This is a genomic window from Anaerococcus sp. Marseille-P9784 (assembly GCF_902500265.1).
Lineage (GTDB): Bacteria > Bacillota > Clostridia > Tissierellales > Peptoniphilaceae > Anaerococcus.
Genome location: NZ_CABVOZ010000001.1, coordinates 461373 through 519043, shown reverse-complemented (window position 1 = coordinate 519043; position 57671 = coordinate 461373). Strand labels below are relative to the sequence as shown.

44 protein-coding genes, 2 tRNA genes, 3 rRNA genes and 1 pseudogene (2 of these 50 cut by a window edge) are annotated in these 57671 nt (G+C 34.7%); 45 read left to right on the top strand and 5 right to left on the bottom strand.

The genetic code is table 11. The annotated features are described in order from the left end of the window. Both GAN53_RS02430 and pepF read left to right on the top strand, forming a co-directional pair. On the top strand, positions 1-844 hold the 3' portion of the coding sequence (locus GAN53_RS02430; protein WP_151409413.1) for a hypothetical protein. Its footprint begins 11 nt before the window's first position; only the last 844 of its 855 coding nucleotides appear in the window; its start codon lies off the left edge, out of view; the stop codon is at positions 842-844. Positions 845-854: 10 nt separating this feature from the next. Beyond that, positions 855-2636 carry an oligoendopeptidase F gene (gene pepF / locus GAN53_RS02425; RefSeq protein WP_151409412.1) on the top strand — a complete coding sequence of 594 codons (1782 nt, stop codon included), beginning with the start codon at positions 855-857 and terminating at the stop codon, positions 2634-2636. Between the two features lie 59 nt (positions 2637-2695). Here pepF and GAN53_RS02420 read toward each other — a convergent pair whose 3' ends face one another. Beyond that, positions 2696-4039, bottom strand: a complete 1344-nt coding sequence (locus tag GAN53_RS02420) for a sodium-dependent transporter (protein WP_151409411.1) — start codon at positions 4037-4039, stop codon at positions 2696-2698. A 164-nt stretch (positions 4040-4203) separates the two neighbouring features. Between GAN53_RS02420 and GAN53_RS02415 the strand changes: the two genes are divergently transcribed. The 30 genes from GAN53_RS02415 to GAN53_RS02275 all read left to right on the top strand — a co-directional run bounded on the left by GAN53_RS02415 (position 4204) and on the right by GAN53_RS02275 (position 42769). Then, positions 4204-4914 carry a glycerophosphodiester phosphodiesterase gene (locus tag GAN53_RS02415; protein ID WP_151409410.1) on the top strand — a complete coding sequence of 237 codons (711 nt, stop codon included), beginning with the start codon at positions 4204-4206 and terminating at the stop codon, positions 4912-4914. 151 nt (positions 4915-5065) lie between these two features. Beyond that, a complete protein-coding gene (locus GAN53_RS02410; RefSeq protein WP_151409409.1) occupies positions 5066-6469 on the top strand; it encodes an ABC transporter substrate-binding protein in 1404 nt (467 codons plus the stop codon). Next, positions 6466-7323, top strand: coding sequence for a carbohydrate ABC transporter permease (locus GAN53_RS02405; protein WP_151409408.1), 858 nt, complete (start codon positions 6466-6468; stop codon positions 7321-7323). The genes GAN53_RS02410 and GAN53_RS02405 overlap by 4 nt, the downstream gene beginning before the upstream one ends. Beyond that, the gene (locus tag GAN53_RS02400) at positions 7310-8191 is read left to right on the top strand and encodes a carbohydrate ABC transporter permease (protein ID WP_099321587.1); all 882 of its coding nucleotides are present in this window, start codon (positions 7310-7312) and stop codon (positions 8189-8191) included. The genes GAN53_RS02405 and GAN53_RS02400 overlap by 14 nt, the downstream gene beginning before the upstream one ends. 3 nt (positions 8192-8194) lie before the next feature. Next, positions 8195-9409, top strand: coding sequence for an ABC transporter ATP-binding protein (locus GAN53_RS02395; RefSeq protein ID WP_151409407.1), 1215 nt, complete (start codon positions 8195-8197; stop codon positions 9407-9409). Positions 9410-9955: 546 nt separating this feature from the next. Beyond that, a 16S ribosomal RNA gene (locus tag GAN53_RS02390) occupies positions 9956-11482 on the top strand. A 91-nt stretch (positions 11483-11573) separates the two neighbouring features. Further along, positions 11574-11649: transfer RNA gene (locus GAN53_RS02385), tRNA-Ala, on the top strand. Positions 11650-11730: 81 nt separating this feature from the next. Further along, a 23S ribosomal RNA gene (locus GAN53_RS02380) occupies positions 11731-14811 on the top strand. Positions 14812-14844: 33 nt separating this feature from the next. Beyond that, positions 14845-14961, top strand: a 5S ribosomal RNA gene (gene rrf, locus GAN53_RS02375). The 16S, 23S and 5S rRNA genes sit together here with 1 tRNA gene alongside, the layout of an rRNA operon. Positions 14962-15386: 425 nt before the next feature. Next, the gene (locus GAN53_RS02370) at positions 15387-16115 is read left to right on the top strand and encodes a hypothetical protein (RefSeq protein ID WP_151409406.1); all 729 of its coding nucleotides are present in this window, start codon (positions 15387-15389) and stop codon (positions 16113-16115) included. 74 nt (positions 16116-16189) lie between these two features. Further along, positions 16190-16265 (top strand) — tRNA-Gln (locus GAN53_RS02365). A gap of 529 nt (positions 16266-16794) precedes the next feature. Further along, a complete protein-coding gene (locus tag GAN53_RS02360; protein ID WP_151409405.1) occupies positions 16795-17574 on the top strand; it encodes a hypothetical protein in 780 nt (259 codons plus the stop codon). Positions 17575-17650: 76 nt separating this feature from the next. Beyond that, positions 17651-17779 (top strand): hypothetical protein, encoded by a 129-nt coding sequence (locus tag GAN53_RS09910; RefSeq protein WP_263969941.1) that lies wholly within the window; start codon positions 17651-17653, stop codon positions 17777-17779. Positions 17780-17792: 13 nt separating this feature from the next. Further along, positions 17793-21167: a toll/interleukin-1 receptor domain-containing protein gene (locus GAN53_RS02355; protein WP_151409404.1), complete on the top strand. Its 3375-nt coding sequence runs from the start codon at positions 17793-17795 to the stop codon at positions 21165-21167. A gap of 70 nt (positions 21168-21237) precedes the next feature. Further along, positions 21238-25122, top strand: coding sequence for a toll/interleukin-1 receptor domain-containing protein (locus GAN53_RS02350; RefSeq protein ID WP_151409403.1), 3885 nt, complete (start codon positions 21238-21240; stop codon positions 25120-25122). A 146-nt stretch (positions 25123-25268) separates the two neighbouring features. Continuing rightward, a complete protein-coding gene (locus GAN53_RS02345) occupies positions 25269-26015 on the top strand; it encodes a toll/interleukin-1 receptor domain-containing protein (protein ID WP_151409402.1) in 747 nt (248 codons plus the stop codon). A gap of 35 nt (positions 26016-26050) precedes the next feature. Continuing rightward, positions 26051-26578 (top strand): hypothetical protein, encoded by a 528-nt coding sequence (locus tag GAN53_RS02340; protein ID WP_151409401.1) that lies wholly within the window; start codon positions 26051-26053, stop codon positions 26576-26578. Positions 26579-27402: 824 nt separating this feature from the next. Further along, entirely contained in the window at positions 27403-27711 is a 309-nt protein-coding gene (locus GAN53_RS02335) for a glucuronate isomerase (RefSeq protein WP_151409400.1), read from the top strand. Then, positions 27711-28610 carry a hypothetical protein gene (locus GAN53_RS02330; protein ID WP_151409399.1) on the top strand — a complete coding sequence of 300 codons (900 nt, stop codon included), beginning with the start codon at positions 27711-27713 and terminating at the stop codon, positions 28608-28610. The genes GAN53_RS02335 and GAN53_RS02330 overlap by 1 nt, the downstream gene beginning before the upstream one ends. Further along, the gene (locus GAN53_RS02325) at positions 28607-29929 is read left to right on the top strand and encodes a type IV secretion system DNA-binding domain-containing protein (RefSeq protein WP_192574074.1); all 1323 of its coding nucleotides are present in this window, start codon (positions 28607-28609) and stop codon (positions 29927-29929) included. The genes GAN53_RS02330 and GAN53_RS02325 overlap by 4 nt, the downstream gene beginning before the upstream one ends. After that, positions 29930-31171: a hypothetical protein gene (locus GAN53_RS02320; RefSeq protein ID WP_151409397.1), complete on the top strand. Its 1242-nt coding sequence runs from the start codon at positions 29930-29932 to the stop codon at positions 31169-31171. A 302-nt stretch (positions 31172-31473) separates the two neighbouring features. Next, positions 31474-31692: a hypothetical protein gene (locus GAN53_RS02315; protein WP_151409396.1), complete on the top strand. Its 219-nt coding sequence runs from the start codon at positions 31474-31476 to the stop codon at positions 31690-31692. A gap of 2 nt (positions 31693-31694) precedes the next feature. Then, the gene (locus GAN53_RS02310) at positions 31695-32222 is read left to right on the top strand and encodes a hypothetical protein (protein ID WP_151409395.1); all 528 of its coding nucleotides are present in this window, start codon (positions 31695-31697) and stop codon (positions 32220-32222) included. Positions 32223-32233: 11 nt separating this feature from the next. Next, the gene (locus tag GAN53_RS02305) at positions 32234-33019 is read left to right on the top strand and encodes a hypothetical protein (RefSeq protein ID WP_151409394.1); all 786 of its coding nucleotides are present in this window, start codon (positions 32234-32236) and stop codon (positions 33017-33019) included. A gap of 230 nt (positions 33020-33249) precedes the next feature. Then, entirely contained in the window at positions 33250-34446 is a 1197-nt protein-coding gene (locus GAN53_RS02300) for an OmpA family protein (protein WP_151409393.1), read from the top strand. A 1-nt stretch (position 34447) separates the two neighbouring features. Then, positions 34448-35083 (top strand): hypothetical protein, encoded by a 636-nt coding sequence (locus GAN53_RS02295; RefSeq protein ID WP_151409392.1) that lies wholly within the window; start codon positions 34448-34450, stop codon positions 35081-35083. Then, a complete protein-coding gene (locus GAN53_RS02290; RefSeq protein ID WP_151409391.1) occupies positions 35076-35486 on the top strand; it encodes a hypothetical protein in 411 nt (136 codons plus the stop codon). The genes GAN53_RS02295 and GAN53_RS02290 overlap by 8 nt, the downstream gene beginning before the upstream one ends. Positions 35487-35637: 151 nt before the next feature. Then, positions 35638-36441 (top strand): hypothetical protein, encoded by an 804-nt coding sequence (locus tag GAN53_RS02285; RefSeq protein ID WP_151409390.1) that lies wholly within the window; start codon positions 35638-35640, stop codon positions 36439-36441. Positions 36442-36522: 81 nt separating this feature from the next. Then, positions 36523-38676: a hypothetical protein gene (locus GAN53_RS02280; RefSeq protein ID WP_151409389.1), complete on the top strand. Its 2154-nt coding sequence runs from the start codon at positions 36523-36525 to the stop codon at positions 38674-38676. After that, positions 38669-42769, top strand: coding sequence for a protein kinase domain-containing protein (locus GAN53_RS02275; protein WP_192574073.1), 4101 nt, complete (start codon positions 38669-38671; stop codon positions 42767-42769). The genes GAN53_RS02280 and GAN53_RS02275 overlap by 8 nt, the downstream gene beginning before the upstream one ends. Before the next feature lie 228 nt (positions 42770-42997). Here the strand turns inward: GAN53_RS02275 and GAN53_RS02270 are convergent, their stop codons facing one another. Together GAN53_RS02270 and GAN53_RS02265 are read right to left on the bottom strand one after the other, a co-directional pair. Then, positions 42998-43867, bottom strand: a complete 870-nt coding sequence (locus tag GAN53_RS02270) for an IS3 family transposase (protein ID WP_263969942.1) — start codon at positions 43865-43867, stop codon at positions 42998-43000. After that, a complete protein-coding gene (locus GAN53_RS02265; RefSeq protein ID WP_151409095.1) occupies positions 43855-44448 on the bottom strand; it encodes a helix-turn-helix domain-containing protein in 594 nt (197 codons plus the stop codon). Before GAN53_RS02265 ends, GAN53_RS02270 begins: the two co-directional genes overlap by 13 nt. 554 nt (positions 44449-45002) lie before the next feature. Here GAN53_RS02265 and GAN53_RS09810 point away from each other — a divergent pair. From GAN53_RS09810 to GAN53_RS09900, 3 genes and pseudogenes are all read left to right on the top strand, one after another. Beyond that, positions 45003-45323, top strand: a complete 321-nt coding sequence (locus GAN53_RS09810; RefSeq protein WP_225791800.1) for a hypothetical protein — start codon at positions 45003-45005, stop codon at positions 45321-45323. Between the two features lie 81 nt (positions 45324-45404). Then, positions 45405-45812: pseudogene (locus GAN53_RS09905) on the top strand (reverse transcriptase domain-containing protein); the annotation flags it as partial. Beyond that, positions 45789-46283 carry a group II intron maturase-specific domain-containing protein gene (locus tag GAN53_RS09900; RefSeq protein ID WP_263969945.1) on the top strand — a complete coding sequence of 165 codons (495 nt, stop codon included), beginning with the start codon at positions 45789-45791 and terminating at the stop codon, positions 46281-46283. The pseudogene GAN53_RS09905 and the gene GAN53_RS09900, both read left to right, overlap by 24 nt. Before the next feature lie 47 nt (positions 46284-46330). Here GAN53_RS09900 and GAN53_RS02255 read toward each other — a convergent pair whose 3' ends face one another. Continuing rightward, the gene (locus tag GAN53_RS02255; RefSeq protein ID WP_151409387.1) at positions 46331-46711 is read right to left on the bottom strand and encodes a glycogen/starch/alpha-glucan phosphorylase; all 381 of its coding nucleotides are present in this window, start codon (positions 46709-46711) and stop codon (positions 46331-46333) included. Positions 46712-46881: 170 nt separating this feature from the next. Beyond that, the gene (locus GAN53_RS02250) at positions 46882-47772 is read right to left on the bottom strand and encodes an ABC transporter ATP-binding protein (protein ID WP_151409386.1); all 891 of its coding nucleotides are present in this window, start codon (positions 47770-47772) and stop codon (positions 46882-46884) included. Between the two features lie 104 nt (positions 47773-47876). On the opposite strand from GAN53_RS02250, the gene GAN53_RS02245 reads away from it, so the two are divergent. From GAN53_RS02245 to GAN53_RS02200, 10 genes are all read left to right on the top strand, one after another. Beyond that, complete coding sequence (locus tag GAN53_RS02245) at positions 47877-48206, top strand: hypothetical protein (RefSeq protein WP_151409385.1); 330 nt, start codon at positions 47877-47879, stop codon at positions 48204-48206. A 45-nt stretch (positions 48207-48251) separates the two neighbouring features. Continuing rightward, positions 48252-50771 (top strand): ABC transporter permease subunit, encoded by a 2520-nt coding sequence (locus tag GAN53_RS02240; protein ID WP_151409384.1) that lies wholly within the window; start codon positions 48252-48254, stop codon positions 50769-50771. A 250-nt stretch (positions 50772-51021) separates the two neighbouring features. Beyond that, positions 51022-51801 carry a uroporphyrinogen decarboxylase family protein gene (locus tag GAN53_RS02235; RefSeq protein ID WP_151409383.1) on the top strand — a complete coding sequence of 260 codons (780 nt, stop codon included), beginning with the start codon at positions 51022-51024 and terminating at the stop codon, positions 51799-51801. Then, positions 51794-52441 (top strand): corrinoid protein, encoded by a 648-nt coding sequence (locus GAN53_RS02230; RefSeq protein WP_151409382.1) that lies wholly within the window; start codon positions 51794-51796, stop codon positions 52439-52441. The genes GAN53_RS02235 and GAN53_RS02230 overlap by 8 nt, the downstream gene beginning before the upstream one ends. After that, entirely contained in the window at positions 52438-54009 is a 1572-nt protein-coding gene (locus tag GAN53_RS02225) for an ASKHA domain-containing protein (protein ID WP_151409381.1), read from the top strand. The genes GAN53_RS02230 and GAN53_RS02225 overlap by 4 nt, the downstream gene beginning before the upstream one ends. 9 nt (positions 54010-54018) lie before the next feature. Further along, positions 54019-54432, top strand: coding sequence for a DUF4430 domain-containing protein (locus GAN53_RS02220; protein WP_151409380.1), 414 nt, complete (start codon positions 54019-54021; stop codon positions 54430-54432). Then, positions 54433-54945 carry a hypothetical protein gene (locus GAN53_RS02215; protein ID WP_151409379.1) on the top strand — a complete coding sequence of 171 codons (513 nt, stop codon included), beginning with the start codon at positions 54433-54435 and terminating at the stop codon, positions 54943-54945. Between the two features lie 8 nt (positions 54946-54953). Then, positions 54954-56066, top strand: a complete 1113-nt coding sequence (locus GAN53_RS02210; RefSeq protein ID WP_151409378.1) for a uroporphyrinogen decarboxylase family protein — start codon at positions 54954-54956, stop codon at positions 56064-56066. Between the two features lie 45 nt (positions 56067-56111). Further along, complete coding sequence (locus tag GAN53_RS02205; protein ID WP_192574072.1) at positions 56112-57224, top strand: uroporphyrinogen decarboxylase family protein; 1113 nt, start codon at positions 56112-56114, stop codon at positions 57222-57224. 12 nt (positions 57225-57236) lie between these two features. Further along, on the top strand, positions 57237-57671 hold the beginning of the coding sequence (locus GAN53_RS02200) for a Na+/H+ antiporter NhaC family protein (protein WP_151409376.1). 936 nt of this gene lie beyond the right edge of the window; 435 of the gene's 1371 nt are visible here — the first part of the coding sequence; it begins with the start codon at positions 57237-57239; the stop codon falls past the right edge of the window.

Here is a 57671-nt window from a genome sequence, read left to right as displayed (position 1 = left end):
TATAATTATTTTAAGCCTATGCTTTATCCTAAGTGGATGCGATTATCAATCAAGATCGGATTTTAAAGCAGAAATTAATAAAGAAAAAAATATTTCAAATGGTATGGATTTTCCAAAAATAACTTATGTAAAAGATGATTTTACCGAAGAAGATGAAGATGAAAATAATTCTGATGAAGATAAGATAAATTTCAAAGAAATTTACGGCAAGGGATCTCTTGGAGAAAATCTTGATGCCAAAAATTCTATGGGAAATATTGTCGATACAAAAATTGACGATACTCAAATTGGAATTTCCTTGCTGGAATCTGTGCAAAGTCCTGGAGGCTATTCAACTTTTATTTCCTATAAGAAAGATGGAAATTTAGTGGAAAGAGAATTTGGCCCTCTTGCTGGCTTTAATGATCTAGCAAGTACAGTTAGCTATGATACGATCGATTCACAATCTGGCAAACTACTTCTAATTAGTCAGGTAAGTATTTTCGATGGTAAAAGTTTTTCGGCTTATTACTTGTTTAACAAATATATGGGCCTTATGGATTATCTGGTTTTTAGAACCTCAATCGATAATGTAGATACTACTGTTGAAAGATTGGGAGAAGTTATAGAATATCCAGAAAGTCCAAGACAAGGAAGCCTTGAAGAAGCTATCAACAATAGAATTGCAACAGAAAATGAATATCTAAAAACTTTGTTAGATGTTTATGGAGTAAAGACAAAGGCAATTTCTTCCTATGTGGAAGGTAAAAAAATGGAAATTGGCTATATAGCCGATATTGAAGAAAAAAATAGGATTTTACTTGCAAATACAAGCTCAAATCCTATGAATATTGATTTAAAATAAAGGAGAAAAAATGAAAAGAAACGAAGTTGACAAAAATTTGACTTGGAATATCGAATTAATTTATGCAAATGATGAAGATTTTTATAAAGATATCGAAGAAGTCAAGAAACTAGCAGATGATTTATGCAAATTTAAGGGCAAAATCACAGAAAATGCCGATAGCCTTTTAAAATTCCTAGAAGAATACGAAAAATACGGAAGAATATTTTCTAAAGCAAGTGTATATTCTCACCTAAGAAATGACGAAGATACAACAGTTACAAAATACCAAGAAATGACTCAAACCATTACAATTGTTGAATCAGAGCTTTCACAAAAATTATCATTTATCAAACCAGAAATTCTTAATGAAGATTATCAAAAAATACAAGCGATGCTTAGTGAAAAAGAAGAACTAAAAATCTATGAACATTATTTTGAAGACTTATTTAGAGAAAAAGAACACGTTCTTAGCGAAAACGAAGAAAAAATCCTCGCAAGCTATTCAAAATTAAGCGAAAATCCTGTAACAACCTACATGACTTTCTCAAATGCAGATTTAAGATTTCCAAATGTGAAAAAAGACGGCGAAGAGATAGAGCTTTCTGATGCAAACTTTACAAGCTTAGAAGAAGATAAGGATAGAGATTTTAGAAGAAATGTTTATGAAACTTATTATAAAGTTTACAAACAATTTGAAAATACCTCCGCATCCCTACTTGATGGTGAAATTACAAGCCATAATATAGAAGCAAAACTTCGTGGCTATGATTCTGCTCGCCAAATGAGCCTTGCAGCAGGCAATATAGATGAGAAAATCTACGACAACCTACTTGAAGTAATCCATGAAAATATGGATATTCACAGAGATTACACAAGCCTAAGAAAAGAATTCCTTGGAGTAGATGATCTTGGTTTCCACGATATCTATGTGCCATTGGTAAATAATTACGATAGAAAAATCGAATTTGATGAGGCTCGTAAAATTGTTCTAGAAGCTATCAAACCTCTTGGAGAAGAATATGTAAAAGTTGCAAGAGAAGGCTTTGAGCAAAGATGGTTTGACGTTATGCCAAATGAAGGCAAAAGATCTGGCGCTTATTCTTGGGGATCTTACGACACTCAACCATATATTTTGCTAAATCACACCAACACAATTAATGATGTATTTACCATTGTCCATGAGCTAGGACACTCCATGCACTCTTATTACACAAGAAAAACTCAACCATTTGTTTATGGTTCTTATTCAATATTCTTAGCTGAAATAGCATCTACAACAAACGAATTGTTGCTACTTGATTATATGCTAAAAAATAGCCAAAACGAAGAAGAAAAAGCTTACTTACTAAACTACTTTGTAAATCAATTCAAATCAACAGTATTTAGACAAAGTATGTTTGCAGAATTTGAACATGAAGTAAATAAATTAGTAGCAGATGGCCAACCAATTCCTGCAGCTAGACTTAATAAAATTTACGGAGATTTAAACCGCGATTATTTTGGATCTGATATTAATGTTGATGATTACATTTCAGTAGAATGGTCAAGAATACCACATTTCTATATGTTCTACTATGTATTCCAATATGCAACAGGCTTTATGTCTGCGGTAGCTTTAAGCCAAAAAATCCTAAAAGGAACTGATGAAGATAGGACTGCTTACCTAAACTACCTAAAAGCAGGTGAAAGCGAATATCCACTAGAAGTTCTCAAAAAAGCAGGCGTAGATATGACCAACAAAGATGCAATGGAAAGTGCAATGAAAGTTGCAAGAAATGCTCTAAAAGATTTGAGAAAAGCGATAATTTAAAAATTCAACAAAGTAAAAACTCTTGCCAAGATAAAATCTAGCAAGAGTTTTTATTTTTATCAACCAATTCCGCCAAAAATAATTCCCAGAATCATAGCTATAATAGCTAGTGGACAATAAATGAATTTTCCAAGTGGATAAAACCAGCTACCTATAGGCTTTTTTCTTCCTCTATTAACTTCGGATAAAGCCTTATCCTTATCAAGAAAATAGTAGAACATCAAGCCGGCAAGAAATGCTCCAAATGGGGCAACGTAAATACAAACCGCATCCATCCATTGACCAACTATGCCTTGAATTAAAATTGCAGAGCATAGGCCGATGAGGTGGATAGTAACTGAAGCTTTGACCCTAGCAAAACTAAATTCTTCTTGCAAATATGCAACAGGAGCTTCATATAAATTTATTATTGAGCTGATGCCTGCAAAAAGAACTGCCAAATAAAATACAATCATAACAATTCTTCCAAAAGCCATCTGATTAAAAACATTAACCAAATAGATAAACATAAGACCAGGTCCGCCCTCACTTAATTTGCCACCAGAAACAGCTATTGCTGGAATTATCACAAGAGCTGCTAAAAGTGCTGAAAGAGTATCAAATATTGCAACATTTGCCGCAGAGCTTTCTATATCTTCATCTTTTGGCAAATATGAACCGTAAATAACAGAACCATTTCCCCCTATAGATAGGGAAAAGAAAGCTTGACCAAAGGCGAAAATCCAAAGTCTAATATCCCTTAATTTCGAAAAATTTAAGGCAAAAATGTATTTATAGGCATCGATGGAATTTTTTTGCAATCCAACATAAATTGCCAAAATCAATAGCAATATAAATAAAATCGGCATCAAAATTTTGTTAGCCTTTTCAATTCCTTTGGCAATTCCCAAGCTCATAATAAGCATTGAGGAAATAATTGCAATGATTAGCCAGAAATTGTTAGCAAAAGCACTTGCAGTATTGGCAAAAGTTCCTCCGATCAAATCCAAATCAGATCCAAAAGAAGAAAGATCTCCGTTAATAGCAAGAAAAACATATTTAAAAATCCAACCCATTACGCAAGTGTAGCCTATAGCTAGGGCAAGAGATCCCAAAACTGGTATAAAACCAAGTTTTTTGCCTAAATTTTCTTTGTCCTTATCTTTTGCGGCATAGGAAAAAGCTCCAACAGGACCTGAATTTGTAAGCCTACCTAGGGCAAATTCTTCTATAAGTCCAGTTTTTGAAATTATAAAAACAAAAAATACATAGACTAGTAAAAAACTCATGCCTCCCCACATGGAAACCATAAGAGGAAAACGCCAAATATTGCCCATGCCAACAGCTGAGCCAATAGAAGCTAAGGTAAAACCTAATTTATCAGTAAATCCATCCCTTTGTTTTAATTTATTATTATCAATCATATATCATTCCTTAAAATACTTGTTTGTTCCAAAATCCTTAAAATATGTTATACTACATTATATCAGAAAATAAAAAAAATTGAAGATAATAAAAAACTTACAAAACTCATATAAAAACTTTACTTTTATTTGCTAGGATTTTATTAATTATTAAAGGAGGCTTTATGATAAATTTCGCTCATAGAGGTTTTAGGGGAAAATATCCAGAAAATACAAGACTTGCTTTCAAAAAAGCCATAGAAGCTGGAGCAAGCGGTATAGAATTTGATATTCACCTAAGTAAAGATAAAGAAATTGTAATAATCCACGATGAAAGCCTAGAAAGAACTACAAATGGCAGCGGACTTATTAAAGATAAAAGTTTAAAAGAATTAAAAGAACTTAACGCTGCAAAATTATTTCCCCAATATGAAAAAGAAGAGATTTTAACCCTTAGAGAGTATTTTGACTTGGCAAAAGATTGGGAGATAATCACCAATATCGAACTAAAAACATCTATAATAGATTATGAAAATATAGAAAAAATGACTTATGATTTGATCAAAGAATATGACATGGAAGAAAAAATAATCATCTCATCCTTTAACCATAATTCGCTAATAAGATTTAAAGAACTTGCTCCAAACATCAAATGCGGAGTTTTGGAATCATCAAGACTATATAAGCCTTGGGAATACGTAAAAAATTTGGGAATGGAATATTTCCACCCCTTAAATTTCACTCTTACAAATGAAGTTATTGAAAAAATGAGGGAAAATAATATAGGCATAAATGTTTGGTTTGGAATTTCAGATTACGATTTTAGCCAGTATATAATAGAAGGCATAAGTGGATTAATAACAGATTATCCAGATAAGGTTAAAAAATTAATATAAAGATAAAAATAGGATATAAGGAAAGCTTATTTTAAAAGCAATCCTTATATCCTATTTTTTAAGTTTTTTTTACAAAAATCTTACATTTTTCGTATTTAGATTTTATAAAGCTTATTTATAATCATAAGGTATTAAAAACATTGGAGGATATATGTTTAAAAAAATTTTTAGTAGACTAATGTTAGTCTTGATGTTTATAAGCTTAACAGCTTGTGCAGGTCGTAAGGATGATAATTCATCAACTGATAGTTCAAAAACAACTAGCAATGAAACTAAAGAAGCTAGTGAAAGTAAGGATAAAGAAACAACAGATAAGAATTCAACAGATGGAAAAACCACTATTGTTTTCTGGCACTCAATGGGTGGAAACCTAAATGAAGCTATTGATCATCTTGTAGAAGAATATAACAAATCTCAAGATAAGTATCTTGTAAAAGCAGAATTCCAAGGCGAATATGATGATGCATTAACAAAAATTAGATCATCTGCCTCAGGAAAAGATGTAGGCGCTGATGTCGTACAAGTATTTGAACTTGGAACAAGATATATGATAGACTCTGGACTAATTAAACCTATTCAAGAATTTGTCGATGAAGAAAAATACGATACATCACAATTAGAAGATAATCTTCTTGCTTATTACACTGTTGATGGCAAACTAAATTCTATGCCATTTAACTCATCTACACCACTTTTGTATTACAACAAAGATATGTTTGACAAAGCAGGTGTAAAGCCACCAAAATCTTTGGAAGAAATGATGACAGTTGGCAAGAAATTAAAAGAATCTGGAGTTACAGAAATGCCGATTTCATTTAGTGTTTATGGTTGGTGGATTGACCAATTTATGAACAAAGAAGGTCTTGATATTTTCGATAATGAAAATGGTAGAAAAGCAAATCCAAACAAGACAGTATTTGAAGAAAACAAGGGAATTTTAAATATTCTTAAACAATGGAAAGCACTAGAAGATGAGGGGATTGCACCAAATGTTGGCAAACAAGGCGGAATACCAGAATTTAACTCAGGAACAAGCGCTATGACTTTTGCTTCAACAGCATCATTAACCCAAATTCTTTCAGAAGTTGGCGATAGATTCGAAGTTGGAACTGCATATTTCCCAGCTGTAAAAGATTCTGACAAAAACGGAGTTTCAATCGGTGGAGCTTCTCTATATGCCCTTAACTCAGGCGATGAAGAAAAAATGAAGGGAGCTTGGGACTTTATAAAGTTCCTAGTAAGTGTCGACTCACAAATTTATTGGAATGCAAATACAGGATATTTCCCAGTAAATAAAGGCGTTCTTGATACAGATGAATTTAAAGAATTAATTAAAAAATCACCACAATTTGAAACAGCTATAGATCAATTGCATGATTCAAAGCCAGAAGATCAAGGTGCGCTTGCAACAGTTTACCAAGAATCTCGTCAAATCATGGAAAAATATATAGAAGAAATGCTAAATGGAAATACTTCTCCAGAAGATGCAAGTAAGGCCATGGCAAAAGAAATAGATGAGGCTTTAGAATCTTATAACAAGGTTAACAAAAAATGAAACAATACAATAATAAAGCCTATTTATACATGCTACCAGCATTGGCTTTCTTAACTGTTTTTGTATTTTATCCATTCGTACAGACTATAATTCGTAGTCTGTACGCTACGGATAATATGGGAGCCAATACTATCTTTATTGGATTTAAAAATTACTCTGACCTTTTGTCTTCTCCATCTTTTTGGAATAGCTTAAAAGTCAGTTTTATTTATGTGATCATAGTAGTAGTCATAGGAGTTTTGCTAGGCTTTGCAACAGCTTTGTTGTGTAGGGTAAATTTTCCTGGCATTAGAGTCTTTTCAGCAGCTTATTCTCTTCCTATAGCTATTGCCTCATCTGGAATGGCCTTGGTCTTTAAGGTAATGCTTAACCAATCTGTGGGTATATTAAATGTAATTTTTAAAACTAACATCAATTGGTTAGCAGATCCAAAATGGGCCTTGATAAGCGTTGGAGTATTAACAGCTTGGCTAAATTCAGGTATGAATTTTTTGTATTTCTCATCTGGACTATCTGGAATTGACGATAGTTTGTATGAGGCGGCTTCTATAGATGGAGCAAACGGCTTTAATCAATTTAAACACGTTACTCTTCCATCAGTAAGACCGATTATGTTTTTTGTAGTAGTTACAAATATCATTAATGCTTTTCAATCCTTTGGTCAAATCAAACTTCTTACCCAAGGTGGACCGGGGGAAGCAACAAATGTAATAGTTCATGATATCTATAAAAATGCTTTTATGAATTACAGATACGGCTACGCTTCAGCAGAATCAGTGGTTCTTTTTTTTATAGTCATGATATTAACCATAATAGCTTTTAGGTCAAATGGAGATAAAAATGCAAGTAAGTAATAATAGCATATCATTTTTAAAAAGCTTAAATAACAAAAAAACTCTTAGAAAAGAAAGCCTTGATACAGGTAAAATTATTAGACTTATTCTAAATGTAATAGTTGTAATATTTGTACTATTTCCAATTATTTACGCCTTTGTAATGAGTGTAAAACCAAGCCATGAACTATATGACAAAACTTTTTTTACAGCTAATCCCACTTTACAAAATTACAAAGACGTATTTAAAATTGCACCCATAGAAGGTTACATTATAAACTCGCTTATAGTTTCTGTAATAATAACTGCATTTCAAATGGTGACGGCCATTCTTGCTGCTTTCGCCTTACACTTTTTGCATTTTAAGCAAAAGGGACTGTTATTTGCAATAATTATGGCGACAACTATGATTCCTGGAGAAACAACGATAATTTCAAATTTTCTAATGATTTCAGGCTGGGGTTTTCAAGATTCCTTCTTCGGACTTGTTGCACCATATCTTACAAGCGCCATGGGAATTTTTTTGTTTAGGCAAGCCTTCAAAACATTTCCAATGGAAATTTATGAAGCAAGCAAAATTGACGGTGCAAGTGACATAGGTTTTATATTTAGAATATTAATTCCTCTATCAAAGCCAACAATTGGAGCCCTTGCAGTTCAATCGTTTTTGGGTGCATGGAATATGTATATGTGGCCACTTTTGATAACTGGAGCTGATAGTTATAGAACGGTACAAATTGGTATTTCAATGCTAAACTCAGCTGATGCTCAATCCATGCTTTTGATGATAGCAGGAGTTGTAGTTTGTATGATACCATCTTTAATAATATTCATGTTTGCTCAAAAGAACATGGTAAAGGGATTAACACAAGGAGCGGTAAAAGGTTAAAAAATGGCAAAAGTAAAATTAGAAGGCATATATAAAATTTATGAAAATGGATTTGAAGGTGCGAAAGATATAAATCTTGAAATAAATGATAAAGAATTTGTAGTATTAGTAGGCCCTTCAGGTTGCGGAAAATCAACCACACTTAGGATGATAGCAGGACTTGAGTCAATATCCAAAGGAGATTTTTATATTGACGATGTAAGAATGAACAATATCTCCCCTAAAGACAGGGATATAGCAATGGTATTTCAATCCTACGCCCTATATCCACACATGACAATTAGAGAAAACATAGGTTTTGCACTAAAAATGCAAAAAGTAGATAAAAAAACCATCGAGGGAAAAGTAAATGAAATAGCAAAAACTTTAAAACTAGAAGAACTTCTGGATAGAAAACCAGCACAACTATCAGGAGGCCAAAGGCAAAGAGTAGCTCTAGGTCGAGCTATGGTTAGAAATCCTAAAGTATTTTTGTTAGATGAACCCTTATCAAATCTTGACGCAAAACTAAGAGTAGAGATGAGATCAGAAATAGTAAGGCTTCACAAAAAACTAGCCACGACATTTATCTACGTAACCCACGACCAAATTGAAGCTATGACAATGGGGGATAGGATTGCGGTTTTAAATAAAGGTGAGCTAATACAATTTGATAGCCCCCTAAATCTTTATTATCATCCTAAAAATAGATTCATAGCAGAATTTATCGGATCACCAAAAATGAATGTAATAGAAACAAACTTACACAGAGATGGTTCAAACTACTATGTAGATATATTTGGCCAAAGATTAGCTCTACCAATATCAAAAACAAAAGATCTTTTAAGATATACAAATCAAAACAATAAAATTTTATTTGGTGTAAGAAGCGAAGAATTTTCCTATAAGGCAAACTCCAACATAAAAGTAAAATTTGACAATGTAGAATATATGGGATCAGATACCTACGGTTACTTGCTAAAAGAAAACAATGAAGTAATAGTGATGCGTTTTGATTCATCTGCCCCAATAAGTTCAAACATTGTAATACCAATAGGAATCAATATGGAAAACACCTATATATTTGATTGTCAAACAGAAGAATGTATATCATTTCCTAAAAAATCTAGTGGTCTAAGCAACTTATCAATAGAAAATCTATCATTAAAAGAAGAACTTGTAAAAAGCGATAAATCAAAAATAACCATAGAAACAAAAGAATACCAAAAAGTAAATTAATATACATTATAAAATAGACCTGGCTAAAATAAATAAATTAGCCAGGTCTATTTTTGGTAAAGAAATAAAACATAAAAATTATCTATAAAAACACTTCAAAAATGTAAGCAAAAAGTCAAAATAAAGTATTTGACAAAAAGAAAAAAATATAGTAACATAATTAGCACCACTTTAGAAATTATAGATCAAAACAATTTGACAAATTTCTTGAAGTAAGGTATTATATATCAATACCACACCTGCTAAAAGGTAAATTTTTTAGCTAAAGCTTAAAAATATTAAAAAAATATTTGACAAGCTTAAATAAAGCTGGTATTATATATCTTGTCGTTAACAAGCGACAAAAGAACCGGATAAGAAAACTTATCCAATAAATTAAATAGTAATTAAACAAAAATCAATTAATTTGAGTAACCTTAAAAAGACAAGTATAAATTGTCTAAAAAATGATTCCAATCTATGATAAATAGATGGATAAAACTTAAATCACGCATTGATTAAATCAGTGTAAATGAAAGAGCTTGAATCAAAAGCTCTCATATAAATTTTCATGAGAGTTTGATCCTGGCTCAGGATAAACGCTGGCGGCGTGCATAACACATGCAAGTCGAACGATGAAACTCATTTGAATTCTTCGGAATGAAAATAAGTGGATTAGTGGCGAACGGGTGAGTAACACGTGAGTAACCTGCCTTAGAGATGGGGATAGCCTTAGGAAACTGAGAATAATACCAAATAACATAAAGCAATCGCATGATAGCCTTATCAAAGAATCTCGCTCTAAGATGGACTTGCGTCTGATTAGCTAGTTGGTAAGATAAAAGCCTACCAAGGCAACGATCAGTAGCCGGCTTGAGAGAGTGTACGGCCACATTGGGACTGAGACACGGCCCAGACTCCTACGGGAGGCAGCAGTGGGGAATTTTGCACAATGGGGGAAACCCTGATGCAGCGACGCCGCGTGATTTAGAAGGCCTTCGGGTTGTAAAAATCTTTTGTATAGGAAGAAAATGACAGTACTATACGAATAAGGTCCGGCTAAATACGTGCCAGCAGCCGCGGTAATACGTATGGACCAAGCGTTGTCCGGAATCATTGGGCGTAAAGGGTACGTAGGCGGTTAAATAAGTTAGAAGTGAAATCCCATAGCTCAACTATAGTAAGCTTCTAAAACTGTATAACTTGAGAAATGAAAGGGAAAGTGGAATTCCTAGTGTAGCGGTGAAATGCGCAGATATTAGGAGGAATACCGGTGGCGAAGGCGACTTTCTGGTCATATTCTGACGCTGAGGTACGAAAGCGTGGGTAGCAAACAGGATTAGATACCCTGGTAGTCCACGCCGTAAACGATGAGTGTTAGGTGTCTGGAGTAAATCTGGGTGCCGCAGCTAACGCAATAAACACTCCGCCTGGGGAGTACGCACGCAAGTGTGAAACTCAAAGGAATTGACGGGGACCCGCACAAGCAGCGGAGCATGTGGTTTAATTCGAAGCAACGCGAAAAACCTTACCAAGTCTTGACATAATACGGAGGGTAATAGAGATATTATCTTATGGCTTCGGCCAACTGTATTACAGGTGGTGCATGGTTGTCGTCAGCTCGTGTCGTGAGATGTTGGGTTAAGTCCCATAACGAGCGCAACCCTTATGGCTAGTTACCATCATTAAGTTGGGGACTCTAGCAATACTGCCGGTGACAAACCGGAGGAAGGTGGGGATGACGTCAAATCATCATGCCCTATATGACTTGGGCTACACACGTGCTACAATGGCAGGAACAGAGAGCAGCGAAATTGCAAAATCAAGCGAACCTCAAAAAGCCTGTCCCAGTTCGGATTGATCTCTGCAACTCGAGATCATGAAGTTGGAGTTGCTAGTAATCGCGAATCAGCATGTCGCGGTGAATGCGTTCCCGGGTCTTGTACACACCGCCCGTCACACCATGGGAGTTGGCAATACCCGAAGCCTGTGAGCAAACCGTTAAGGATGCAGCAGTCGAAGGTAGGGTCAGTAACTGGGGTGAAGTCGTAACAAGGTAGCCGTATCGGAAGGTGCGGCTGGATCACCTCCTTTCTAAGGAAGAGCTAGCGGCAAGCCGCTAGCTTTCGAGAATGACAGGTTATTCTCAAAAATTAGAAAAGAAAAATAATCATTGATATTACATGGGGGTATAGCTCAGCTGGGAGAGCACCTGCCTTGCACGCAGGGGGTCAAGAGTTCGAATCTCTTTACCTCCACCAACTAGTTAAAAAGGAAACTAATTAACTAGAAAACCGAACCACTCAGAAATGAGAAAAAACTAAATAGCAAACAATATTTCCAGTCAAGAAACAAAGGGCTCAAGGTGGATGCCTTGGCACATGAAGGCGAAGAAGGACGTAAGTGAACGAAAACTAGGGAAAGCTCACAAAAAGCCATAACCCCTAGGTCTCCGAATGGGGAAACCCGTCTAATGAAGAATTAGACATCATAAGATAAACACATAGTCTTATGAAGCAAGACCCTGCGAACTGAAACATCTAAGTAGCAGGAGGAAAAGAAAGAAAACTCGATTTTCCAAGTAGCGGCGAGCGAAAAGAAAACAGCCCAACCCAATAAGAAATAAGTTTTTTAGTCAAATCATTTGGGAAAATGAACCAAAGAAAGTGAAAGTCTTGTAGACGAAAGAAAGCATATTTTTGGGAGCAAGTAGCAGTGAACACGAGGAATTTGCTGTGAAGATAGGGGGCCCATCCCCTAAGGCTAAATACTAACATGTGACCGATAGCGAACAAGTACCGTGAGGGAAAGGTGAAAAGAACCCCGCAAGGGGAGTGAAATAGAACCTGAAACCTTAAGCCTACAATCAGACAGAGATCAAAAGATTGATGTCGTACCTTTTGTAGAATGGGCCAGCGAGTTATCATATCAAGCAAGATTAAGCATTTAAGATGTGAAGTCAAAGCGAAAGCGAGTCTTAACAGGGCGAAAGTTTAATATGATAGACCCGAAACCGGGTGATCTAGCCATGGTCAGAGTGAAGGTGAAGTAAAATTCACTGGAGGCTCGAACCGGGTGCGGTTTAAAACGCATCGGATGAACTGTGGCTAGGGGCGAAAAACCAAACGAACCCGGAGATAGCTGGTTCTCCTCGAAATAGCTTTAGGGCTAGCCTATGATCAAAGATTTAAGGAGGTAGAGCACTGAATGGCCTAGGGCGGTTACCGTACCAAAGCCTATCAAACTCCGAATGCCAAAAAATCAAATCATGGAGTCAGACTTAGAGGGATAAGCTCCTAAGTCGAAAGGGAAACAGCCCAGACCGACAGCTAAGGTCCCAAAATCTGGATTAAGTGGAAAAGGATGTGAACCTACTAAGACAACCAGGACGTTGGCTTAGAAGCAGCCATACATTTAAAGAATGCGTAATAGCTCACTGGTCAAGTGGGTTTGCGCCGAAAATAAACGGGGCTAAAATCCAGTACCGAAGCTTCGGATTGATAGAGAATTTAAATCTATCTCATAAAAAGGAAACCATAAAAAAAGGCAAAAGAAAACTTAACTAGGAAATATAAAAAAACAATCAAGATAAACGAGTTATAAAAAAATACGCAAATATCAAACACAAAGATAAAGGTAAGTTGTAAACTCAATTATCACCGAAAAACAGACATACAAAAGTATGAACCTGGTAAAAGAATTCCAAAACCGAAAACATGGTTACTTATGAATAGATTTAAACTCTCTATCAGTGGTAGAGGAGCATTGTATAAGCGAAGAAGCCAAAGTGAAAACAAAAGTGGAGCCTATACAAGAGAGAATGCTGGCATGAGTAGCGAGAAGGAGAGTGAGAATCTCTCCCGTCGAAACCCTAAGGACTCCTGAGCAAGGCTCGTCCCCTCAGGGAAAGTCGGGACCTAAGGCAAGGCCGAAAGGCGTAGCCGATGGACAACAGGTTTAAAATCCTGTACCGCTTAAAGTCGTAAAAGAGATGTGATGACGCAAGAGGACACACTAGCTGCCTGATGGATGGCAGTCTAAACACAAAGGCTTTTCAGTAGGCAAATCCGCTGATCAGCAGCCAATGTGCGATAGGCATCGAAAACACAAGTAGAGAAATAGTTAAATTCAAATTGCCAAGAAAAGTCACTATCAAGACCAAAGCGCCCGTACCAAAACCGACACAGGTAGGGAGGTAGAGAATACCAAGACGCGCGGAAGAACCTTTGTTAAGGAACTCGGCAAAATATCCCCGTAAGTTCGCAAGAAGGGGAGCCAGAGCGATCTGGCCACAGAAACCAGGCCCAAGCGACTGTTTACCAAAAACACAAGTTTCTGCAAAATCGCAAGATGAAGTATAGGAGCTGACACCTGCCCGGTGCTGGAAGGTTAAGGGGAAGAGTTAGTCGTAAGACGAAGCTTAGAACTTAAGCCCCAGTAAACGGCGGCCGTAACTATAACGGTCCTAAGGTAGCGAAATTCCTTGTCGGGTAAGTTCCGACCCGCACGAAAGGTGTAACGATTTGGGCACTGTCTCAACAAAGGATCCGGTGAAATTGTAGTAGTCGTGAAGATGCGACTTACCCACGCTAGGACGGAAAGACCCCGTGGAGCTTTACTGTAGGCTGATATTGGATTTTGAGATTAGACGTACAGGATAGTTGGGAGACAATGAAACCTGCACGCCAGTGTAGGCGAAGTCACCCTTGGGATACCAACCCTCTAATATCAAAATTCTAACAATAACCCATGAAGCTGGGCATTGGACATTGTCAGTTGGGCAGTTTGACTGGGGCGGTCGCCTCCCAAAAAGTAACGGAGGCGTTCAAAGGTTCGCTCAGAATGGACGGAAACCATTCGCAGAGTACAAAGGCACAAGCGAGCTTAACTGCGAGATAAACAAATCAAGCAGAGTAGAAATACGGACTTAGTGATCCGGTGGTTCCGAATGGAAGGGCCATCGCTCAACGGATAAAAGCTACCCCGGGGATAACAGGCTTATCTCCCCCAAGAGTCCACATCGACGGGGAGGTTTGGCACCTCGATGTCGGCTCGTCTCATCCTGGGGCTGAAGTAGGTCCCAAGGGTTGGGCTGTTCGCCCATTAAAGAGGCACGCGAGCTGGGTTCAGAACGTCGTGAGACAGTTCGGTCCCTATCCAGCGTGGGCGTAAGAAATTTGCGAGGAGCTGTCCCTAGTACGAGAGGACCGGGATGGACATACCACTGGTGCACCAGTTGTTTCGCCAGAAGCATAGCTGGGTAGCTAAGTATGGAATTGATAAGTACTGAAAGCATCTAAGTACGAAGCAACCCTCAAGATAAGATTTCTCAAAGAAGGTAAAGAAAATACCTTAGATAGGTCCAAGGTGTAAGTACAGTAATGTATTAAGCTAAAGGATACTAACCATTAAAACTTGACTGGAAATATTGCTTGCTATTTAGAAAGGTTCAACAATATGGTGATGATGGCATAAGGGATACACCTGTTCCCATACCGAACACAGAAGTTAAGCCTTATAACGCCGATGGTACTCGGAGGGAAGCCTCCCGGGAGACTAGGAAATCGCCAAACAAACAAGACTTGGTCATTCGACTGAGTCTTTTTTAATATAAACATACACCTGTCACGGAAAGTCGCCTTCTACGAAGGCTTATCCGCGCTTCCGCGCTACTTTCCGGGGCAAATATGCCAAATCAAGGCATATTTGCCTATACCGAACACAGAAAACAAGCCCATCCGGCTCATGGAGGATCCTCCACGGAGTGGTTCACCGAAGGTGAAAGCCTAACAACGTCGATGTTACTCGGAAGTAGCCGTCCGCTTGATTTAGGACCAACCTCCCGGTAGACTGTTAAAATGCCTAAATGGCATTTTAACCCTGAAACATAGCTGCGTAAGCAAACGGGTTTCAGTGGAAATCGCCAAACAAACAAGACTTGGTCATTAGAAAAAAGAAATTTTCAGGAATTACGATATAATGATATAGAAAATTTTATATGGATAAAGATATGGATGTTAATTTTAAGAAACAAATAATGAATGATTATTCAATTACTTATGAAGAATTTGAAGCTAAAGGGAATATTTTTAGGCTAAATAAGGCTGATGATTCCTTTATGTTTTATGATAAGAAATTATTCTCTGCGATATGTACAGGAGGAAGGATATTTATGAGATCGGAAAATTCTGATTTAATAGATAAACTTAGACAAAGTTTCAAAGCTTATCCAGGAGCCTGGTTTGCTGAGGCAGATAATATCAGATCTTTATATAGAATTTTGGGAGAATTTGGCATTGAAATTGATAATTTTTTTCCCTTGATGAGCTTTACTGATAGGAATGTTCTAGTAAGAGACTTTGCATTTACAAGGATTGAGAAAGAAGATATAGAAAAGTTTAAAGGAAAGACTAAAATGGCCTTTACCTTTGATGAGGATGATAGATTAGGCCTTAGTTATTATGATGGCAAAAAATTAATTGCCCTTGCTGGAAGCTCTATTTCTGGGAAATATCTTTGGGATATTGGTTTGGAGAAATTTTCTGATGAATCGAAATACGGTGGCCTTGCTACTTCTATTTTAAGGAGTTTATCTTTAATAATAAGGCGAGAAAATCCAAATTTCAGCCCTATAATAACGACACAATTTTCTCATACCAGGTCAATTAACACTGCAATTAGGGCGGGATATGAAATGAATCTTTGCCTTACAGGAAGGGAAAAATAAGCCTTCATTTTTTGGATTGGATATTGAAAAAATCATTGAAAGAGGTAATTTATAAGGGTAAGAATTTCAAATTTTGGGATATAGCCAAGTTGGTAAGGCACCAGATTCTGACTCTGGAGAGCATAGGTTCGAGTCCTATTATCCCAGCCAAAATTTAATGGAAACGAGAATCCGCTTCTTTGAAGCATGTCGGTGCTATCGCACCTAATTCTCGGGATAAAAGCCCCAAATCAAGGGGCTTTTATCGTAGCCAAGTTGGTAAGGCACACCAAGCCCGTCGGCTCATGGAGACAAGCCTGTCCGGCTCGTGGAGGACTTCTGACTCAGGAGAAATCAGGTTCGAATCCTGCTATCCCAGCCACTTTATGATAATCCGTGTATTATACGGGTTATTTTTTTAGTTATTTATAAACTGGAAGATTTTTAATCCTTGTGGACTTCTTTCATTAATCTTAACTATTGGATGGATCTTGTGCTAATCAGCAAAGAGCTTAGAATAAATATTAGACAAAAAAATTATAAGTTTTGCCTATAAGTCCTTAAGTGATAGAGAAAATTATATATTTATAAGTTAAATAGAAAGTCAGGGACCCAGCTCTTGGCTTTTTTTTCAATTAGGATTTTTGGAAAAATTATAACAAATCCTAGTCTATAATAAGAATAAAGGAGGGGTATGATTATGAATAAGGAAAACAATATCATGATAAATTTACAAAATAAGCTATTTTTATCAATTAACAATTTAATAAAAAGGGAAAAACTTTTGGCAGAATATTTTAATATCCAAGGAGATTATAAAATGGTGGAAAATTTCTACCTAGATCTAATAATCTTAGCTGATGACCTCTGGCAAATCCTAGAAAGACCCTATGATTATGAAAGCTTAGGAAAATACAAGGCTCAAATTACTCAATTTTATGAGGAAAATGATATTGACCTTGACATAGAAAAGCTTAATCCAGCCAAAAGGAAAAGCAAGTTAGAAATAATATCAGACGACATCTCTTGGGCCAACAATGGCCAGTGGATTGATTTGACCAATGATTTATATATAATTAGGGAAAATTATGAAATCCAAGCTGCCCTTAAGATAGCCAGCAAAAACCTTCTGGAAGCCAAGAAGATTTATCAAAGAATTATAGGGATAAATGAAGATCTCATTAAATATATAGATGACCCAGATGATAAGATTGAAAAATCTAAAAATCTCAGAGACCTTGGTCAGCTAAATGAACTTTTGGGAAATAGTCTAGAGGCAGAAGGAAATTTTTCACAGGCCATAAAGATTTTGGAAAATACTTTCGATGAGGATATGGAAATATCTATAAACTATAATTTGGCCAAGGCCTACTATGACCAGGCAGAATATTTTAGGGATAGGAAAAATCTTGATAAGGCTATAGTTTCTGATAAAAAAAGGAGCGGATATTTGCAAAGCCAGCAAGGGAAAATCCTATAAAATAACTTTGAATCCAGTACTTATCGACCTTTATAATAGCCTTGTAGAAGGATATTTCTTAAAGGGTGACCTTATTATGTCATCAAAATACGCAAGCCTATCAGCAAATCTTGCAAATAAATTTGACCAAAAGTTAGGAAGTAAATTTTCTAAGGAAAAACTAGACAGGGCCTTATTAAATAGGGCAAGAATTTTAAATAAATAAAAAGGAGCAACAAATGACAACCACAAATAAAGAAAAAATAAAAATATTTATATCTTACGGCCACAAGGAATCAAAAATTTTCAAAAAAGTAGTAGCCTACCTTAGAGAAAAGGGATACGAAGTTTGGTTTGATGAGTCATCCATAAAAGGAACAGATGATTGGCGCCAAGAAATAGTAGAAGGCATAAGAGAAAGCCAAACAGTAATAGCAGGCCTTTCCCATGACTTTTTGAAAGAGGGTGGAGTCTGTTCAGAAGAAATGGGAATAGCTCTCGCCATAAAAAGTAATAGGATTTTTACAATATATTTAGATAAGAAAGAAGACCTAAAAAAAATACCATCAACAATGACAAGGAGCCAATATATAAACTTAAGCGATTGGAAAAAATATATAGATGATGACCAAGCTTTTGACCAGTGGTTTAAGAAAGAATTTCAACCAATCATAGACAGGATAGAATCCAAAGACAACAAGGAATTTTCTGGGCAAATAAACACAATAAGACATGCCCTAAGAATACCAGAAATAGAGTCCAATAAGGTAAACTCCTACCTAATAAAAAAATACACAAAAAGGCCATGGATAGATGAAAAGCTCGAAAAGTGGCGAAAAGATCCTCAGGGTGAAAAAATAGGAGTAATCTACGGCAAACAAGGCACAGGCAAGTCCCACTACGCCGCAATAAAATGTCATACCGACTACCATGTAGCAGCAAACTTCTTCTGCGAATACAACAAAGAAAACTTCTCCACCAATAAAAGCCTAATCAGAGACCTAGCCTTCCAACTAGCCTGCCAAATCCCAGACTATAGGACTGCTCTCTTATATCAACTAGAATCCATAGCCATAACAAAGAAAAAAATAAACAAATTGGGTTTTGAAGAGCTAGTAGATGACGGCCAAATCCACATAAGAGAAGACTACAGCGAAGAAGAGGAATTTGATAATCTCATAGTAAGACCCTTATCTATAAGTATAGATGGTAAAATAGAAACTCATTTAATCTTGATAGACGCCCTAGACGAAGCAGGCAAGGAAGAAAGGTCAAGATTAATCGATATAATTGTAAATCACTTAGATAGGCTTCCAAGATGGATAAGAATCTTAATCCTAACAAGACCAGAAGCAGATATAAAACCATACCTAACAGATGCCTTTGAAATAGACCTAGACAAAGAAAGCAACAAGAAAGACATAAAAATCTACCTAGAAGAAACATTCGAAAAAGAAAACTACCCAAACAAGGATGAAATAATAAATGCAATAGTAGAAAAAAGCCAAGGCACCTTCCTCTATGCAGAACTAGTAGGCAAAGAAATATTGGGAGGAAGCTTGTCCATAGAAGACATAGACAAGCTTCCAAAGGGCCTAGCTAGGTATTTTTCATCTTGGTTTAAGAGAATATATCCAATAGAAAAAATCGACGAAAATTACAAAGAAAAAGACAGAAAAGCCATAGCCATGATCCTAGCAAGCCCAAGACCCATACCAAAAGAAGAATTAAACAATCTCTTAGGCTGGGAATTTAGTCAAACAAACGACTTCGTAAAAAAACTAGAAAACTACCTGACCATAAACGAAGATGTGGAGGGAAAGGAAACAATAGAAATAGCCCACAAATACATGGCAGACTGGCTCTTATCAGACCTAGCAGGAGACTACAAAGTCTACAAAGAAGACGGACTCTCCTATATCTACAAAGGCATAGAAGAACTCTATATGCTAGATAAAGATCTAGACAGCCTAACTAGATATGAAAAAATAAACCTAATAGATGCCCTAAATAACCAGAGAGGTAAAAAGGCCTTAAAGGACTTCTTAAACAACAAAGAAGCCAAGGACGAACTATTGGACTTTGCGTATGAAGAAAAAGAATATTTTAGGGTAGAAACTGCGTCAAAACTATATGATGATATGATAGATCTATATAAGGATGATGAGGAGAATATATTATATTACTCAATATCTGCAAATGGATATTTTTATTTTTTATATGAAATAGGCAAGGAAGAAAAGTCTAAAAAGATTATTAAAGAAGTTATAAAAAAATTAGAAGATCTTTTATTAAGTAAAGATGATATAGAATATAAAGAAGAACTTGCCAACTCTTATAACAACCTAGGAATCTTATATGAACCAATGAAAAGATATGAAGAGTCAGAAATCTATCATAAAAAAGCTATAGATCTAAGAGAAAATCTCATAGAAGTTCGTAATTATCTAAGTGATATATCTGACTTAGCAAGTTCCTATAACAACCTTGGAGCCTTATATCAATCTATGCAGAGGTATGAAGATTCAGAAATCTATTATAAAAAATCAATTGAACTATGTGAAGAACTCAAAAAATCCCGTAATTCTCTAACAGATATATCAAATCTAGCAACTTTCTATAACAACCTAGGATCCTTATATAGGTCTATGCAAAGGTATTATGATGCAGAAATTTATCTTAAAAAAGCGATGGAATTATATGAAGAACTTAAAAAATCTCGTAATTTTCTAAATGATATATCAGACCTAGCAAACTCATACGGCAACCTAGGAGCTCTATATAAATCAATTCAAAGATATGAAGAGTCAGAAATTTATTTAAAAAAAACAATAGATTCATATGAAGAACTCAAAGAATCTCGAAAATCTTTGACAGATATATCAAACCTAGTAAGGGCCTATAATAATATAGGATACCTTTATGGGAAAATGAAAAAGTATGAGGACTCAGAAATCTCTCTTAAAAAATCAATAGAATTATATGAAGAACTCAAAGAATCTCGAAATTCTTTAGCTGATGTATCAATCATAGCAAGCATCTATAACAACCTAGGAGGCCTATATAAATCAATACATAGGTATGAAGATGCAGAATTCTATTGTAAAGAAGCTATAAGTCTGCTAGAAGATATTCCTAGTAATACTAAGTCATATGAAGATAAAAAAAACATAGTGAGTTCAATTAATGTATTATCAGAAGTATATTTTAAGAAAAATAAGCTTGGTCAAGCAAGGAAGCTTATGGAAAAGATTCTTAAGTATCAAAAGCTTTTAGTTGAAAAAAGGAATGGGTTAGAAGAAAAAAGAGATTTAGCAATCATCTATGAAAATTTAGGCGCACTATATAGTAATTCCAAGGGAAGAAAGACCGAGGAATATCTATTAGAAGCCAAGATGATTTTAGAAGATTTATATAGGAAGTCCCCTGATAGAGAAATTCTTGAAGATCTAATAGAATTATATGAGAGAGTATCAGAATATTATGAATCTAGAGGAAAGTATAAAAAAGCAGAAGACTACAAGAAAAAATCAGAAGACTTATTAAATCCTAATAGCAAAGCCAAGGGAAATTTTAATATTTTAGATGTAAAAAAACTAGAAGACTTACTGTAAACATGGCAGATAATTTCCTTATCACAGCATAAAAGCAAAAATATCAAGCTAACAAAAAAAGGAGCAAACAATGACAACAACCACCAAAGGAAAAATAAAAATCTTCATCTCCTACGGCCGCACCGAATCAGAAATCTTCAAAAAAATAGTAGCTTACCTAGAAAGCAAAGGCTATGAAGTATGGTTCGACCAAACAAAGATAAAAGGAACAGACGACTGGAGAGAAAACATAATCAAAGGCATAAGAGAAAGCCAAACAGTCATAGCAGGACTTTCAGAACACTTCCTAAGAAAAGGCGGAGTCTGCTCAGAAGAAATGGGCATAGCCCTCGCCATAAAAAGCAACAGAATCTACACAATCTACCTAGAAAAAAAAGAAGACCTAGACAAAATCCCATCAAGCCTAACCAGACGCCAATGGGTAGACCTAAGCGACTGGGAAAAATACAAAGAAAACGAAAAAGACCTAGACAAATGGTTAGAAAAAGAAATCCAACCAATCATAAAAGCAATAGAATCCAAAGACAACAAAGAATTCTCAGGCCAAATCAACACCATAAGACACGCCCTAAGAATCCCAGAAATAGGATCCACCAAAGCCGACTCCTATCTCATAAAAAAATACACCCCAAGAGACAACCTAGACCAAAAAGTAAATGAATGGATAAAAGAAAAAAACGGCAAAAAAATAACAGTAGTCTATGGTAAGCCAGCCACAGGCAAATCCCACTACGCCGCAGAAAAATGCCACACCGACTACCATATAGCAGCAAGCTTCTTCTGTGAATACAACAAAGAAAACTTCTCCACCAGCAAAAGCCTAATAAGAGACCTAGCCTTCCAACTAGCCTGCCAAATCCCAGACTACAGGACAGCCCTACTCCACCAACTAGAATCCATAGCCATAACCAAGAAAAAAATAAACCAAATGGGCCTAGAAGAACCAGTAGACGATGGACAAATCCACATAAGAGAAGACTACACAGAAGCAGAAGAATTCGAAATCCTAATAGCAAGCCCCCTATCCATATGCATAGACGGCGACATGGAAAACAAAATAATCCTAATAGACGCCCTAGACGAAGCAGGCAAAGTAGAAAGAAACAAACTATTAGACATAATAAAAAACCACCTAAATAGGCTCCCAAGATGGATAAAAATCCTAATACTCACCAGACCAGAAACCGACATAAAATCCTATCTAGATGACATCCATGAAATAAACTTAGACATAGAAGAAAACAAAAAAGACATAAAAACCTACCTAGAAAAAACATTCGAAAAAGAAAACTACCCAAACAAAAAAGAAATCATAGAAACAATAATAGAAAAAAGTCAAGGCACCTTCCTCTACGCAGAACTAGTAGCCAAAGAAATCCTAGAAAAAACCATGGACAAAGAAAGCCTAGACAAACTCCCAACAGGCCTATCAAGCTACTTCCTAAACTGGTTCAGCCGAATCTACCCAATAGAAAAAATAGACGAGACCTACAAAGAAAAAGACAGAAAAGCCATATCTATGATCCTAGCAAGCCCAAGGCCCCTACCAAAAGAAGAACTAAACAACCTCCTAGGATGGGACCATAGCCAAAAAAACGACTTCATAAAAAAACTAGAAAACTACCTAAGCAAAAAAGACGACTTAGAAGGCAATCAAACAATAGAAATAGCCCACAAATACATGGCAGACTGGCTCCAATCAGACCAAGCATCAGACTACAAAGTCTACAAAGAAGATGGCCTCTCCTACATCTACAAAGGCATAGAAGAACTCTACACCCTAGATAAAGAAATAGACAGTCTCACAAGATACGAAAAACTAAACCTAATAGACGCCCTAAAAAACCGAAGAGGTAACAAGGCCTTAAAGGATTTCCTAAAAAACAAAGAAGCCAAGGACAAATTGTTGGATTTTGCAAATAAAGAGAGAGAAAATTATAGAATTGAATCCGCAACAAAACTCTATGAGGATATGATAGATCTATATAAGAATGATGAGGAGAATATATTTTATTATTCACTATGTGTGATTGGATACGGTAAGATTTTAGAGGAAATTGGAAAAGAAGAAAAGTCTATAGAACTTCTTAAAGAGGTTATAGAAAAATTAGATAAACCTTCATCAATGAGAGATGATACAGTATATGATTTACTTATAGTGTCTATTAATAATCTGGGGATTCTATATCAATCAATGCAAAATTATGAAGAAGCAGAAATCTATCATAAAAAAGCGATAAATATTGAAGAAAATTTAATGAAATCTCGTAACTCTCTAAATGATATATCATTGCTAGCAATGTTCTATGGCAACCTAGGAGTCTTATATAAATCAATGCAAAGGTATGAAGAAGCAGAAATCTATCATAAAAAAGCGATAGAACTATATGAAGATCTCAAAGAATCACGTAATTCACTAACAGATATATCCGACCTAGCAGGGTCTTATAACAACTTAGGATATTTATATTATTCAATACAAAAATATGAAGAAGCAGAAATCTATTATAAAAAAGCGACAGATCTTAGAGAAAAACTCAAAGAATCCCGCAACTCTCTAAAGGATATGTCCGACCTAGCGATATCCTATAACAACCTAGGCTCCTTATGTATATCAATGCAAAGGTATGAAGAAGCAGAAATCTATCATAAAAAAGCGATAGAACTATATGAAGATCTCAAAGAATCACGTAATTCACTAACAGATATATCCGACCTAGCAGGGGCCTATAACAACTTAGGATATTTATATTATTCAATGCAAAGGTATGAAGAATCAGAAATCTATTATAAAAAATCTATAGAATTATATGAAGAACTCAAAGAATCTCGTAATTCTCAGACAGATATATCCCGCTTAGCAATGTCCTATAACAACCTAGGAGGCTTATATGAATCAATGCAAAATTATAAAAAGTCCGAAATCTATCATAAAAAAGCACTAGATCTTAGAGAAAATATCAAAAAATCTCGCAACTCTCTAAATGATATATCCGACCTAGCAATGTCCTATAACAACCTAGGAGACTTATATGAATCAATGCAAAGATATGAAGAGTCAGAAATATATTATAAAAAAGCGATAGACCTTAGAGAAAATATCAAAGAATCACGCAACTCTCTTACAGATATATCAAACCTAGCAATCTCCTATAGCAACCTAGGATACTTATATAATTCAATGCGAAGGTATATAGAGTCTGAAATCTATAATAAAAAAGCAATCGACCTAAGAGAAGACATCAAAAAATCTCGTAATTCTATAAACGATATATCCGACCTAGCAATCTCCTATAGCAACCTAGGATGCCTATATAATTCAATGAAAAAATACAGGGAGTCTGAAATCTATCATAAAAAAGCAATCGACCTAAGAGAAGAACTTAAAAAAATTCACAATTCAGTAACTTATGTATCTGACCTAGCAAGGTCCTATAACAACTTAGGATTCTTATATGAATCAATACAGAGATATGATGAATCAGAAATCTATTATAAAAAAGCTATAAGTTTAAGAGAGGCCCTTAAAGAATCTAGCAACTCTATAAGCAATATATCATATTTAGCAAGGTCATATAGCAATTTAGGATTCTTATATAAAGTAATGAAAGAGTATGATGAATCAGAAGTCTATCATAAAAAAGGATTAGTTCTTAGAGAAAATATCAAAGAGTTACGCAATTCTCCAAATGATAAATTTGAATTATCAAAATCCTATAATAACATAGGATCTTTATATAACTCAATGCAAAGATATGAAGAGTCAGAAATCTATTATAAAAAAGCGATAAGATTATTAGAAAATCTAAAAGAAAATGACGGTACCAGAAGTGATATTGAATATTTAGAAAAAGTTTATAGCAACCTAGGAGACTTATATGATAAATTGCAAAGACATGATGAGGCAGAAGAATATTATAAAAAATCAAACGAATTAAAGAAAACCCTTGAATGATAATTAGTTTTGGTTTATTTATCATTTAAAAAACCTAGAAGACTTATTATAAACATGGCAGATAATTTCCTTACAATAGCACAAAGTTAGGCTTAAAGAAGTTAAAATTTATCAGAATAGAATATAAGAAATAAAAAGGAGAAAAAATGACCACCACCACCAAAGAAAAAATAAAAATCTTCATCTCCTACGGCCGCACCGAATCAGAAATCTTCAAAAAAATAGTAGCTTACCTAGAAAGCAAAGGCTATGAAGTATGGTTCGACCAAACAAAGATAAAAGGAACAGACGACTGGAGAGAAAACATAATCAAAGGCATAAGAGAAAGCCAAACAGTCATAGCAGGACTTTCAGAACACTTCCTAAGAAAAGGCGGAGTCTGCTCAGAAGAAATGGGCATAGCCCTCGCCATAAAAAGCAACAGAATCTACACAATCTACCTAGAAAAAAAAGAAGACCTAGACAAAATACCATCAAGCCTAACCAGACGCCAATGGGTAGACCTAAGCGACTGGGGAAAATATAAAGAAAACGAAAAAGACCTAGATCAATGGTTAGAAAAAGAAATCCAACCAATCATAAAAGCAATAGAATCCAAAGACAACAAAGAATTCTCAGGCCAAATCAACACCATAAGACACGCCCTAAGAATCCCAGAAATAGGATCCACCAAAGCCGACTCCTATCTCATAAAAAAATACACCCCAAGAGACAACCTAGACCAAAAAGTAAATGAATGGATAAAAGAAAAAAACGGCAAAAAAATAGCAGTAGTCTATGGTAAGCCAGCCACAGGCAAATCCCACTACGCCGCAGAAAAATGCCACACCGACTACCATATAGCAGCAAGCTTCTTCTGCGAATACAACAAAGAAAACTTCTCCACCAGCTAGAATCCATAGCCATAACCAAGAAAAAAATAAACCAAATGGGCCTAGAAGAACCAGTAGACGATGGACAAATCCACATAAGAGAAGACTACACAGAAGCAGAAGAATTCGAAATCCTAATAGCAAGCCCCCTATCCATATGCATAGACGGCGACATGGAAAACAAAATAATCCTAATAGACGCCCTAGACGAAGCAGGCAAAGTAGAAAGAAACAAACTATTAGACATAATAAAAACCCACCTAAATAGGCTCCCAAGATGTATAAAAATCCTAATACTCACCAGACCAGAAACCGACATAAAATCCTATCTAAATGACATCCATGAAATAAACTTAGACATAGAAGAAAACAAAAAAGACATAAAAACCTACCTAGAAGAAAGCTTCAAACAAGAAAACTACCCAAGCAAAAAAGAAATCATAGTAAATTCTAGTGGTTTATTATCAGAATTATACTTTAAGAAAAATAAATTTGGTCAAGTTGAGACGTTTTTGGAAAAGGCTCTTAAGTATCGAAAGCTGTTAGCTAAAGATAGCAATGAGTTAGATTATAAAAAGATTTAGCATTCATTTATGGAAATTTAGGTGCACTATATAGTAATTCCAAGGAGAGAAAGACCGAAGAATATCTATTAGAAGCCAAGATAATTTTAGAAGATTTATATAGTAAGTCACCTGATGGAGATGTTCTTAAAATCTGACTACAGTATATTTTAACTTATCAGATTATTATGAGTATATAGGAAAGCACAGTAAGGCTGAATTTTATAAGAAAAAATCAGAAGAAATATTTGGACTAGGCAACTCACTATTTAAATTTTAATATCTTATTTGTACAGAATTTTAATGATTTGATAAATATTATGAAAGAATTGCTCACAAGAAAAAAGATAAAGGATAGATTAATATTTCTCTTATAGTAACTCTGACCATGTTCCTAATTATGATTGAAAAAAATAAAACCCCAACACACTGCCACAAATAAGTAGGTATTAACCTTGATACTTACTTATTTGTGGCAGTTTTTTTGTGCCTAGGAATATGGGAAAAATTGTTGATTTTTGTCCTTTATAATCTTATTAGAAAGTTAGGGAAGGAAAGGAGGCGGGAATCCTGGGGGATTTAAATATATGTAAATTTTCTTCAAAAATATGGGTTAGAAAGGTGGAGAAAATCAAATTCCCTGGGATTTTTTTAATTATTAAAATTCATTTTTATTAGTAGCTTTAGTTTAGAAAGATCAGAGAAAATAATCTAGGATTTTAGGAAAAATTAGTAAATTTTATTCTTTATAATTAGGATAGGTTGAAAATATTTGAGCAAATAAACTAGGCTTATGGGAAAAATTATTAATTTCCATGGTCTAAAATAATTTTAAAGGAGTAAAGATGGATAATAAATTAGCCTTAGAAAAAAGTTTCACAAAGAGATTGGTGGAGGATTTTTCTTATTCAGAAGCCTATGCGGATAAGCTTAAAAATGAGCTTATGAAAGATATGCCTGAAGAGCTTTTTGAAAATGTTGACCAATGGTCAAATAGAAGGCCCCTTACAGATGTCGAGGTCTATGGGGTTTCTATCTTGGATTTGTATAAAAAATGGGGAGGGGAGAATTTTCTCCTTGCTATTAATATCCTATCGACCTATGCCAATGACCCCTCCCACCATTATGGCCACCTTGAATTAAGGAGGCTCTAATGAATCTTAATAGACCAAAAACCATCTACCAGGGTTGGGACATAGATAGGCTTAAGGGGCTTTTTGCAAGGGAGAATTGGATAGGTCTTAATCTTGACCAGAGGAAGGACCTTCTTCAGGAATATGCCAATATCAGGACGGAAAAGATGGGCATGGATTTTTATCCTAGCCTCCACCTGGATGAGATGGATGAGGGAGTCGGAGGCTCTTACCTTAATGGAGAAATCCATATGAATATCAAGGAAGTAGAAAATGACTTTAGGAGTACCCTTACCATCACCGGTCAGATGGAAAATAACGAAATCAAACATTCAAATTTCGAGGCTTTTGAAACTATTTGCCACGAGCACCAACACGCTTACCAAGATTTTGTTATGAGAAACAAAATCGACACAGATGGCCAGTTTCTAGAGGACATGAGTGTCAATGATGGGATAGCCATGGCTAAGGATTATCCTTATAGGATTTCAAGCCTTTACATTTTAGCTGAGGCAAATCCCTTAGTCTATAGGCTCCAGCCTTGTGAAAATGACGCCTATGTCAAATCAGAGATGGAAACTGGTAGGCTGATTGAGGAATTTGAGGATAGGATAGACCTACAAAGCCCAGCAAATAGGGAATCAATAGAATCCTACAAAAAAATCAGATCTATTAACGGCCAAGAAGTCATTAGAAATAGGGCTAGCCTTATCTATGGGGTGGAAAATCCAAGCCAGGTGATTAAGGAAAGCCTGGAATTCATAAGGGCTGGGAATGTAAACAAAATTCCCGACTCGCCCCTAGAAAGGGACGTCCTAGATTCTAGTTTGAAGACTCTAGAGCTTTCAAATAGGAATGAAAACAAGTTAGAAGATAATATCGAAGTAAATAAAGATATAAAATGGGGGTTATCATTATGAGAAAAACTATAATTTGTGGCAAGGAAATTAAGGACAATTTTGAGAAAAACCAAGTCTTTGACTTGGACCTATCCTTGGGAGCTGGTGAGTTTGGTTTGACCTTTGATCAGATTTCCAAACACCTGATGTTTTTGGGCTCTCCTGGCACAGGCAAGACCAATGCCATCAACATCCTAATCGATGAGCTTTTGAGGAAAAAATCTGCCCAAGACTCTCTTTTTATCTTTGATTCTAAGGGAGATTTCTACAGGGAATTTGGTCATAGGCCTTGCAAGAAACTTGTAATTTCTAACCAATACCCAAAGTCAGCCTGCTGGAATATCTTTGGGGAAATCATGGATTTTGACCAAAACACAGTCTACTATGACAAGAAAAACGAAATATTTGCCAGGGAAATAGCCAAGATGCTCTTTGCTGACAAGGAATCTGACCACCAGCCATTTTTCCACAATGCAGCAAGTGATATCACCTCAAAGGTAATTTTATATTTTCTCCGTCAGGCGAAGAATATGGGCAACACTTCTATGCTAAATAATTATTTTCTGGCAAATTTCCTAAAAACAGCTTCAAAAGAAGACCTACTAGGGATTTTGGCCAGCAAGGAAAATCCAGATTTTAAAGGAGCCATAGAATATATCAATTCTGCCGATGGCCAAAGTCAGGGAGTCCTTTCCTTTATAAAGGAGATGGCGGCAGACCTCTTGGTAGGAGTTTTTGGCGGTTATGAAGACTGCCAGGATTGGGAAAATCAATTTTCTATAAGAAAACTGGTTAAAAACCAAGCCTATGATGTGGTTTTTATTGACTATGACATAAGCGCATCCAAGGCCCAGGCCCCAATCTATAAGGTCATTGTCGACCTCCTCCTCAAATTTTCCATGAGTGGGAGGGAAGATTTCAGAAATAGGGTCTACCTTATCCTTGATGAGATATCCCTTTTGCCAAAGCTATCTTATCTAAGCGACGGCCTTACCTTTGGTAGGTCGAGAGGCCTTAGGCTAATAGCTGGCATCCAGAGCGTGGACCTAATCTATGACACCTACGGGAGCCATTTGGGCAATGTCATAATTTCAAACTTTATGAACATAGTTGCCTTCTACTTATCGGATGCGGTCAGTAGGGATTTTGTGAGCAAATATTTTGGCCTAGCCTACCTTGACTATAGCTTTTCACCAGGCAATGGACATGCCAATGCCCAAAGGGAGGGCTATGTGGTAGAAGATTGGGACCAAATGAATTTGGAAATGGGCCAGGCCTTTGTGAAAGTTGCAGGCACAGATCCAATAAGATACAAGTTTAGGCTTTATAAGGAGGACTAGATGTTTTATAAGGCAAGTATAGAAAGAGAATGCGATAGGCTAAACGAACTTAGGAATGTTTCCTATAGGGACTTTGACCTTGAAGAATTGGCAAGCCATATGAAGGCGGATATTTTGATAAGCGGGGCTGATGCAAATATTAGGAATAATATTGTAGCTAAGCTTATTTATTATTATTCCTACATAGACCCTTGCCAGAGCCTGGTTTTAACCAAAAACAAGGCCCTAGTTGGATATCTTTCCTCAAAGGAAAATATAGGCAGGGATGGCCTTATCATAAGTGGTTTTTCAAAGAAAAACTATGGTGTCTTTACAGATTTCAATAAGTTTGAATTTGTAGACCTAATCAAGGATATCTTCGCCCTAGAAAAAATTGACGAGATAGACTATAGGAACTACCTATCAGCCTTAGTTAGCCTTTTGTTTTATGAGAAAGGATCCACAAGCCTGGACGATTTTCTAGACCTTAGCCAAAAAAATCCAAGAGATTTGGCAAGCCTTGCGGAAAATATGGATCTAGCTAGGGATATAGTTTATGACTTGGAGGAAAATTCGAGGGCGGCAAGGCCAATCAGGCTTTTGGCAGAGCTATTAGAAGAAGTCTTCAAAAACCTAAGGACTAAGGATAAGGACTCCTATATTTCCTATACCAATCCGACCTATAGGGATATGGTAAAGGTTTTTGATATGAATTCCTACAGGCCTGACATCCTAAAATTATATCTGACCTATCTCATAGAAAAAATATCCAAGGAAGACAGGCTAAGGCTGGTCATAGATGATATGGACTTTGCAAAAGAGGATAGGCTTTTAGATTTGATAAAAAAACTCAAGCTTGATGATGGGGTCCAGGTCATAGTTTCAAGCAAAAATGCCCTCAATATCTTTATGGGGGATAAGGGTCAGCTTGGAGATTTTTCCAATATGATTATCCTTCCCCACACCTCGGCAGAAGTTGATGAGAATATTACATCTATCTTTGGAGAATATACTCATTTTTCAGCCCTTGAGTCAAGGAGCAAATCAAAGGGAATGTTTTTCCAAAGGGGAAATTCCAACAACTATTCTATGACGGAAAAAAAGATCCTGAGGATAAGCTCGGATGACTTGCAAATGGCGGAAGCTGGATCTGGCCAGGCAGCCATCAAGTTTGAAAGGACGCCAGTAATATTTTTGTCAAGCCTTGATGGCTTGGCCCCTAGGAGGAGTATTGAAAAGGATGAAAATAGATGGATTTTATGAAGGTCAAGACCTAAAAACTCTACCTGTTAAAAAAGAAATCAAGGTAGGAGTCAAGGAAAAAAAGGTAAAAAAATCAAGGCCCTTGCCTTGGAAATATATTTTTCCTTGCCTAAGCCTGGGATTAATCTACCTTGTGGTCAAAAATTTCGATGCCATAAGTAAATTTATAGTGGGGAAAATCTTGAGACTGGGAATTTTCTTTATCCTAATCTTATTTATTATCCTAGGCCTTATCAGGAAAATATTTTTGGGAAATCTAAATACCCTATTTTTCATGTATATATTCTCAAGGAGGGATAAGGATGAATGAATTTAAATACTATTTATCACGCTATAGCAAGGTATTTTTCTACCTGGGAGTCTTACTAATCCTAGCTAGTCTCATCTATAGGTGGGCAGATATAAGGGCCTTTATTGATGGCCTTATTAGCTTTATTTGGCGAATCTTTATGAATATTACCCTATTTATCGTAATCCTAGCGAGCATTTGGGGAATAATAAAATCAATTTTTAGGAGGTAAAAATGATTAAAGTTAGAAAGAAACCAGGCCTAGTTATGGCCTTTAAATTTGGAAGTGAAAATCCCTTAGAAGATTATTTTATAGATCTAGGTAAGCTTAGAAAAAATAAGGAATCCTATGAGGTTTTTAGCAAGGAGACTAGGAAAGGTAGGGGTCAAAAAGCTGAAATTGGTGACTTTATAAAGATAGATAAGCAGGAGGATATATATCCAGTTAAGGCCTGGGATTTTGAAAAAAATCATAAAATAATTTCTGCTAATATATACTTAGAAGCCAGCAAGATCCGCAAAGCTTTTAGAGCAGATGACTTGGATGGGGAAATAATTTCTTATCTGTTTGATAAGGGCTTGTTGAAACTATTAGGAGATCCTGACCGATATTATATGGCAAGGGTAAGCTCTGGCATAGTTTATGGGAGAAAGGATGACTATCTTTTGATTTATTCTGAGGATATGAAGGGGCCTTGCAAGTATGACTTCAATTTTGTTGACAAAGAAGTTTTTGAAAAAACTTATGAAATTCTTTACTAAGGAGTGAATTTATGAACATAACTTTACCACTACAATCATCATTTAAATGGAGGGGCAGAAAATTTGGCGATGGCAAGGCTAAAAGAAAGGCCCAAAAAGACAAGATAAGCCAAGAAACTGGCTTGCCAAAAGATTATATAGAAAAGGCGAAAAAACGCACTTTGAAAATTCCTTTTACTTATAACAAGTTTTTCATCTTCCTCAAGGCTAAGTTTGACAAGATTTTTAAACTTGTTTGTATCAGGGATGGCAAGGTCAATTCTAAATATATAGATAGGATTAACAAGTTTTATAATGGTAGGGCTTCCGACCTATATAAGCTTAACTATCAGATTTTGGCCCGTAGTCTAGAGATAAATACTAGATATTATAGCGATATCAGTTTGAACAATAGCCTGATAGACTATGAAAATAATATAAATATTTGCCCTGACTACCTAAAAGAATCTAGGTTCGTAAGAAAAAAGGGAGAATATTTATCTTACCTAAAAAGATCCAACAAAACTAATGAAAATCTTATAACAGACACTAATAAGTTTGTTTATTTCATGATGGAGAACGACCAATACCTCCTAGGTCAGCTTAGGAGCAAGCTTGATGAGAAAATCAGGCTCTATATCGATTGGGCTAAGCTTGCCAATAAAACAGGCTTAGAATCCTATGTTATAGAAAAACCAAGCTTGATAGGAAAATATAACTATCATTACAACAAGCAATTAAATCTCGGCCAGGTAAATGACATCAAGGAATCTGATGCCTCCTTGCTAGATATAGTAGCCAGCCTAGATTTTGATTAAAAATTTGGGAATACGAGAAAAATCTCCCCCAAATATGGCTTATGATTAGATTATAGAAAAGATAAGGGCTAGTTCAGACTTATCTTTGCTATAAAAATCTTAGTCAAAGAATTTGGGAAGATGGGAAAAATCTCCCTCAAATATGGCTTATGATTGGATTGTAGAAGAGATAAGGGATTTTCATACTTATCTTAATAGAAAAAATATTTTATTCATTAGGAGGAATAAATATGAAAAAAATATTAGTTAATCTAGCACTTGTTATGGTATTGATCTTCGTTTCTGCTTGCGGAATAGTTGGAGGTCAAGAAGCAGAAAAGGAAAATGTCCAAATTCTTTTGGGCATAAGGAATAACTCCAAGTCTCCTGACCTAAAGAAAGCAGAAGAGGAAATCAAGGGAGCCTTAAAAAGTCAGGGCAATTTGGGCCTAATCCTTATTGATGGGTCACCAAAGCTTGTAAAAAGCGTTGACAGTCCAAAACCTGATGCCATGCTTACTCCATCAAAGAAGCAGTCTATTCTCAATACCCAGTTTGAGGAGATTAATGGCTTTATTAAAGAATTAAGACCTCAGGCACCTGAGTGTGATATTCTAAAGGCCATAAATATATCAGCAGATAATCTTGCTGATAAGGCTGGGATCAAAAGTCTGGTCATAATGGATAGTGGCTTATCAACCACAGGTCTACTAGACTTTAGGTCAGCTGATGTGGCAAGCCTTAGGATAGATGATATCATAAGGGCACTTCAAAGCAAAAAGGCCATCCCAAATCTAGAGGGAGTAGATGTTTCCTGGTATGGAATGGGCCAAACTACTGACCCTCAGATAGAGCCTTCTAGTGAATATAAGTATGTCCTAGAAGAACTCTGGACAGCTATACTCAAGGAAGCTGGGGCAAAAAGTGTCCATATAGCCAGGGAAAGCATAGAGGATGTTGAGGATGATAGGTCTGATTATCCTCCAGTAAGCCCAGTAGACTGTAAGCTAGAAGAAAGCGTCATAGCTTCTTTAGACGAGCCTATGGTCTTTGGCCAGGAAAAGATTGAGTTCAAGTCAGATAGCGCCGAGCTTTTGACTGACAAAAAGGATGTGGAAGCCAGGCTAAAACCCATAGTGGATTTTATGAATGAGAATTCTCATGAAAAAATCCTCTTAGCAGGTACCACAGCCAAATATGGTAGTCAAAAATCTTGCGAAGACCTATCCTTCAAAAGATGTGAGACTATAAAAACCCTCTTGGTCAAGATGGGAATAGAAAGGGACAGGATTGGGCTTTTGGGCCTAGGTTTTGAAAATCCATTCTACCAAAATGACCTAAAGGAAGATGGAAGCCAGGATGAAGCTTTGGCAGTTAAAAATAGGACTGTTATAGTCATGTCTTTAAATAGCCAAGTAGCCAAGGACTTGCTTGGAAAAAGGAGATAAGATGATAAGGGTATATACAGGTCTGGTTGAGACCAACAAGGCTGATAAGAAAATCATCAAGAAAAGATTAGTCAAATCCAAATGGCGTTTGATGAAAAAAGGCTTTATTGATGAGAAGAATAATATGATTATCCTAGATAAGGATGGTCAATTAAGCTCAAACTTCATCGAAAGGGAATATTTCAAGCTGGAAAATAACCTAGCCAACTTTTACCTCAAATACAATGAGTATTATATGAGTCAAAGCAAGGATAGATTTGGTTATAAGAGCCTGCTTGATGACCTTAGGGTGAATTTTGATAGGGTTTATACAAAAAACCTCCCCACCACAGCCAGGAGGAAAAACCAAGCTAGGATCCTGGATAACAAGGAAGGACTCAAAAGATATTACGATGTCAAAAGGGAAATCTTGACTATAGATTCCCATACAAATGTGATTGTCCAAAACTTTCACTTAAATATAATGGCAGCAAAGTATCTTTTTGAAGAAAATATGTCAGCCTACCTTCAAGGAGCCTACCTGGCAAATAAGAAAAAAATTTACGAGGATGAATACCAAGTAAATATCAAAAAGGTATTTGAAGATATCAGAAGAAATTATTCTGGTAAATATTTAGAGGAGGAAATAGATGGCTAAAAAAGACCTTAGGACCAACCAATTTAACGAGGACTTGCTAGATGATTACAGCTTGGATATAAATTTTTCCTATCCGAGTAGGGAAGATGCAAAGGCAGCCCTCTTACCAAAGATAAATGAGTTTTTAAACCAGGATAATACTCTTGATAAAGACTCTGAAGCAGACTTCTTATTGGGAGAAATCAGGGACTTTATAGATGAAAATATAAAGTACCTAAACAAACAAAAGTCTGACATGGCCTTAACCCTTAAGAAGACTAATATAAAGAATGACAGAGCTATAGAAAGGTGCCAGGAAGAGCTAGATCAAATAGCCATAGAAATCCTGACCTTACAGAACAAAAAAACCGAGTCATTCTTTACCAAGATCAAGGCATGGTTTAAGTCATGGTTTGGTAAATAAGCTAATGGAGGATCTTATGGCAGTTAATAAAACTAGTTTTCAAAAATCTTTTATTTACAAAGTTTATGGTAAATATAGATAGGAAAAATAAGTTGCTAATAGGTGGAATGTTGCAAGAAAAATCAAAATAAAAATCCTAGGAGAGATATATATGTTAAAATTATTTGAAAAATTCACAAAACAACTCGATTCTAATAGAAAAAACAGGAAGATGCCTACACCCGTATTTAAAAATTGGACAGCAGGTTTTGTTGTCGCAGCATGTATGGTAGCAGACTTCGCCGCAGTCTACGGACCTATAGACAGTGTATTTACCCAAAATATGATAGTCACTGCAATCTTGTCAGCGGTGGCTGTACTTGGTCTAGACCTTTCGCCTAGTCTCATAGCCGGGATGAAGTCAAGGGGAGAATTTAATCCTTTCAAGTTCATACTTCTCTCAGCAGCCTTTGGCCTATCCTTATACGCCGTCATCAAGCTCAGGAAGGCAAATATCTACAATGATTTTGCCAATACTGGGGCCCTTGGCCTAGAAGCCATAAAGCGAAGTGACCTAGAGATAAGTCCTCTACAAAAGGCAGGAAGCGACTTTGTAAGCATCATGCCTATCGTGACTTCAATCTTATCATACTTTGTAAATTATGATAATGATTACTTCGATGATCAGATAGGTCATCTGTCTAGCCAAGAAAACACCATGGAAGATTACATGGATAAGTTTAATATAAACTCAGAAATCTATGATGGTTTAGAGGAAAAATTAGGTGATAAATATGAGGAAGCCCTTTCTGATATTATGTCATATGATTTGACCCTCCTAGACTATTGTAAGAATAGGCTAGCCTTAGCTTGCAATGATCCAGATACTACTACTAGGCTTTTGGAATATTTCGACAAGGAGATAGATCAGATCAAAAGCGAGTACAAGGATCTAGATTATAAGGAGATTACTTAAAAGAAAAGGATTCCAATTTATTCGCTTTTATCATATAATATAAGCAAGTGAAGGCAAAAACTTATATTATAAGGAGTAGATATGGATCAAACACCTAGAGATAAAAGCCATAATATGATGTATTCCTTTGGCTACACAGCCTTGGTAAATAAGGATAATGAAGATTGGATAAATAAATTTACCAATGAAATATTTGAAATTGAGGATTCGTTTTCCAATCTTCTCCTCCCTTATGAAGACCAAAGGCAGATAGAAATCAAAAGCAAACCTCCATTTTATAAGTATATAATAAACTACTTAATGTGGAAGTATCAAGATAAGTTAGGAATTGATAAGAAGGATATAGAGGCAAAGGCCAGCGAGGTTTTTTCTGCTATAGAAAATAGCGAAAAAAATGATTTGCTAGAAGATTTAGCTGGCTATGTTTATGAAGATTTTTGTGAAAATGGACTTTCTAGTAAGGACCAGGACAATTTTGATAGGCTAGACTTTGCCAAGACTAAGAAGAATGACCAGCTAAAATCAATAAAGGCTAGTGCCTATGTCAGATCTGGCATCAAAAAAGATATCCTAATCTCAACAAATCTTCAAAGAAAAAAGATGCTCGTCTTATCCTTTGGTCTAAATATGGACCTAGATACTACTAATGTTTTTCTTAAAAAAGTTTTGGGAGAGGAAGGACTCGATTTTTGGGACGAAGAAGAATTTTTAATCTATATCTGCAAAAAATTCTACGATGGTAGGGTCGATGAATATTTCAAACTAAAAGAAATATATACTAGTGTAGAAGCCCAACCGATTTTAAGCCAGGATTTGGTAGATAAGGAAAAAACCCAAGAAATTCTGGATATATTTAGGGAATTTATAGAAAAATCTAGGGACGATGACTTTCTAAATATAGAAAAAGTCTTAGGAGCCTATAAATATGTAAGTCAAAACAAAGTCAGACAGAGAACCATAGAAGAAAGATTTATGAACTCTTATAAAAATGTAGAAAGCAAACTAGCTTACGACATAATAAGCTCTAAGGATAAGTTTGAAGATTTTGACCTAGACGATAGCAATCCAAAAAGCGACTACTCCTTAGTAAAAGACGATGCACTTATCTTTAGGGGAGATGATATCGAATACAAGGAAGAATACAAGATAAGGATTTATCCAAAAGTAGGAAAAAGGGTCAAGATTAAAAAGGGAGACGAATTTTTTGGTCAAGCTTTAAAAACCAATAGGGCAGACGACAAGGATTCTCTGGGCGATTTTACAATAAAAGCAGATAAGGACTATCAAATAGAGGCAGAGGACTATTTGCAAATGGATATCAGAGTCAATAGTGAAGTTCTTTTTGAAAAAAATCCAGAAAACAAATTTATATATCACAAGGAAGATGGTAGTGTAGATGAAGAGCTCATAGATCCAATTTATTACGGTCTAGATGAGGATAATATAAATCACTATGGTAAAAATTACTATGAAGCATTTATAAATTGTAAGCTTAAAGCTTCAGAGGAACCTATTGAATTTGGTGATACAATTTACTACGGCAACCAAGAATTTATGGTTTTAGATGAACTGCCAAGGCTAAACTACCTAGAAATTACAGCCTATGGGCCAGAAAAAAAGGCCAAGCTGGAAAATATATACCATAAAAACAAGGCGAAATTTAATTTCTTGCCAGATAATAAGGACATAGCTAGGATAGAATTCGTATCCTTTGATATTAAAACATCTTATAAGGAAAATATGTTATCCTACCTATATAACAGGAAAGCTCTGACAGCCTTTAATCCTAAATATTTAGAAAAACTTGACCTAGGAGCTCAAAAATACAAAGACTTTTATCAGATGCTTAAGGGCAACAAGATAAACCCAACCTACCTTAGCAAGCTAGGGTCAAATAAGGGTTCGCTTAGCCCTGATAGGATTAAGTTTATAAACATTTTGTTTTTAGAATCTATATTGGAGGCAGAAGAAAGATATTCTAATTTCACAGATGAAGAAAAAATCCGAAAAGTGCCAGCCCATGCAAGAAAGGCTTCCTATATTAGGTTTATGAACTATGAACTTAAAAAAGTAGGCATGTATGAATATAATCTTTCAAACTCTTATGAAGATCTTTTGGCAAGGATAGCCTGCACAAATGAAGCTTTGGAAACCTACAGGCAGGTTTGGGGCTTGTATGATTTGATTGAAATGGCAAAAAAAGAAAATGATAAAAAAGGAAAAGTTAATGAATAAAACAGACCAAAGATTAGCAGAAAAATTTTCTGTAAAAATAGAGGGGATGAATAATACCTTTTATGATATTGAAGTTCTAGATCCTAAGATAATCGGCGAGGGCAGGAGTGTTAGGGTTTATCAAGCAAGGGTTAATCTTGATAAGGCCACAACAAAAACCATGATTATAAAAGAGCTTAAGACCCAGGAAAATAATAACACAAAGAAGAGCGAAAATAGTAATGATATAGAAAATATATTGGTGGATTACTATCGTAAGAACAATCCAAGCTATTTTGTTGACAATGAAGAAAAGCAAAAATTTAAAGATGACTTTGATAAGAATAAAAAACTCTTTTCCATCCTTGGGGATGATATGGTAGAACCACTTTATCTTGCAAACTACGAGGGAAAGAGTCTGGCCTTTTATGAAACAAACAATGCCAGGAGTCTCGATAATTTCAAGTCTTTGGACATCTTTAGGATAGTGGAAGTTATGCTAAGCCTAGCAAAGATTTTAAAAAACATCCATGATCAAAATATTGTCTACATGGACCTATGCCCAAACAATATCTTATATGATTATGAAAGCAGGAAAGTAAGGCTTTTTGATTTTGATGCTTGTATAGATTTAAATAAAAAAGGCCAGGTAAGGGAAATTTATGGGCCAAGTCAAAAATCTTTCCTAGCACCAGAGCTTAAAACCACAACAGACATGGAGACTGTAAGGTCATTTTTGATAAGTCCTAGCATAGATACCTTTATGTTTGGGTCAAACTTATTTTATCTGATAACTGGCAAATACTTAGAAGATAAGATCTTAGAAGACGAGGACCTGATAAGGGACCTCCTTGCTGGTGAGCTTAATAAAATAAAAAATAAGATTTTTGTAGACGAGGAGGTAAGTAAAATCCTAATAGACCTAGTTGTAGAATGTGTGAAAATCTATGACAGGTTTATAAGCGATAACAGGATTATAGAAGATTTGGCAAGGGCAAAAAAAGCTATCGAAAAAAAGATGAGACAGCCACTTCTTGACCTTGTTGGAGCTGCCCATATTTTGGATAAACACCCTCTTTATGATTATATAGACGAGGATTCTAATTTAAATGTAGGGATATTTGCTGATAATGAAGATGCAAAACTCTATTTCGATTTGATTTTCGCCCCACTTTTGATAGATGGAGTCAAGTTGAATTTCACTTTTTATTATAGGAATTCTAGTGAATTTCATGATTATCTTCTAGAAAGGGCCCCTCTTTTAAAGAGGACCTGCCAGATAAAGATAGATGGCCAACTGGTTTATGACAAGATAGATGAGTCTATAACAGACGAAGCCTATGCCGGGATAGACTTTGTAGGTCTAGAAAATTTCGACCTCTTAGATGATATAGAGAAAAATACCTATATCCTAATTTTAGAAAATAAAAATACCAAGGAAGAAGACCTTGGCAAGAGAATTTTTGATAAGGCTAAAGATGATGACAAGAAGAGAGTCATTATCGTAAGGTCTTTTGACCTGGGCAAGGATAGGGCAGATGAAAATGCAAAGGCAACTAGCCTAATCTATTATGACCAAATTAAAATGGCAACCGATGAAAGGGGTAAATTTGAAGGCAGGATCCTTGAAGAAGCCTTTGGAGTCCATAGTTTTTATGAACTTTCAAGCAGGGAAAGGATTGACAGGGACGAATTATTCGACAATTTTATAAAATCAGATGACCTATACAATGCCAAATCATCCTTAAGGTCTGCCCTTTCTATCAAATACAAGCTCTATGATTGCGGCATCCATAATAGCCTAAGGCCTTATAGGGAATTTTCAAAGTTAATCAAAAATGAAACTCCACTTGATCCTGATAATCCGCAAGGTCCTACAATTAGGGATAAGATGGCCTATATGGAGCACCATTCTTGGAATAAGTTTATGATAATAGAAGGCTATGAAAAACCTAGCGATGATGAATTTTTCTCCTATGCCTACAAAAATAACAATGACCACCGAGATAAAAAAGCGAAGCCTTACCCTTTCCACCCTCTCATAAGCAACTACCACTTAAAAAGGATAAACAGTGATGAAATAGACGAGATAGATAGGATTTCAGAAAATATAAGCAAGGCCCAAGAAGCAAGCATAAAAACTTCCGAGCAAAGCCTAGCTTACGATCTCAAATTTTTAGCAAGAGACTACGACTATCCTTTAGACCCTGTGAATACTAGTTTAAAATCCTATATGCAAAAGCTAGCCAATATTATAGAAAATATCAAAAAGGGAGATAAGGATAGCCAGGCTATCTATAAATTTATCGATAGGAGGATAAAAGACTTATTGTGGAGGGGCAGGCATCAAATATCTCCTGATGTCAATGATATCTATGAGTCCATAGAAGATAGGGTAAAAATTATAATTTCCCACAAAAACCACAAGAATTACAGGCTCATAGATTATGATATAGTGGACGCCATAGGCCAGATAGTTTATGGGCCTGTAGATATACTTTATAAACCATTTGTATCTGATGAAGGCAGCCTTTGGAAAAACATAGCAGCTGTTTTAAAATTTAGGCCAGCCCAAGTTGTTTTTATAAAAGATCCAGAAGAAAATCTTGCCCATAAGTTTGAGACAATCAAGAGCTTTCTCCGTGATAAGAGAAATTTAAGGTCAACATCCATAAGGATCATAGACCAAAACCAGGTTAAGTTTGAAGTGGAAAGTCATTCTGATAAAAATATCATCTTTGATTTTACAGGCAACACCGTAAAGCAGGCCAGGTTTACATCTTTTCTTGATATGGCAAGGCCAGTTTCATATGTCATCTACGAAGGCAATAATAATTGGGATGGTGACTACGAAGGTCTTGACTACAATCTCATAAGGCCAACTTTAAGTATAGAAGAGACTTTCTACCTAAATAACGCTAGGCTAGATACAGAGGATAAGATAAATAGCTTCTTGGATTTGGATATTTACTCAGATAGCTTGTGGTTTGCCTATGAAAACTTAGGTAGCAGGGATTACAGAAAATTCATCTACACCCTAAATAAGGGACAAAAATCCTATATCTTCTCCTTAAATAATGTCAAAAAATCAGGAAGTGAACATACGGAAAAAGTAGGTGAAAAAATCACCAAAGTAAATAGAGACGCCTTTAGACCAATCCTTAAGGCCTTGGATGCTTTAAAAGAGAACGGCTTTATAAGCTCCTATAGTTTTCCTAAAAACCAAGGGTATTTGGAAGTGAAATCTCATGATGAAAATTACTTAAAGGCTCTAAAAAGATTTGTATCCCGCTGTATAAAAAATAGGGTGGAAAAAGTAGACTTTGTCAAGCAAAATTATAAGATTGACACTGTTGACAGTAATAAGGTTCAATTCAAGGATTACTATTATTTAATTAGTTCATCCTTGGACTGTGATAATTATGTATTTGCACCTGATATTTTACCCGATCGAGAAGCATCTGAATATGGCAAAAATGAGTTTGAAGATTATTTAGATGAGCTTAACGGTTTTATGAAATCATATAATGTATTTAGCAAAAATCAGGATACTCAAATTTTCAATGTATTGGATGATGACAAACAATCCTATGCTAACTATTATGAGAATAAAAATTCGGTAGGATTAAATTTCTCTTATGGATCTAGGGCCTTTAGGGACTTTTTCACCAGGGAGGGCAACGCCCTTGAAACCTATGCTTTTTTCAAAATTGCTAGGTTTCAGGATATTTTTGACAATGTCGGACTAAATATAGAAATTGATTGGAAGGCTGATGATGACATTGATAAGGATAGCGAGCTTATCAAAAATGAAATAGACATAGTTTGCATCAAGGGTCTTACAACATATTTGATTTCCTGCAAGCAATCAAGACTTAGAAATGAATTTATATATGAAATAGGCTACCACGCCACAAAATTCGGTATAGATACAGTCCCAATCATAATAAATTCTTATAAGTATAATGGAAATGAATTAGATAGGTTAAGAAATAGATGCCAACAATCAGGAGTCTTGCTCATAGATAGAGATACACTTGATGGCGATTTGAAGGGATATTTTGAAAACTTAATCTCATCTAAGAAAAAACTGATAAACTTTCCTAATTTATAGGATTATTAATTAGCCAAGCATATAGTAAAAAACAAAAACAAACTTTATAAACCAACCCCAAAATCCGAAATCCGGATTGAGGGGTTTTTCTTTGCATAAAAATAGACTTTAGATGGTATATCTAAATAATATAAGATGACCCCATAAAGTTGGACCTAATACCAGAGTTAGAATTAAACTAGCCCTGGTATTTCTTTGTCCTATCCTACCCCTAGGGGTAGGAAATTTTTATGCTGCATTCTTCTTTCTGTATTCTATTGGTGATAAGTATCCTAATTTTTCTTTTATTCTTTCTTCGTTGTAATATTTTATGAAATCTTCAATTGTTTGTTTTAAGTGCTCGTATGAATAGAATTTATTTCCGTAATATATTTCTTGTTTTAATATCCCAAAGAAATTTTCCATTGGTGAGTTGTCTAAGCAATTTCCTTTTCTTGACATGGATTGAGTGATGTCATTTTCTTCTAGTTTTGATGTGTATTGCTTTACTTGGTATGCCCAGCCTTGATCAGAGTGGAATATTCTTTTTTCTTTATTTTTATTAGTTACCTCTATTGCTTTGTCTAAGGCTTTTAAGATTGGTTCTATTGTTGGGTGTTTTGATATTTCATAGCTAAGTATTTCACTGTTGTACATATCTAGGTATGGGTTTAGATAGAGTTTCTTTATTTGATATGTTCCTGTTTTATCTTTTTCTAAATACTTAAATTCTGTTGTGTCTGTTGTTATTTGTGTGTATGGTGTTTCCACTTTAAAGTTTCTTTTTATTTTGTTGTCTGATATTTTTCCTACCTGTCCTTTGTAGGATGAGTATTTTCTTGTTTTTCTTGAATAGCTTTTTACTTGAAGTTTTAACTTTTGAACTAATCGTTGTACTTTCTTTTTGTTTATTATCAGTCCTGATCTTTTTAACATTGCTGTTATTCTTCTGTAGCCGTAGTTTGGATTGTCTTTTCTTATTTTAAGTATTTTCTTTTCTAATTCTAGATCTTTATTTGGTTTATTTAAGCGTTTTTGCCAATACATGTATGTTGATTTGGCAATGTTAAAGTATTTTAACAAGTCTTTTAGTTTGTATTTATCTCTTAAGACTTTGATTGTTTCAGCAATTGTCTTATTTCTGTATCTGTCATTTGAGACAATTCTATCTTTTTTTTTATTGCATCATTTTCTAATTGAAGCCAATAGTTTTCTTCTTCTAATTTCTTTATCTTTTCTTTTAGTTGTGCTTGTGTTAATGATTCATTTTCTAAATTAGTTATGTTTGCTGATGATTCTATTTTAGTGTCTTTTGATCTCTTTGGGGATTTTGGCATTTTTGAAGGTCTTCCTCTCTTTTTAGATCTAAGTCCTTCAATTCCTTTTTCTCTATATTCATTGACCCATCGGGTGATTATTGATGGATTATTGATTTTAAGATTGTTTGCTAGGCTTTGATAGGACATTTCTCCTGTTAAGTACAAGTTTACTACATTTAACTTGAATTCCAAAGTATATTGTGTATTTTTTCTTTTTACTTTTAGTCCTTCATAGCCTTGTGATTTGTATGCATTTACCCAGCTTTTCACTACGCTTTCTGATGGTATGCAATATTTGTCTGATAAAGATTTATATGAGATGTTTGATTCTAAATATTCTTTTACTACTTTCATTTTGAATTCTGTGCTATATTTTGCCATTAAAAAACTGACCTCCGTTAGTTAGTTTTTAGGTCTAACTTTTGGGGGTCAGTTCATTTCCCTTGGCGTTTTTTATGTATGACGGGCATGTTCTAATGCTGGGGTGAAAATCCCTACAGAGCGTAGTTACCAACGAATCTAATAGCGACCCCGAAGTTTTAGATGGTGACACCTAGGAGAGAAGAACGGGTAGCGAAATCGTGGCTTGACGAACAGGAACAGAATACAAAGCGTAACAGGTGGCAAGCTAGCCTAAGATAGAAAAGACCCAAAAGGTAACCGTAACCCAAAGTGTAAATTCTGCAAGTAAACGATGAAAGTATTAGGACTTATACCGTGAGGTCTTATAGACTACACAGTAGTAACAACGAACTATGAGAAGTCAGCAGAAGTCATAGTAGGTGGAAACACCGAAGGACCGAACAATTTAAGAGCATAAGCAAAATGTATGTTGCATAACAAATCTGACAGAGAAAGTAGAAAAAACGTAAATGAAATCAAAATCTCACACATAAGAAAAAGTTATGTAAGCGGAAAGGAGCAAGTGCACACACATGGAAGATAAAATAATAAATAAAATCCTAAACCCAGAAAACATGCACCAAGCCAAACTAAAAGTCATATCCAACAAAGGAGCGTCTGGCATAGATGGCATAAGTGTAGAAGAAATAGATGAATACATCAAAAATAACTGGGCAAGGATAAGACAAGAAATTATCGAAAAGACGCTACAAACCACTACCAGTAGTCCGAGTAGAAATTCCAAAACCAAACGGAGGAAAACGAAAACTCGGAATACCAACAGTAATGGACAGAATAATCCAACAAGTAATCGTACAAGTACTAACCCCGATAATAGACAAAAGATTTTCTGAAACGAGCTATGGCTCAGACCAAGAAGAAACCGTCAAATGACAATAACAAAAAGCCTATAATACCTAAACGACGGATACGAATGGGTAGTAGACATAGACCTAGAGAAATTCTTTGACAAAGTGCCACAAGATAAACTAATGAGCATAGTCCATGAACATATCAAAGCACCAGACATAGAATCACTAATCAGAAAATACCTAAAAGCGGGAATAATGAACAAAGGCATATACGGAAAAAGTGAAATAGGAACCCCACAAGGAGGGAACCTATCACCACTACTAAGCAACATCATGCTAGACAAACTAGACAAGGAGCTAGAAGCAAGAAAACTTAGATATACAAGATATGCAGACGATTGTTTAATATTTGTAAAAAGTAAAGCAGGAGCCACAAGAGTAATGCACTCAATAACAAGATTCATAGAAAAGAAACTTAGCTTAAAAGTAAATGCAGAAAAAAGTAAAATAACAAAACCAAGCGGAATAAAATATCTAGGATTTGGATACTGGAAAGGCAACAGAACAAATCAATGGAAAGCACGAGTCCATGAAACATCATTTAAAAGATTCAAAAATAAAATAAAGAAACTAACCACAAGAAAACGGTCAGTATCCTTAGAATACAGAATCAAAAAGATAAATGAAGTAATAAGAGGATGGATAAACTACTTTAAAATAGCAAGCATGAAAAGTAAACTAAAAGGTTTCAGCGAGCACCTAAGAACCAGACTCAGAATAATATTCTGGAAAATGTGGAAAGTATCAAAGAAAAGACAATGGGCTTTAATGAAAATGGGAATAATAAAAGACCAAGCAAGATTAACAGCCTATTGTGGAAACAGATACTACTTTGTAGCAACAAAAACATGCCTAGTAAGAGCAATCACAAAAAAAAGATTAAGTAAAACAGGCTTAATTGACCCTTACGATTACTATATAAGCAGGGCATGTGTAAATTAAATTGAATCGCCGTATGCCGAACGGCACGTACGGTGGTGTGAAAGGGGCTAGATCTTAGCCCCTATTCGATTTTTGACTTGGATATCTTCAATTGAGAACTTGATAGCATCAATTGATTCTGAAGCAAGCTTAACCTTGTTAGCAGCTTTGGCTGGGTCGATTCTCTTTAAGACATTTATGATTATATCTAAGGCATGTTCGTACACTTTTGCATTTGGTTTATGCTTAAGAATATTTTTTAAGCCCTCAGCCTTGCTAATAAGATCAGTAATTATCTCTGGGTTTACTGTATCTGGATCTAGATTTACATAATAAGAGCTTTGGGCCATATCTATAGAGCTAGCCTTTGCTGTTGCTGGTGCTATTGATGATAGCACAAATGATGCTGATAATGTGATTGCTAATAATTTGCTTTTTTGATTTTTCATTATATTCCTCCCTTTTCTTTCTTAAGTACATGTTAATACAGATTGAATATAAATTAAATACACATTTATGTGGTTTAATATGAAATATATTTAGTAATATATATAATAAATAATCAAATTATTTCGGGCTGAATAAATAGAAAAATCATATCGTTTTATTAGAATGACCTTTAAAGGTCAAAAATCTTCCTGTACCTATCCTCAGCACCGTAAGTTTTAGCTAGGATTTTTTTGATTTTTATATTATTTTCGTAGATAAAACTTAAGACTTGGTTGATTTTTGAATCAGGAAGGTTAAAAATTATGGAATTTTCAGCTTCTTTTATCTGATATTTTATATTTTCTGAATTTGTATCTAAAAAATTTTGTAAAACTTTCATATCGTCTGAATTTTCTAAAAATATCCTATATTCAGTTTGCTTATAAATTTCTATATCTTCGTAGATTACAGAACCGTCTTTTAGAAAAAGTATATCGTTAGTTATGTAATCAAGCTCATTTAGGCTATGAGAAGAAATTAGAATTGTTGTATTATTTTCGCCTAAGTTTTTTATCAAATCTCTAAATTTAAAAATACTATCAGTGTCAAGACCGTTTAGAGGTTCGTCCATAAGTATTAGCTTTGGATTATTACAAAGAGCCATAGCAAGAAGGAGTCTTTGCTTCATGCCAAGTGAGTAGGAGCTTACGATTTTTTTATAGAAAGATCCTATATCAGCAAGTTCTATTACTTGGTCAATTCTTTTTTGGGGGATTTTTTGTATGTCGCAAATGTATTTGAGATGGTCAAAGCCTGTTAGATATGGATATAATATCCTATTATCCTTTAGAAAAGAAACTTCCCTAAAAATCTCATAATCCTTGTTAGACTTGCCCAAAATTTCAATTTCTCCGCTATCAAAGCTTATAAGATTCATCATACAATTCATAAGAGTAGATTTGCCAGAACCGTTGGGGCCGATAAGGGCAAGGACTTGTGGTTTTTCTATCTTAAATGATAGGTCGTTTAAAACTTTGTGTTTGCCATAGGATTTATTTAAATTATTAACTTCGACGATCATTTTTTATTTCCTTTTTCTAATTAATATGTTATAATATATTATAGCATATTAATTAGAAAAAGTATATATGCTTGGGCTATCTTTTTATATTTAGGAGAGTAATTATGAATAAAAAATTAGTTGTACTTGCAGGTTTGTTAGTTACGATGGGTATACAACCTACTGAATGTAAAGCAGATGAATTTAATAATTTAGTATTAGAAGATACTATTAACGCAAGTAATAGCAAATATTTTTCAGAATCAAGACTTTTTCATCATACTAATCCACCTAGCTATATAAATTTTAGTAAATGGATTGGTGACTATTACTATACAGGAAAACTTTATAGAACAAGCGAAACGATTTATAAGTTTTATTCGGAAGCGGTTTACAGTGGAAGATTACCAGGATATCATAGAAGCGAATTAATGAGTATTTTAGTAGATAAATAGATTTAATATCAATAAAGATAGCCCAAAAAATCTTGAGGTAGAAAAATGTATAAATTAGAGATAAAGAAATTTTTTAAAAATGGCAGTTTTTGGGCGATTTTTTTGCTTGCCTTAATTCTTACTATTTATGGGAACTTTTTTTCTATAAATATGTTTGATAGGCAAATTGATGAGGCGGTTGGTGATTTTGATTTCTTGTATGAAGTTATTTCTAGCCAGGATGACCATCCAGTTATCGAGCAAGTAAGCAGGAATGAGTATGCTTGGCAAGGAAAAAGCAAGGAATTTAATGAAGATTATACCAAAATACAAAAAATGAAGGGCGATGATGCCATAAAAAGCGAAAAAGAGATTCTCTATGATTTTTCTTATCCAGCTGTTAACCATGATTACATCAATGAGATTAAGAATTTTATAAATAAATATAATCTAAAACTAACAAAAGAATATGAGGATAAACTTTCTTATTATGATGTGGCTTACCAATATTTGGATAAAAATAAGGTCGATGTTGATAAGTTTTTAAATGACAATTACCAAAGCTCTGCCAATATTTTATTTACTAACTTAAATTTATATTTTGGCTTTATTCCTTGTATTTTACTGGGATTTTTGTTGGTAAATTCCATAGGAGATGACTACAAAAAAGATAATATCTTATTGTATTTCATAGAACCTTTTTCTAGAAAAAGATTTTTGCTAAAGAAAATTATTAGTTTTATCGGCTTGGGTCTATTTTATAGCCTATTAATATTTTTCTTTTCTTTTATCTGTGGATTAATTAAAAAAGATATAAATTTCCTTATGGATTTTCCTATTAGAATTTATGAATATAAGGAAATTTACATATTATTTTATCAATATCTACTAAAAGTAGTAGGACTTTTTATTTTTAAAAGCCTTTTGATTTTTGCCCTTTCAAGCCTAATAATTTTAATTTTTAAAGACAATAGTATTGCAACCATCATTCAAAGCTCTATTTTTGCCCTCTTATATATAGTGACCGATGTTTTTGACAAGCTAAAAAATCTCTACAATCCTATATATTTTACCTACGATAAGTTTTTCTTGGGAGCTTATGAGCTTGATCCAAGTTTAAATGGAGTTTCAAACAATCCTTTTGTCTATGTGGGTCCAAGGATAAGGGTCATGTTTTTTGTAATATATTTAATTTTGATATTTGTCCTATTATTGATTTCCTTTAGATTTTTGGCCATTGATAAGATGATAAAACTAAGGCATAAGGCTATTTCAAGAACAAAGCCAATGTCTATTATGGGATTTGAATTTTACAAAAGTGGGAAATTCTTAGATCAAAAAATTCCCTATATTCTAGGAGGATTTTTGATAGTTGTTTTAATTTCATCCAATTTGTACTATGTAAATAGTGTTGGCAAAGAATATTTTCAGGCAGACATGCTAAAATTAGCCTTAAGAATGAGCATTGAAAATAATAAAGAAGAGTATTTTTATCCAAAATCTTCTTATATGGAAGAAAATCGCAAAGAATTTGAAGAATCGACCAGGCGACTAGAAGAATATAAGAATTTGGAAAATCTTTATAGGCAAAACAATCCAAACTTTTACAAGTTACTCTATGAAACTAACGCCTATATTGATGGGCTTGTTAGAGATTATAGGGGTAATGTCTTTGCTGAAGAAAGCGTAGATATTAATCCTCTTACTCTAAAAAATGGGGACTTGTCAGAATTTTCTAAAGAAGTTAGGGAAAAATATAAGGAACTCTTGGTAAAAAAAGATCTAAAGCCGATGAAAGTTATATTTAACAGGTCTCTTAGCTGGTATGACGAGGATAAAAATTCTAAGGATTTAGACTTTGCCATGGCAAGACAAATTCCGCTTGATATTTCATCTTTTATGTTAGTTTATAGATTTATCTATAAATACAATTTGCCAGTACTTTTGATTTTGCTTTGCCTTTATCTTTTCGGGACAAATTACAATAGAGATTTTGAAAAAAGTGATTCTTTGGATTTCTTATACACAAATCCAATAGATAGGGGAAAATATTATGATAAAAAATACTTGGTTGGTTTGTTAGAATCTTTAAAATATTTTGCCTTTGTCCTAGGTCTTATACTTATCATAGGACTTATCTTTGACCCTCGCAAAACACTAGCTTATCCGATTTTAAGATATGAAGGGGTAGTTAAAAATCCTATGGAAAATATAGATTATTCATCCTATTACACTTATATCGGCCTTGGCAAATATCTCTTAGAAGCTTTGGCGCTTTCACTAAGCTTACTTATTTTGCTATATACTTTTGCCCACAGCCTAAGTGTAAAAGTCAAAAATAGATATAAGATTTATTTTATAATGGCACTTGTTGGATTAATCCTAATACTTGCTGTAAGATATTTGCCAAATACTGCAAGTTTTAATCCTTTGGCATATTTTTCAATTAACGATGTAGTCGATGGATCGATAGCTGTAAAGAAAAATATCGTGGGAATAAATGTCAGTAAGGGCATAAGTCTTATGCTAATTTTAAGTGGAATAATTTATTTTGTTGGAAGAAAAATAAGCACTAGAGTTGATTAATTTAGAAGATTTATAAATAATATTGACAATAGTGCTTATAAATGTTAAGTTAATATCAAGAGATTTAGATAATCCTTAGGGAAAGTACACTTATTTAAATCTTTTTTGAGCTAATTAATGATTATTATGGAACTAAAAGCTTAGGTTTTCCTAAAAAGTACACGCTTTTGGTTGTATTTGCTATGTGCAAATTTCCATAAGAATCATTAATTTTTTTGTGGAAAAAACTTTTAAAGCTTGGGAGAAAATTATGATTAGATCTTATAAGTGCGTGGATAATCCAAGTCGTGCCATAAATAAAGAAACTTATAGCAATCCAAAGCTTATGGCAGAATTTGCCAAATCGGGCATATATATCTCACTTCCAATCCTTCCCATAATTTCTGTTTGTTTGGGAGTTGAATTTGAAAATGGTATCAAAGCTGTCCCAATTTTTGAAAAAATTGAAGAAATTGATTTGCAAATGAATTATGAAAATGAAGCTTACAAAACTATGGTAAAGGCCTTGGAAATCCTTGATCCAGCAAAAACTGTAATAGAAATTAGAGGACCTTTGGCAACCCTTGATAATCTTCTCGAACTTACAAAAGTCATGCGAGCTATGAAGAAAAAAAGAGAAATTTTAAATGACCTTTACGACAAACTTTCAGATATTTACATAGATTTTATTAAAAAAATGCTTGAAAAAGGTGTAAAAGTTTTTTCTTTTTCTGAAAGTATCCTTGATCCCAAAGTCTTGGGAGAAAAAGAAATTGCAAGATATGTAGACGATTTTTTGGAAAAATTTCTAAAAAAAGTTTTGCTTTTGGGAAAAAATTACGAATTTACTTTTCACCTTTGCCCCAAATCGACTTTTGCCCTCATTGACTTAGATAAGGCTTATTTTGAAGAGATAGAACTTGAAAAGCCTAAAAAATACATAGATATTTTGTTTAGCGAACATTCTCTTATGGGCGATAGGTGCATAAATTTAGCTGATAAAAGTTTTGATAAAGTAAATAAGATTAAAATATGGAGGGAAAATGCCTAGCAAAGAAGAATATTTTGATAAGATGGCACAGATGGTTATAGATGAAGAAGATGAGGAAATTGCCGATCTTTGCAGGGCCTATCTAGCAGAAGGCTACGACCCAGAAGAGGCGATTTTTAAGGGTCTTATCAAAGGAATGAATGAAGTTGGCAAACTTTTTGAAGAAGAAGAATATTATATTTCAGATCTTCTAATCTGCTCTGATGCCATGTATAACGGTATCGATGTTCTAACAGAAAAAATGGAAAGTCACCAAGAAAAAACTTTGGCGACAGCAGTTATTGGCGTTGTCGAGGGCGATACTCACGATATTGGTAAAAATTTAGTAAAACTTATGCTAGAAATTGCTGGTTTTAAGATGATAGATTTAGGAAAAGACGTTCCTTGTGAGAAATTTATAGATGAAGCTTTGGCAAATGATGCAAAATTTATAATGATGTCAACTCTTATGACGACAACCATGGAAAATATGAAAAAAGTTATAGATATGCTAAAAGAGCGAGGTCTTCGCGATAAATTTATTGTAATGATTGGTGGAGGCCCAGTTTCAAAAAGTTTTGCCCAAAAGATCGGAGCAGACGCCTACAGTGAAAATGCAACAGAAGCGGTAAAAGTAGCCAAAAGTTTTATTGGAAAATGAAAATAAAAGTAGAAAATTTAGACAAAGAATTTCAAACAAGTGGAGAAGATATCCTAAAAGATTTTTTGGAAAATTCTGTAAAGATCAATAATTTTTGCAATGGCAAAGGAACTTGTGGCAAATGCAAGATAAAAATTTTATCTGGGATTGTAAGTCCACCAAGCGAAAAAGAAAAATTGCTTTTAAGCAAAGAAGAAATTAAGGAAAATATCAGACTTGCCTGTCAAATTTTCCCAGAAACTGATATAGAAATTAGAAATTTTTACCAAAATTCAAAACTAGAAATATTGGACCAGGGGGAAATCCCAGATTTTAAAAAGTTTTTCAGATCTGGCTATGGTTTTGCCATAGATATTGGAACTACGACAATTGCCCTTTATTTGGTAGATTTATCAACTGGTGAAATCGTGGGCAAAATTTCAGATATTAACCCTCAAAGCAAATATGGCCTTGATGTCATGACTAGAATTAGCTTTGAATATGAAAATCCTAAGGGCAAAGACCTATTAAAAGAAGTTTTAATAAAAAGTTTAAAGGAACTTTTACATAGACTTATAAAAGATTATGACATCGAAAAAAATTCTATCAAAGAAATTATAGTAGCTGCCAACACTACTATGTTACACATGCTAGTAGGAGCGGATGCAAAAAAACTTGGTAGATTTCCCTATGAGGCGGAATTTTTACAAGGGCAAAAATTTTGCGCAAGAGATTTGGACATAGATTTTCCCGCAAATCTTTACACTTTGGCAAATGTTTCGGCTTTTATCGGCAGTGACATAGTCGCTGGAGTTTATCTTACAAAACTAAAAGAAAAGGAAAATACCTTATTTATAGATATTGGAACAAATGGTGAAATGGTTCTAAAAACTAGAAATAAATTGTATGCTTGCTCAACTGCAGCTGGTCCAGCCTTAGAGGCGATGAATATATCATATGGTATGCGTGCAGAAAGAGGAGCTATTGAAGAAATAAAAATAGAAAAAGATCAAATAAGACTAAAAATTATAGGAGGTAAAAAAGCTAAGGGCATCTGCGGAAGTGGCCTACTAAGCGCCGTAGCAGAGGCGATAGAGAATAAATTAATTAACAAAAGAGGAAGGATAATAGATCCAAAAAACTTGGAAAATTCTAATTTTAGAAAAAAATATATCAGAGAGAATGAAAATGGCAAGAGATTTATAATTTTAGATGAAGAAAATAAAATTTACCTAAGCCAAGATGATATAAGAGCAGTTCAACTTGCTAAAGGAGCGATTTTATCGGGATTTTTGACGCTTTTACAAATAGAAAAGGTTGAAATAGAGAAATTAAATTCTGTGATAATCGCCGGAGCTTTTGGCTCGCATCTAAAAAAATCTGATATAAGTAAAGTTGGAATTTTGCCAAAAGAAGTAGAAAATTTGATAACTTATGTGGGAAATTCATCCCTAGTTGGGGCATATATGGCTCTTATGAATCCCCAAATAAAAAATGAAATGGAAGACTTAGCCAAGGAAATTTCTTACGTGGAACTTTCAACAAGCAAAGATTATGAAAAAACATTTGCAAGAGCCATGCAATTTTAGGAGGAAAATATGAAAAAAATCAACAAATATTTATTAGCAATTTTAACAATCACAACAATAAGCCTAAGCGCTTGTAACAATCAAGCAAAAGAAGCGCCAAAAGAAGAAACAAAAGTAGAAGAAAAGGCTGAAACTCCAGAAACTACAAGCGTAAAGATAACAATTTACGATAAGGTTAATGACAAAGAAATCCTAACAGAAGATGCAGAAATAGGAAAAGATGGTCTAGAAAAATATCTAGAAGAAAAACACAAAGCTAAATTTGAAAATGGAATGATGACAGAACTAGCAGGCATAAGCCAAGATAAGGATAAAAACCAATACTGGATGTACTATGTAAACGATCAAATGGCAGAAGTTGGCATCGGCGATTATGAAGTCAAAGAAGGGGATAAAATAGAATTTAGATTTGAACAAATGTAGATGGATACTAGAAAACTTACAAGACTTGCAAGTCTTATCGCAATTTGCGTGGTAAGTAGAATTAATTTTCAACTTATTCCCAATGTGCAAATTTTATCAGATATTATTCTAATTCTTGCCATTGATGGAAAGCTTGACGAAGCGATAATTGTAAATGCTATAACCATGACAGTGACAAGCTTTTATTTGGGCTTTGGTTATTGGGTGATTTTTCAAATTGTAGATTTTGCCATATTAAGCCTAATTAATTTTTTGATCTTTAAAAAAATAAAAAAAACTGATTTGACCAAGGCTCTAGCTCTTGGCGGATCAGGATTTATTTATGGGCTATTAATTACATTAATGCAAGTTTTGATAATAGATGCAGGCAAAATTTCATTTATTGCCTTGTATGTGGGTTCAATTCCCTTTGATATCAACCATATGCTAGGAAATATTGTCATTTATTTTATACTAATCAAAAGATTAGAAGAATACATCACTGGCAAGAAACATTTTAGAAGTCTAACTTAGGAAGAAAAATGAACAAAGAAGAACTGGAAAAAGAACTTAAAAAATACCCATCACAGATGAACTCACATGAGAGATTGAAGGCTTATCTAAGTGGACAAAGAGTCGATCATCTGCCCTACAATATAATGAGCTTGGATGTGGTTTATGGATATAATTTAGGCTATTCTATAAAAGAATTTTCAAATATCGAAAGACAAATTGAAGTTACCGACAAATTAGCAAAAGAATATAAGATTTTTGGAATTTCTCAAGGCCTAAATCTTAGAACCATGGCCTACGCCCTTGGATCTACTGGGATTTTCCCAGAAAATGGAATAGATCGTGTCGATAAATATTTCCTAGATGAAAAGCTTGATGTAAATCTTTTGCAAATGCCAGATCCTTACAAAAATAAAATTTTGGCAAAAAAATTAGCAGATGCAAGAAAATTAAGGGAAAAATTTCCCGACCATCCTATTAGAACTTTTCTTGCTGGACCAATTTCCACGGCAGCAGCTCTTAGACCTTTAAGCAAATTACTAAGAGATTTAAGAAAAAATCCAGAAGAAGTGAAAAAATTATTGGAATTTTGCCTAGAAGCAAATATGAAATGGGCAGAAGTTTTTTATAAGGAATTTGGACCAGGAAAAATTATGATTGCAGATCCAGTAGCTTGCGATGATATTTTATCTCCCAAACAAGCCAAGGAATTTTCATATCCATATTTAAAAGCTTTGACAAGTAGACTTAGAAAACTAAATGGCATAGAGCCAGACCTACATATTTGTGGCCACACCAAAAGACAGTGGGAAGATTTGAAAGATTTTGATATAGAATTTTTTAGCGTGGATAATTGCCATGATTTAGAAGAATGCAAAATTGCCATAGAAGACAAATTAGCTTTAATGGGCAATCTTCCACCAGTTGATGTTATGAAAAATGGGACCATTGACGATGTAATTGATGCTGTAAAAGTTTGTATAAAAAAGGGAGCGGATGCAAAAAATGGATACATACTTGCAACAGGCTGTGGGACTCCAGCAGAAACTCCCAAGGAAAATGTCGATGCCTTTGTCTATGCAGTAAGAAAGTATAGCAAAGATGCAAGAATTAATGAGATACCAAAAGCTCTTTATCAATAAAGATAATTTTAGCTTTTTGTATAAATATTTATGAAAGGAGGATTGATGGATAAAGAAGAACTTGAAATAGAAATGGAAAATTATAGGCCAAAGATTACTTCAGGCCAAAGAACTTCCGCCTATCTAAAAGGCCAAGTGGTGGATCATCTTCCCTTTGCAATAATGTCTACCAATAGAATAATTGCAAATTGTCTTTCTTATAGCATTAGCCAAATGGAAGATGTAGATGTCCTAACTGATATTGTAAAATACAAATACGATCACTACAAAATAGTTGGACTAACAGAGGAGCTTTCTCTTAGGACTATGGGCCAAGCTGTAGGATCAAAGCTTGTTTTTCCAGAAAATGACATAGATTATATAGAAAAATTTGTCATGGAAGATCAGCTTAATATGAATCTAATAAAAATGCCAGATCCCTATAGCAACGAAGTTTTGCTTGCAAAGCTAAAAAGAGGAAAAATCATGAAAGATAGATTTCCTGATATGGTAATTGAAACTGAAATCCCAGGGCCAATTACAACGGCAGCAGCCATTAGACCAGTGGATAAACTTCTTAGAGATCTTAAGAAAAATCCTGATGGGGTAAAAAAACTTTTGGATTTTTGCTATCAGGCTAACTTATCTTGGGCAAAAGCTTTCAAAAAGGAATTTGGACCGACAAGCGTAATGGTGGTTGATCCAGTAGCTTGCGATGATATTTTATCACCAAAACAAGCTTTGGAATTTTCCCTACCTTATCTAAAAAAACAACTAAGTGCCTACTATGAATTAAATGGAATCAAGCCAAATTTACACATTTGTGGCCACACAAACAGACAATGGAAATATTATAAAGATTTTGATATAGATTTTTTCAGTGTCGATAATTGTGAGGACATAGAAGCTTGCAAAAAAGCAATCGAGGATAAGCTTATAGTTGTGGGAAATGTTGCACCAGTAGAAGTGATGCGCTATGGAAGTATTGATGATGTAATAGAAGCTGTAAAAACTTGCATAAAAAAAGCAGCAGATGCCAAAAGTGGCTATATAGCAGCTACAGGCTGTGGCTCCCCAGTAGGAACTCCAATAGAAAATTTAAACGCTTTTATCTACGCCATCAATAAATATGGCAAAGACGCCAAAATCGGTCAAATGCCAGAAGCTATTAAAAGCTAGAGAGGATAAAAAATGGAAACTTATAAAAACACTAAAGCTAATGCCTATGCCTTGATACCCTTATTAGTCTTTGTAATAATTTATTTTGTAACAGGAATTATTTTGCAAATTCAAGGCGTGGAAAATGCTTTTTATCAAATGCCAGCACCAGTTGCAGCTTTTGTCGCTGTAATAGTTGCCTTTATACTTTTTAAAGATGACTTAAATTCGAAATTTTCTACATTTATAGCAGGCTGTGGAGATGAAAATATCATAACCATGTGCCTAATTTACTTACTTGCAGGAGCTTTTTCTACAGTTGCTCAAGCAAGCGGCGGTAGGGATGCAGTAGTTAATCTTGGTCTTAGATTTGTCCCAGCCAATCTTATAATTGCAGGAATTTTTATAATAGCAGCTTTTATGTCAACGGCAACTGGTACATCAGTAGGAACAATCTCAGCTCTTACA

What these genes read in the sequence shown, in the direction of transcription:
- pepF (WP_151409412.1), top strand. Translation starts at nt 855, where the DNA reads ATGAAAAGAAACGAAGTTGACAAAAATTTGACTTGGAATATCGAATTA.
- GAN53_RS02420 (WP_151409411.1), bottom strand. Translation starts at nt 4,039, where the DNA reads ATGATTGATAATAATAAATTAAAACAAAGGGATGGATTTACTGATAAA.
- GAN53_RS02415 (WP_151409410.1), top strand. Translation starts at nt 4,204, where the DNA reads ATGATAAATTTCGCTCATAGAGGTTTTAGGGGAAAATATCCAGAAAAT.
- GAN53_RS02410 (WP_151409409.1), top strand. Translation starts at nt 5,066, where the DNA reads ATGTTTAAAAAAATTTTTAGTAGACTAATGTTAGTCTTGATGTTTATA.
- GAN53_RS02405 (WP_151409408.1), top strand. Translation starts at nt 6,466, where the DNA reads ATGAAACAATACAATAATAAAGCCTATTTATACATGCTACCAGCATTG.
- GAN53_RS02400 (WP_099321587.1), top strand. Translation starts at nt 7,310, where the DNA reads ATGCAAGTAAGTAATAATAGCATATCATTTTTAAAAAGCTTAAATAAC.
- GAN53_RS02395 (WP_151409407.1), top strand. Translation starts at nt 8,195, where the DNA reads ATGGCAAAAGTAAAATTAGAAGGCATATATAAAATTTATGAAAATGGA.
- GAN53_RS02370 (WP_151409406.1), top strand. Translation starts at nt 15,387, where the DNA reads ATGGATAAAGATATGGATGTTAATTTTAAGAAACAAATAATGAATGAT.
- GAN53_RS02360 (WP_151409405.1), top strand. Translation starts at nt 16,795, where the DNA reads ATGAATAAGGAAAACAATATCATGATAAATTTACAAAATAAGCTATTT.
- GAN53_RS09910 (WP_263969941.1), top strand. Translation starts at nt 17,651, where the DNA reads ATGTCATCAAAATACGCAAGCCTATCAGCAAATCTTGCAAATAAATTT.
- GAN53_RS02355 (WP_151409404.1), top strand. Translation starts at nt 17,793, where the DNA reads ATGACAACCACAAATAAAGAAAAAATAAAAATATTTATATCTTACGGC.
- GAN53_RS02350 (WP_151409403.1), top strand. Translation starts at nt 21,238, where the DNA reads ATGACAACAACCACCAAAGGAAAAATAAAAATCTTCATCTCCTACGGC.
- GAN53_RS02345 (WP_151409402.1), top strand. Translation starts at nt 25,269, where the DNA reads ATGACCACCACCACCAAAGAAAAAATAAAAATCTTCATCTCCTACGGC.
- GAN53_RS02340 (WP_151409401.1), top strand. Translation starts at nt 26,051, where the DNA reads ATGGGCCTAGAAGAACCAGTAGACGATGGACAAATCCACATAAGAGAA.
- GAN53_RS02335 (WP_151409400.1), top strand. Translation starts at nt 27,403, where the DNA reads ATGGATAATAAATTAGCCTTAGAAAAAAGTTTCACAAAGAGATTGGTG.
- GAN53_RS02330 (WP_151409399.1), top strand. Translation starts at nt 27,711, where the DNA reads ATGAATCTTAATAGACCAAAAACCATCTACCAGGGTTGGGACATAGAT.
- GAN53_RS02325 (WP_192574074.1), top strand. Translation starts at nt 28,607, where the DNA reads ATGAGAAAAACTATAATTTGTGGCAAGGAAATTAAGGACAATTTTGAG.
- GAN53_RS02320 (WP_151409397.1), top strand. Translation starts at nt 29,930, where the DNA reads ATGTTTTATAAGGCAAGTATAGAAAGAGAATGCGATAGGCTAAACGAA.
- GAN53_RS02315 (WP_151409396.1), top strand. Translation starts at nt 31,474, where the DNA reads ATGAATGAATTTAAATACTATTTATCACGCTATAGCAAGGTATTTTTC.
- GAN53_RS02310 (WP_151409395.1), top strand. Translation starts at nt 31,695, where the DNA reads ATGATTAAAGTTAGAAAGAAACCAGGCCTAGTTATGGCCTTTAAATTT.
- GAN53_RS02305 (WP_151409394.1), top strand. Translation starts at nt 32,234, where the DNA reads ATGAACATAACTTTACCACTACAATCATCATTTAAATGGAGGGGCAGA.
- GAN53_RS02300 (WP_151409393.1), top strand. Translation starts at nt 33,250, where the DNA reads ATGAAAAAAATATTAGTTAATCTAGCACTTGTTATGGTATTGATCTTC.
- GAN53_RS02295 (WP_151409392.1), top strand. Translation starts at nt 34,448, where the DNA reads ATGATAAGGGTATATACAGGTCTGGTTGAGACCAACAAGGCTGATAAG.
- GAN53_RS02290 (WP_151409391.1), top strand. Translation starts at nt 35,076, where the DNA reads ATGGCTAAAAAAGACCTTAGGACCAACCAATTTAACGAGGACTTGCTA.
- GAN53_RS02285 (WP_151409390.1), top strand. Translation starts at nt 35,638, where the DNA reads ATGTTAAAATTATTTGAAAAATTCACAAAACAACTCGATTCTAATAGA.
- GAN53_RS02280 (WP_151409389.1), top strand. Translation starts at nt 36,523, where the DNA reads ATGGATCAAACACCTAGAGATAAAAGCCATAATATGATGTATTCCTTT.
- GAN53_RS02275 (WP_192574073.1), top strand. Translation starts at nt 38,669, where the DNA reads ATGAATAAAACAGACCAAAGATTAGCAGAAAAATTTTCTGTAAAAATA.
- GAN53_RS02265 (WP_151409095.1), bottom strand. Translation starts at nt 44,448, where the DNA reads ATGGCAAAATATAGCACAGAATTCAAAATGAAAGTAGTAAAAGAATAT.
- GAN53_RS09810 (WP_225791800.1), top strand. Translation starts at nt 45,003, where the DNA reads ATGGAAGATAAAATAATAAATAAAATCCTAAACCCAGAAAACATGCAC.
- GAN53_RS02255 (WP_151409387.1), bottom strand. Translation starts at nt 46,711, where the DNA reads ATGAAAAATCAAAAAAGCAAATTATTAGCAATCACATTATCAGCATCA.
- GAN53_RS02250 (WP_151409386.1), bottom strand. Translation starts at nt 47,772, where the DNA reads ATGATCGTCGAAGTTAATAATTTAAATAAATCCTATGGCAAACACAAA.
- GAN53_RS02245 (WP_151409385.1), top strand. Translation starts at nt 47,877, where the DNA reads ATGAATAAAAAATTAGTTGTACTTGCAGGTTTGTTAGTTACGATGGGT.
- GAN53_RS02240 (WP_151409384.1), top strand. Translation starts at nt 48,252, where the DNA reads ATGTATAAATTAGAGATAAAGAAATTTTTTAAAAATGGCAGTTTTTGG.
- GAN53_RS02235 (WP_151409383.1), top strand. Translation starts at nt 51,022, where the DNA reads ATGATTAGATCTTATAAGTGCGTGGATAATCCAAGTCGTGCCATAAAT.
- GAN53_RS02230 (WP_151409382.1), top strand. Translation starts at nt 51,794, where the DNA reads ATGCCTAGCAAAGAAGAATATTTTGATAAGATGGCACAGATGGTTATA.
- GAN53_RS02225 (WP_151409381.1), top strand. Translation starts at nt 52,438, where the DNA reads ATGAAAATAAAAGTAGAAAATTTAGACAAAGAATTTCAAACAAGTGGA.
- GAN53_RS02220 (WP_151409380.1), top strand. Translation starts at nt 54,019, where the DNA reads ATGAAAAAAATCAACAAATATTTATTAGCAATTTTAACAATCACAACA.
- GAN53_RS02215 (WP_151409379.1), top strand. Translation starts at nt 54,433, where the DNA reads ATGGATACTAGAAAACTTACAAGACTTGCAAGTCTTATCGCAATTTGC.
- GAN53_RS02210 (WP_151409378.1), top strand. Translation starts at nt 54,954, where the DNA reads ATGAACAAAGAAGAACTGGAAAAAGAACTTAAAAAATACCCATCACAG.
- GAN53_RS02205 (WP_192574072.1), top strand. Translation starts at nt 56,112, where the DNA reads ATGGATAAAGAAGAACTTGAAATAGAAATGGAAAATTATAGGCCAAAG.